The 57,671-nt window shown below is 56.4% G+C and carries 43 protein-coding genes, 2 tRNA genes and 1 riboswitch (1 of these 46 running past the window's edge); of the genes, 19 read left to right on the plus strand and 26 right to left on the minus strand.

Features of this window, described 5'->3' with window-relative positions:
- The 9 genes from CDO73_RS16330 to CDO73_RS16370 all read right to left on the minus strand — a co-directional run.
- Positions 1 to 618, minus strand: a 618-nt coding sequence (locus CDO73_RS16330) for a hypothetical protein (RefSeq protein WP_218821630.1), incomplete at its 3' end; no start/stop codon positions are given.
- A 31-nt stretch (positions 619 to 649) separates the two neighbouring features.
- Positions 650 to 2,149 (minus strand): collagen-like triple helix repeat-containing protein, encoded by a 1,500-nt coding sequence (locus tag CDO73_RS16335; protein WP_088489602.1) that lies wholly within the window; start codon positions 2,147 to 2,149, stop codon positions 650 to 652.
- Between the two features lie 313 nt (positions 2,150 to 2,462).
- A complete protein-coding gene (locus tag CDO73_RS16340) occupies positions 2,463 to 3,092 on the minus strand; it encodes a 50S ribosomal protein L25 (RefSeq protein ID WP_088489603.1) in 630 nt (209 codons plus the stop codon).
- Between the two features lie 121 nt (positions 3,093 to 3,213).
- On the minus strand, positions 3,214 to 5,778 hold the full coding sequence (locus tag CDO73_RS16345; protein WP_088489604.1) for an excinuclease ABC subunit UvrA: 2,565 nt from the start codon (positions 5,776 to 5,778) through the stop codon (positions 3,214 to 3,216).
- A 242-nt stretch (positions 5,779 to 6,020) separates the two neighbouring features.
- Positions 6,021 to 7,106: a Gfo/Idh/MocA family protein gene (locus CDO73_RS16350; protein WP_088489605.1), complete on the minus strand. Its 1,086-nt coding sequence runs from the start codon at positions 7,104 to 7,106 to the stop codon at positions 6,021 to 6,023.
- 33 nt (positions 7,107 to 7,139) lie between these two features.
- A complete protein-coding gene (locus CDO73_RS16355; protein ID WP_179218725.1) occupies positions 7,140 to 7,931 on the minus strand; it encodes a sugar phosphate isomerase/epimerase family protein in 792 nt (263 codons plus the stop codon).
- An 85-nt stretch (positions 7,932 to 8,016) separates the two neighbouring features.
- On the minus strand, positions 8,017 to 8,955 hold the full coding sequence (locus CDO73_RS16360; protein ID WP_088489607.1) for a prenyltransferase/squalene oxidase repeat-containing protein: 939 nt from the start codon (positions 8,953 to 8,955) through the stop codon (positions 8,017 to 8,019).
- A 175-nt stretch (positions 8,956 to 9,130) separates the two neighbouring features.
- Positions 9,131 to 9,214, minus strand: a tRNA-Leu gene (locus CDO73_RS16365).
- Between the two features lie 82 nt (positions 9,215 to 9,296).
- Complete coding sequence (locus tag CDO73_RS16370) at positions 9,297 to 9,782, minus strand: MerR family transcriptional regulator (RefSeq protein ID WP_088489608.1); 486 nt, start codon at positions 9,780 to 9,782, stop codon at positions 9,297 to 9,299.
- 169 nt (positions 9,783 to 9,951) lie between these two features.
- Between CDO73_RS16370 and CDO73_RS16375 the strand changes: the two genes are divergently transcribed.
- The gene (locus CDO73_RS16375) at positions 9,952 to 10,803 is read left to right on the plus strand and encodes an aldo/keto reductase (protein WP_088489609.1); all 852 of its coding nucleotides are present in this window, start codon (positions 9,952 to 9,954) and stop codon (positions 10,801 to 10,803) included.
- Positions 10,804 to 10,893: 90 nt separating this feature from the next.
- On the opposite strand, the gene CDO73_RS16380 is transcribed toward CDO73_RS16375, so the two are convergent.
- Positions 10,894 to 12,003, minus strand: coding sequence for a GntR family transcriptional regulator (locus tag CDO73_RS16380; protein WP_088489610.1), 1,110 nt, complete (start codon positions 12,001 to 12,003; stop codon positions 10,894 to 10,896).
- 390 nt (positions 12,004 to 12,393) lie between these two features.
- On the opposite strand from CDO73_RS16380, the gene nirB reads away from it, so the two are divergent.
- The 4 genes from nirB (at position 12,394) to CDO73_RS16400 (ending at position 17,276) form a co-directional block, all read left to right on the plus strand.
- On the plus strand, positions 12,394 to 14,835 hold the full coding sequence (gene nirB, locus CDO73_RS16385) for a nitrite reductase large subunit NirB (protein ID WP_088489611.1): 2,442 nt from the start codon (positions 12,394 to 12,396) through the stop codon (positions 14,833 to 14,835).
- Between the two features lie 98 nt (positions 14,836 to 14,933).
- A complete protein-coding gene (nirD, locus tag CDO73_RS16390) occupies positions 14,934 to 15,275 on the plus strand; it encodes a nitrite reductase small subunit NirD (RefSeq protein WP_088489612.1) in 342 nt (113 codons plus the stop codon).
- A 47-nt stretch (positions 15,276 to 15,322) separates the two neighbouring features.
- On the plus strand, positions 15,323 to 16,138 hold the full coding sequence (locus CDO73_RS16395; RefSeq protein WP_088489613.1) for a formate/nitrite transporter family protein: 816 nt from the start codon (positions 15,323 to 15,325) through the stop codon (positions 16,136 to 16,138).
- Positions 16,139 to 16,430: 292 nt separating this feature from the next.
- Positions 16,431 to 17,276, plus strand: a complete 846-nt coding sequence (locus CDO73_RS16400; RefSeq protein WP_088489614.1) for a methyl-accepting chemotaxis protein — start codon at positions 16,431 to 16,433, stop codon at positions 17,274 to 17,276.
- A gap of 56 nt (positions 17,277 to 17,332) precedes the next feature.
- Here CDO73_RS16400 and CDO73_RS16405 read toward each other — a convergent pair whose 3' ends face one another.
- A complete protein-coding gene (locus CDO73_RS16405) occupies positions 17,333 to 17,620 on the minus strand; it encodes a DUF6171 family protein (protein WP_088489615.1) in 288 nt (95 codons plus the stop codon).
- A 261-nt stretch (positions 17,621 to 17,881) separates the two neighbouring features.
- Here CDO73_RS16405 and CDO73_RS16410 point away from each other — a divergent pair, with 261 nt between their 5' ends.
- Positions 17,882 to 18,970 (plus strand): AI-2E family transporter, encoded by a 1,089-nt coding sequence (locus CDO73_RS16410; RefSeq protein WP_088489616.1) that lies wholly within the window; start codon positions 17,882 to 17,884, stop codon positions 18,968 to 18,970.
- A gap of 348 nt (positions 18,971 to 19,318) precedes the next feature.
- Here the strand turns inward: CDO73_RS16410 and CDO73_RS16415 are convergent, their stop codons facing one another.
- The 3 genes from CDO73_RS16415 to CDO73_RS16425 all read right to left on the minus strand — a co-directional run bounded on the left by CDO73_RS16415 (position 19,319) and on the right by CDO73_RS16425 (position 23,572).
- Positions 19,319 to 20,494 (minus strand): serine hydrolase domain-containing protein, encoded by a 1,176-nt coding sequence (locus tag CDO73_RS16415; protein WP_088489617.1) that lies wholly within the window; start codon positions 20,492 to 20,494, stop codon positions 19,319 to 19,321.
- Positions 20,495 to 20,759: 265 nt separating this feature from the next.
- The gene (locus CDO73_RS16420) at positions 20,760 to 22,583 is read right to left on the minus strand and encodes an S-layer homology domain-containing protein (protein WP_088489618.1); all 1,824 of its coding nucleotides are present in this window, start codon (positions 22,581 to 22,583) and stop codon (positions 20,760 to 20,762) included.
- A gap of 266 nt (positions 22,584 to 22,849) precedes the next feature.
- On the minus strand, positions 22,850 to 23,572 hold the full coding sequence (locus CDO73_RS16425; protein WP_088489619.1) for an abortive infection system antitoxin AbiGi family protein: 723 nt from the start codon (positions 23,570 to 23,572) through the stop codon (positions 22,850 to 22,852).
- Positions 23,573 to 24,005: 433 nt separating this feature from the next.
- On the opposite strand from CDO73_RS16425, the gene CDO73_RS16430 reads away from it, so the two are divergent.
- The 3 genes from CDO73_RS16430 to CDO73_RS16440 all read left to right on the plus strand — a co-directional run bounded on the left by CDO73_RS16430 (position 24,006) and on the right by CDO73_RS16440 (position 27,934).
- Positions 24,006 to 24,078, plus strand: a tRNA-Ala gene (locus CDO73_RS16430).
- A gap of 279 nt (positions 24,079 to 24,357) precedes the next feature.
- A riboswitch (cyclic di-GMP riboswitch) is annotated at positions 24,358 to 24,442 on the plus strand.
- Between the two features lie 72 nt (positions 24,443 to 24,514).
- Positions 24,515 to 26,185: a pyridoxal phosphate-dependent decarboxylase family protein gene (locus tag CDO73_RS16435; RefSeq protein ID WP_256972723.1), complete on the plus strand. Its 1,671-nt coding sequence runs from the start codon at positions 24,515 to 24,517 to the stop codon at positions 26,183 to 26,185.
- 3 nt (positions 26,186 to 26,188) lie between these two features.
- Positions 26,189 to 27,934 carry a methyl-accepting chemotaxis protein gene (locus CDO73_RS16440; RefSeq protein WP_088489620.1) on the plus strand — a complete coding sequence of 582 codons (1,746 nt, stop codon included), beginning with the start codon at positions 26,189 to 26,191 and terminating at the stop codon, positions 27,932 to 27,934.
- Positions 27,935 to 28,015: 81 nt separating this feature from the next.
- Here CDO73_RS16440 and fabF read toward each other — a convergent pair whose 3' ends face one another.
- Positions 28,016 to 29,257: a beta-ketoacyl-ACP synthase II gene (gene fabF / locus CDO73_RS16445; protein WP_088489621.1), complete on the minus strand. Its 1,242-nt coding sequence runs from the start codon at positions 29,255 to 29,257 to the stop codon at positions 28,016 to 28,018.
- 159 nt (positions 29,258 to 29,416) lie between these two features.
- Between fabF and CDO73_RS16450 the strand changes: the two genes are divergently transcribed.
- The 5 genes from CDO73_RS16450 to CDO73_RS16470 all read left to right on the plus strand — a co-directional run bounded on the left by CDO73_RS16450 (position 29,417) and on the right by CDO73_RS16470 (position 37,508).
- The gene (locus CDO73_RS16450) at positions 29,417 to 30,268 is read left to right on the plus strand and encodes a helix-turn-helix transcriptional regulator (RefSeq protein ID WP_088489676.1); all 852 of its coding nucleotides are present in this window, start codon (positions 29,417 to 29,419) and stop codon (positions 30,266 to 30,268) included.
- A 269-nt stretch (positions 30,269 to 30,537) separates the two neighbouring features.
- Positions 30,538 to 31,374, plus strand: a complete 837-nt coding sequence (licT, locus tag CDO73_RS16455) for a BglG family transcription antiterminator LicT (protein ID WP_088489622.1) — start codon at positions 30,538 to 30,540, stop codon at positions 31,372 to 31,374.
- Between the two features lie 191 nt (positions 31,375 to 31,565).
- Positions 31,566 to 33,473, plus strand: coding sequence for a beta-glucoside-specific PTS transporter subunit IIABC (locus CDO73_RS16460; protein ID WP_088489623.1), 1,908 nt, complete (start codon positions 31,566 to 31,568; stop codon positions 33,471 to 33,473).
- A 15-nt stretch (positions 33,474 to 33,488) separates the two neighbouring features.
- The gene (locus tag CDO73_RS16465) at positions 33,489 to 34,970 is read left to right on the plus strand and encodes a 6-phospho-beta-glucosidase (protein WP_088489624.1); all 1,482 of its coding nucleotides are present in this window, start codon (positions 33,489 to 33,491) and stop codon (positions 34,968 to 34,970) included.
- A gap of 204 nt (positions 34,971 to 35,174) precedes the next feature.
- A complete protein-coding gene (locus CDO73_RS16470; protein ID WP_088489625.1) occupies positions 35,175 to 37,508 on the plus strand; it encodes a putative bifunctional diguanylate cyclase/phosphodiesterase in 2,334 nt (777 codons plus the stop codon).
- A 62-nt stretch (positions 37,509 to 37,570) separates the two neighbouring features.
- Here CDO73_RS16470 and CDO73_RS16475 read toward each other — a convergent pair whose 3' ends face one another.
- The 3 genes from CDO73_RS16475 to CDO73_RS16485 are packed head-to-tail and all read right to left on the minus strand — an operon-like array spanning position 37,571 to position 39,947.
- On the minus strand, positions 37,571 to 38,056 hold the full coding sequence (locus CDO73_RS16475) for an NUDIX hydrolase (protein ID WP_088489626.1): 486 nt from the start codon (positions 38,054 to 38,056) through the stop codon (positions 37,571 to 37,573).
- A 35-nt stretch (positions 38,057 to 38,091) separates the two neighbouring features.
- Positions 38,092 to 39,138, minus strand: coding sequence for an alpha/beta hydrolase family protein (locus tag CDO73_RS16480; RefSeq protein WP_088489627.1), 1,047 nt, complete (start codon positions 39,136 to 39,138; stop codon positions 38,092 to 38,094).
- Positions 39,135 to 39,947 (minus strand): MerR family transcriptional regulator, encoded by an 813-nt coding sequence (locus CDO73_RS16485; protein WP_088489628.1) that lies wholly within the window; start codon positions 39,945 to 39,947, stop codon positions 39,135 to 39,137. The genes CDO73_RS16480 and CDO73_RS16485 overlap by 4 nt, the downstream gene beginning before the upstream one ends.
- A 359-nt stretch (positions 39,948 to 40,306) precedes the next feature.
- Here CDO73_RS16485 and CDO73_RS16490 point away from each other — a divergent pair, with 359 nt between their 5' ends.
- Positions 40,307 to 42,457, plus strand: a complete 2,151-nt coding sequence (locus tag CDO73_RS16490) for an ATP-dependent Clp protease ATP-binding subunit (protein ID WP_088489629.1) — start codon at positions 40,307 to 40,309, stop codon at positions 42,455 to 42,457.
- A gap of 127 nt (positions 42,458 to 42,584) precedes the next feature.
- Here CDO73_RS16490 and CDO73_RS16495 read toward each other — a convergent pair whose 3' ends face one another.
- The 4 genes from CDO73_RS16495 to CDO73_RS16510 all read right to left on the minus strand — a co-directional run bounded on the left by CDO73_RS16495 (position 42,585) and on the right by CDO73_RS16510 (position 46,677).
- Positions 42,585 to 43,742: a DUF4339 domain-containing protein gene (locus CDO73_RS16495; protein ID WP_088489630.1), complete on the minus strand. Its 1,158-nt coding sequence runs from the start codon at positions 43,740 to 43,742 to the stop codon at positions 42,585 to 42,587.
- Between the two features lie 5 nt (positions 43,743 to 43,747).
- On the minus strand, positions 43,748 to 44,659 hold the full coding sequence (locus CDO73_RS16500; protein WP_088489631.1) for a tetratricopeptide repeat protein: 912 nt from the start codon (positions 44,657 to 44,659) through the stop codon (positions 43,748 to 43,750).
- A 260-nt stretch (positions 44,660 to 44,919) separates the two neighbouring features.
- The gene (locus CDO73_RS16505) at positions 44,920 to 45,798 is read right to left on the minus strand and encodes a MurR/RpiR family transcriptional regulator (protein WP_088489632.1); all 879 of its coding nucleotides are present in this window, start codon (positions 45,796 to 45,798) and stop codon (positions 44,920 to 44,922) included.
- 246 nt (positions 45,799 to 46,044) lie between these two features.
- Complete coding sequence (locus CDO73_RS16510; RefSeq protein WP_088489633.1) at positions 46,045 to 46,677, minus strand: hypothetical protein; 633 nt, start codon at positions 46,675 to 46,677, stop codon at positions 46,045 to 46,047.
- A gap of 139 nt (positions 46,678 to 46,816) precedes the next feature.
- Here CDO73_RS16510 and CDO73_RS16515 point away from each other — a divergent pair, with 139 nt between their 5' ends.
- Entirely contained in the window at positions 46,817 to 47,824 is a 1,008-nt protein-coding gene (locus CDO73_RS16515; RefSeq protein WP_179218726.1) for a Gfo/Idh/MocA family protein, read from the plus strand.
- 217 nt (positions 47,825 to 48,041) lie between these two features.
- Here CDO73_RS16515 and CDO73_RS16520 read toward each other — a convergent pair whose 3' ends face one another.
- Positions 48,042 to 48,404 (minus strand): winged helix-turn-helix transcriptional regulator, encoded by a 363-nt coding sequence (locus tag CDO73_RS16520; RefSeq protein ID WP_088489635.1) that lies wholly within the window; start codon positions 48,402 to 48,404, stop codon positions 48,042 to 48,044.
- Positions 48,405 to 48,601: 197 nt separating this feature from the next.
- On the opposite strand from CDO73_RS16520, the gene CDO73_RS16525 reads away from it, so the two are divergent.
- The 3 genes from CDO73_RS16525 (at position 48,602) to CDO73_RS16535 (ending at position 52,714) form a co-directional block, all read left to right on the plus strand.
- The gene (locus CDO73_RS16525; protein ID WP_088489636.1) at positions 48,602 to 49,813 is read left to right on the plus strand and encodes an MFS transporter; all 1,212 of its coding nucleotides are present in this window, start codon (positions 48,602 to 48,604) and stop codon (positions 49,811 to 49,813) included.
- Between the two features lie 48 nt (positions 49,814 to 49,861).
- Positions 49,862 to 50,728, plus strand: a complete 867-nt coding sequence (locus CDO73_RS16530; protein ID WP_088489637.1) for an aldo/keto reductase — start codon at positions 49,862 to 49,864, stop codon at positions 50,726 to 50,728.
- 273 nt (positions 50,729 to 51,001) lie between these two features.
- Complete coding sequence (locus CDO73_RS16535) at positions 51,002 to 52,714, plus strand: methyl-accepting chemotaxis protein (protein ID WP_088489638.1); 1,713 nt, start codon at positions 51,002 to 51,004, stop codon at positions 52,712 to 52,714.
- A 37-nt stretch (positions 52,715 to 52,751) separates the two neighbouring features.
- On the opposite strand, the gene CDO73_RS16540 is transcribed toward CDO73_RS16535, so the two are convergent.
- The 3 genes from CDO73_RS16540 to htpG form a co-directional block, all read right to left on the minus strand.
- Positions 52,752 to 56,216, minus strand: a complete 3,465-nt coding sequence (locus CDO73_RS16540) for a DEAD/DEAH box helicase (protein WP_256972726.1) — start codon at positions 56,214 to 56,216, stop codon at positions 52,752 to 52,754.
- A 136-nt stretch (positions 56,217 to 56,352) separates the two neighbouring features.
- Positions 56,353 to 56,928 carry a DUF6097 family protein gene (locus CDO73_RS16545; RefSeq protein ID WP_088489639.1) on the minus strand — a complete coding sequence of 192 codons (576 nt, stop codon included), beginning with the start codon at positions 56,926 to 56,928 and terminating at the stop codon, positions 56,353 to 56,355.
- 502 nt (positions 56,929 to 57,430) lie between these two features.
- Positions 57,431 to 57,671: the end of a molecular chaperone HtpG gene (htpG, locus tag CDO73_RS16550; RefSeq protein WP_088489640.1), read on the minus strand. It continues 1,640 nt past the right edge of the window; 241 of the gene's 1,881 nt are visible here — the last part of the coding sequence; its start codon lies beyond the right edge, outside the window; the stop codon is at positions 57,431 to 57,433.

Raw genomic sequence — 57,671 nt, forward strand, 5'->3', positions numbered from 1 at the left:
GTTCGTCGTCGAATCGTGGTTCTCCAATACGCCGACGTGCACGTTATCGCCCACAACACCGTCCAGATCGACCGTCGCTACCGCGTCGGAGTCGCTCGTACCGGAGTTCGTCGTCGAATCGTTGTTTTCCAGTACGCCGACATGCACGTTATCGCCTACGACGCCGTCCAGATCGACCGTCGCTACCGCGTCGGAATTGCTCGTACCGGAGTTCGTCGTCGAATCGTTGTTTTCCAGTACGCCGACATGCACGTTATCGCCGACCACGCCGTCCAGATTGACCGTCGCTACTGCATCGGAATTGCTCGTACCGGAGTTCGTCGTCGAATCGTTGTTTTCCAGTACGCCTACTTGCACGTTATCGCCCAGCACTCCGTCAAGATTCACGTTTGCCAATGCCGCCTGATCGCCCGATGCGGAAGACTCGCTGTTCAATACGTCGACCTGTGCGCTGCCGCCGAGCAGCTCGTTCGCGTTCAGGCTGATCAGAGAACGGTTCTCGGTCTGCTGCCCGCCGCTTGTCGACGCGACTTCCGCCGCCGAAACGGCTCCTTGCGTCCATACGAGCGCGGCTGCCGTAAATCCTGTCGCTACCAGTGCTTTTACCGTCTTTTTCATTTGTTATCGCTCCCTTTTTGTTTTTTGATTTTTAGGTCAAAAAGGGAGCTTGTTTCGGAGGCGAAAAAGGCGGAGCGTTGATCCATTGGCTGCCTTCCCGATCGGAACCGTGCTTCAACCGGTAAACCGGCGCTGCCGCCGTCGGAGAATATCCGGCGTACAACTGCGCGATCGGCAGCGGCGATCCGCCGCCGAAGCCCGATCCGCCCTGCGACGATGATCCGGGCGCGGCCCGGGTCGGCGCGTTTTCGGTCAGAACGCCTGCGACCGCGGGCGCGAAAGGCTGACGTCCTTCGCGAGGCGCAAGCGGCGGAAGTGCCTGCTCCGGCTGCGTGCCGCCTTGAATCCTATCATCGCCGGGCGCAATATCGCGCTGCGCGGAGTCGATCGGGTCGCCGAGCGCGATCGGACCGAATACGAGCGATTCGCGATCGTTCGCGTCCGGCGAATCCGTCGGCGTGCCCGGCCCGGAGGCCTCGATCGCGGCCGCAAGGTCCGCGTCGGTTGCGGTGTCTTCTTCATTCAGACCGTTCAGCTCAACCGTCGCGATCGAAACGTTCTGCGCCGATTCGGTTCGTGCGGCTTCGGCAGGTACGCGTTCTTCCTCCGGCAGAGCCGGAATCGCGCTTTCGGTTCGTCGGCTGACGGAATCCTGCCCGGAAATCCCCGAAAAAGCATCTGCATTCCGCTGTTCGTCCGGCGAAACGTCAGACCCGCCCGGGCTCGCGGAACCGGAAGCGGAATCTCCGCCGCCTGCCGCCGCGTTTCCGTCGCCGGGATTTGCCGGATTCGTTTCCGGAGCCGAAGGAACCGGTTTGATCGGCGTCGTCGGAACGACTGGCGTTCCTCCTCCGCCCGGTTTCGGGATCGCAGGGACGGTTTCTTCGACCGTTTCGCCGACGGCTTCCGTCGTTTCCTGCACGGCTTTGACCGTTTCTTTGACGACGTTACCGACCGCTTTGCCTGCTCCTTCGACGATTGCGCCTGCTCCGTTTACGGTTCCGCCCGCCTGCTGCGCCGCGCTGCGGACGGTCTGCTCGGCGGCGTTTACCGCCTGCGCCGTTTCTTGAATCAATGTGCCTACAGGATCGGCAGCCTTGCCGTTTAATGCTCCTGTCGCTTGAGGAAGCGTTTGCAAAGGAATCTCGACCGCTTCGTTCGCGATCACCGTTCCGCCTTGCACCGTTTGCTTCGCCGTATCGACGACTTGACCGATCGTGTCCGCCGTCGGCGTCGTTACGGGTTCGAGCAGCCCGCCGGCCGCTTGTCCCGCCGTGTCCATCGTTTCCTGCACGATTTGCTGCGTCTGATTTAAGGTTCCGTTTACCGTTTGCTCCAGCGCGCCGGTCGCGCCGTTTACCGTCTGATTGACTGAATCGGATACGCCGCCTACCGTTTGGTCGACGGCATCAACCGCTCCTTTAAGCACATTGTCCAGCAGCGCAGGTCGGGAAGAAGCTTGCAGGTCCTGAGTCTGGAAGCCCAACAGCCATAGGGCAGAAGCCGCTGTCGCGATCATCCATTTCTTCATTCGTTCACCTCCTTTCCGATAAAAATCTGGCTGGTTCAGACATGAATTCCGCTCCTTTTTAAGAAGTGTCGGAATTATGTCTACTCCCTTTTAACCGCCTATTTTTTTGCTCGAAACGGAAAATTGCTAATAAATAGAAAAGACCCGACGTATGAAAATTGCAAAATCGCCTGCTGCAAGGTTTTTCGTTTTTAAAATTTTTTGGATATTTGCTCTTTTTGCGCGCGAAAAAGCCGCCTCCGCGAAGGAGACGGCTTTGTTCGATGAAACCGGGCGAGATATACGAAGGTTCGCGATCCGTTTTCCGGGCCGCTTATTCTTCCGATGCCGCTTCGTCGCCTACGCGCTCCGGAGCGACTTCCGGCTCGTCGGACGATGCCGGTTCGAGATCTTCCGCCTGAACCTGCGGAACGACCACGGACGCGAGCACTTCTTCTTCGGAAGACAGCAGACGCACTTTGTCGGACAGTTTGATATCCGCGGCCGTCAGCTTGTCGCCGATCTCCAACGCCGTAACGTCGATCTCGAGCGTATGCGGCAGATCGTCCGGCAGCGCTTCGACTTCAAGCTCGGTCGCTTGAACTTGGAAGATGCCGCCTTCTTTCGATCCTTTCGCTTCGCCTTGATAATCGACCGGGATCGTAGCGCGCACCGGCGTATTTTTGTCGATCTTCAGGAAATCCGCGTGAATGATTCTTCCGTTCAGCCGTTGAACGTCTTTGATCATGACCTGCGTCGAAGAACCGTCTTTGATCTTCAAAGAGAAGATGTCGGCTCCGCCTCTTTGGACGTGACGCTGCAGCTCTTTGGCATCGACGTGAACCGCTTCGCTTTCGGATTTCTTGCCGTACACGACGGCAGGAACGCGTCCGCTTTCGCGAAGAACCTTCATATCGGAACGTTTAAAACCGCTTCTTTTCTCAGCTTCAAGTGCTTTACTCATGACTAATCGACCTCCTCGGAATTAGAAAAATTCTTAGGGAAAACAGGCTAAGGTTCCGGCATGCGCCGGGGCCTGCTTCCGTCTTCACCTTATTGTATTACCCCGAGTCCGCTAACTTGTATCATCCGCTTCCGGCAGACCCGGCTCGTCCGCTCTCCGGGATATGACGGGCGAGATAAGGCGCGCTTCGGCTGTCCGCGCTGCGCGAGACTTCTTCCGGCGTTCCTTCCGCCGCGATGCGGCCGCCTTCTCCCGCGGCGCCCGGTCCCATATCGATCACCCGATCCGCTTGAGCGGCGATACGCATATCGTGTTCGACCATCACGACCGTATGGCCGCTTTTCGTCAGCGCGTCGAGGTGCCGCAGCAGCCGGTCCGCGTCGATCGGATGCAGGCCGTTCGTCGGTTCGTCCAGCATATAGAGCGTTTGTCCGCGACGGGCGCGCTGCAGCTCCGACGCCAGCTTGATCCGCTGCGATTCGCCGCCGGACAGCTCGGTGGCGGGCTGCCCGAGCTTCAAATAACCGAGGCCGAGATCCAGCAGCACCGACAGCGTGCGGGCGATTGCAGGCTGTTCCCGGAAAAAGTCCGCGGCTTCTTCCACGTTCAGCGCCAGCACGTCGGCGATCGACAAGCCGTCCAGCTTCACTTCCAGCGTCTCGGCGTTGTAGCGCGAACCGCCGCATTCGGCGCAAGGGACGTACAGGCTGGACAGAAACATCAGCTCGACCTGCACGAATCCTTGCCCTTCGCACACCGGACAGCGTCCGCCCGCGACGTTGAACGAAAAACGCCCCGCTTTGTATCCGCGTTCTCGCGACAGCGGCGCTTCGGCGTACAGCCGGCGCACATGATCGAACATGCCCGTGTACGTCGCCAGATTCGAGCGCGGCGTTCGTCCGATCGGCTTCTGATCGATCCGGACGATGCGGCTCAGCTTATCCGCGTCGCCTCCGACTTCGCCGTAGACGACGCGGGGGTCGTCCGCTTCGTTTGCCTCGTCCGCCGATTCTTCCGGCAGACGGCCTAATCTCGGAGCCAGCAGCTCCGGCAGCGCATGCGAGACGAGGCTGGATTTGCCCGAACCCGACACGCCCGTAACGGCGGTCAGACAGCCCAGCGGCAAAGAAACGTCGAGTCCGTTCAAGTTGTTGAATGTTACGCCGGTCAGCTTCAGCCAGCCTTCCGGTTCCCGCCGTTCGCGCAGCCGGACCGGAGCTTCGTCGAACAGATAATGCCGCGTCGCCGAATCCGGGACGTCGGCCAAGCCCTCCGGCGGGCCGCTGTACAAGATCCGTCCGCCGCGTTCGCCCGCTTCGGGACCGATATCGACCAGCCATTCGGCCTGCCGCATCACGTCGACGTTATGCTCGACCACGAACACGGAGTTCCCGGCGTCCCGCAGGGCCGCCAGCGATTCGATCAGCGCTTCGCCGTCCGCGGGATGCAGTCCGGCCGACGGCTCGTCCAGCACGTACACGACGCCGAACAGTTTGGAGATCAACTGCGTCGCCAAACGAAGCCGCTGCAGCTCGCCCGACGACAGCGTCGGCGCGGAGCGGTCGAGCGACAGATGGCCGATGCCGATCGCGGTCAGCCGCTCCAACCTTCCCGTCACGTCGCCGACCAAACGGCGCGCGACGGGCACCTTCGCGCCGCTGCCCGCCCGGCCGCGTTCCTCGGCAAGCCCGACGGCTTCTTCCAGCGTCCGGCGAAGCCGAACGACCGGCATGCGCATCAGCTCCGCGATATCGTATCCGCCGAACGTCACCGACAGCGCTTCGGGCTTCAGCCGTTTACCCCGGCATAGCGGACAGGGGCCGACGACCAGATACGGCTCCAGCTTTTTCCGGCGCGCGGCGTCTTCGGCGGACGCGTACGACTGAAGAAGCTGCATGCGCGCGCCCATATAATTGCCCATGTAATCGGGCCGACGGCCGGCTTCGGCCGCTTCCCGAATTTCTTCATGACTCAGCCCCGGATAGACCGGAACGGAAGGACGCTCTTCGGTAAACAGGATCCAATCGCGATCCTTTTTCGACAGCTCCGACCACGGCACGTCGACGTCGTAGCCGAGCGAGATGAGAATATCGCGCAGGTTCTGGCCGTGCCAGGCACCCGGCCAAGACGCGATCGCTTTCTGCCGGATCGTCAGATTCGGATCGGGCACCATCGAAGCTTCGGTCGCTTCGTAGATCCGGCCGAGTCCTTGACATTCCGGGCAGGCGCCCTGCGGCGTGTTCGGCGAAAAATCTTCTGCGTACAGGATGTCTTGTCCTTCCGGATAATCTCCGGCGCGGGCGTACAGCATGCGAAGCACGTTGGATACGGTCGTCAAGCTGCCCACGGTGGATCGTTCCTGAGGCACGCCGCGCTGCTGTTGAAGCCCGACCGCGGGCGGCAGTCCTTCGATGCTCTCCACCTGCGGCGTGCCCGCCTGCTGAATCAGCCGCCGCGCGTAAGGCGCGACGGATTCCAGATAGCGGCGCTGCGATTCGGCGTACAGCGTGCCGAACGCGAGCGAAGATTTGCCCGATCCGGATACGCCGGTAAATACGACGAGCGCGTCTCTCGGAATATCGACGTCCGCTTGCTTAAGATTATGTTCGTTCGCGCCGCGTACCCGGATCATGCCGTCGTCTTCGCGTCCTTTTCCGGAACGCTCGGATTCGGGGCGTGCAGTCATGGAAATCTCCTCCTTCGCGGCTTGCGTTTTTCTTCGGGATCGGCGGCCGATCCCGTCCTGATACGTTTACCGCATTCGAAGAACATCCAATCAATTCATTCGAACAGCCGCTTCGAACTCGGTCGCCGGCCAAGAAGTCCGCGCCAAAAAGCGCGACCCTCAACGGGTCGCGCTCTGTTCGCAAAAATAACGGTTGGACGCGAAAACGATCCATGCGGCTCCGCACTCCTTCTCCGCGGAAATTAACGAACGCCTGCCGGAGACGCCGCCGATGCCAGCATCACCGGAGCACCAGAAGCCGCGCTCTCATAGAAAGCATCGACGATCTCGGCAAAATACACTCCGTCTTCCGCCGGAGCGATCAGCGCTTGTTCCGTATCCCGCACGCCGTCCGCGAAATGGCGGAATTCGTTCGCGAAGCGCAGATTGGGATTCAGCTTCAGCTTGGGCGTCAGGTCCAGACAGACCCCTTCGTGTTCGCCGAACAGCTTCAGCGTTCCGTTGACGAGACTCGCTCCGCCTTTCGTGCCCAGCAACTCGACGTAGAACCGGTCTTCTTCGATGTTGGAGGCCCAACTGAAATCCAATGCCAAGCTTGCGCCGCCTTGAATGCCCAGATAACCGTCGGCCGCGTCTTCCACGTCGAACAAACCGCCTTCGATGCCCGTATATCCGTTCCGGTTGCGGGTCGTCGTATGCACGAAATTCTGATGGATGCGTCCTGCCGCGTAGGTCACTTTCGGCCGACCCATCAGATACAGCGCCAGATCGAGATAATGCGCGCCGAGATCGATCAATACGCCGCCGCCCGCGCGCGATTTGTCCGTAAACCAAGTGCCGCGTCCGGGAATGCCCGCGCGGCGCACCCAACCGGCTTTCGCGCTGTAAATATGGCCGAGACGACCGTCGTCGATCCATTTTTTCAAATAAACGGCTTCGTTCGTGAACCGGTTGTTCAGTCCGATCATCACCCGTTTGCCCGAACGTTCCTGCGCCGCGAGAATTCGCCGCGCTTCGTCCGCATTGAGGCTGAGCGGCTTCTCGCAGTGCACGTTGACGCCTTGCGCCAGCGCGTATTCCGTAATCTCGGCGTGCAAGAAATTCGGCGTCACCACGCTGACGATATCCGGCCGTTCCCGTTCGATCATGTCTTTGTAATCGCTGTAGACGCGCTCCACCTGATGACGGGCCGCCATGGCCGACGCTTTGCCGACGTCCACGTCACAGATCGCGACCACGTCGACGTCGGGCAGGGCTTTATAACCGTGAATATGCTTTTTCTCCGCATTGCCGCCCGCGCCGATCAGCGCATATTTCAACTTTTCCATTCGCAGGTCCTCCTCATGATGTCCTTTTCCTTTTTATCGTTCGAGAAGCAGGCTTCGGAAATAGTTCGCCGAATAATCGATGCCAGCAGCCGCGAGTTCGTCCGGCAGCGCCGATTTGCGCGGTTCGATGCTGAGCCCCGCGTCGTATCCTCTGCTGCGCAGCACGGCGATAAACGACGGCCAATCCGTCTGGTCCATGCCCGCCGGCGGTTCGTCCACTTTGACGCCGCCCACGATCAGCGACCCTTTCAGATGCACATGATAGAAACGATGTCCCCAATCGAGCGCTTCCTGCATATAATCCCCGCCGAAGAAACGCGCATGCGACGGATCGAATTTGATGCCCAGCTCCGGCAGATGGCCGTGGACGATTTTCCATACTTCCGGCGTGTTCACGAAGTTGACTTTGCGGCAGTTGTAGGTCGAGACTTTGACCCCTTTGCCGTTCGCGTATCGGAGCAGCTTCTCGAAGAACCGAATCGCCGACGTGCAGTTATCGTAAAAAGACAATCCGTCGACGTAGTTGCAGCCGGCCACGAAGCTCGGGCAGCCGAGCTCCGCGCAGGCGTCGATCAGCTTGAAGCAGCGTTCCGACTCTTCCGGAAGGATCGCGCCGTTCGCGTCGATCCGCTCCGATTTCCAGCGTCCGATCGAACCGATTCCGATGCCGTACTGCTGCTTCCAAACGGTGATTCGACCAAGCTGCGCGCGGAAAGCATCCACATCGTCTCCTTCATTGACGCAGAACTCGAGAAAACTCAATCTTCTGCGCTGCGCCTGAATAAAACTTTCTTCTTCCACAGCCCCGATCATCCCCAATTTCATGCTTGCATCCCCTTTTTGCTCCGGTTTGTTTATCTTTACCCTATCAAAAAACGGATTCCCAAGGGAATCCGTTTTCGCGACACTTTTAAGCTTTTTGTCGGATCCGTTCAAGAGCATGCTCCCGATCCGGGAAAAACCACTTCAACACCCGCAAAGCGCGAAGCGTATTCCATCGGCTCGCTCCGTCCGACGGACGTTCCATCTCGAAAGGAATACGATCGGGGCGCGGACGGTCCAGCGGCCAACGTCCGTCCGCGTCTTGTCGGGCAAGCACCCGATCGACGGCTTCGCTCATGCGTTCGTCGGGCGCGGCTCCGGATTCCCGGAAATATTCAAGGCCGCGCAAAATATCGTAATGATAAGAAGGCGGGAAAAACAAACGCGTCCAATTCGGCTCGATCACCCGGCCGGAAGAAAGCGAGCGCAGCAGTCCGCGTTCCAGCAGGTATTCTTCTCCCCGTCTGCGCGCTTCGGTTACCGCAGGATCGGGTCCTTTCGCCTTCTCGTACGCCGATAATCCTTCCAATACGCAGATCGTGCTGTGAAACGAAGAACGGACGCTCGGCGGCGCTTCGCAGTTCCATCCGCCGTCGGCAAGCTGACCGTCGAGCAGAAACTCCGCCAACCGACCGCTGGCTTTTCCGTAATACGCGCCGGCCGCCAGTATCCTCCCGTTGATGCAAGCCTCGACTTCTCCGTCGAAAAACGCCCGACCTTCGTGTTCTTCCCAAAAGAGTCGATCGCTCACCGAATCCACGGCTTTAACGGCGGCTTCGCTCCGAGGATCAAGTCCCAAATCTTTCAGCAGAACCAGCGCGAACAAGGTATTCTGAAGCGGCCAAGCGTCCTCGCTTTTCCACCAGCAGCCTTCTTCCTCCTGCATGGCAAGCAGCGCGGCTCCCCAGCCTTCCGTCGCGATTCGCGAACGCGCGGACGCGACTTCCTTTTCCGGTTCGTCCAACAGATCGCGCATCGCCTGCCAACGGATCGAAGGGTCCGAATCCAACAGCCATTCTATCGTCATAGGATAACCTCCCGAATAGAAAACGGATTTTGTCGCTCGATTCCGGCTTATGCCTATACGAACTATAACCCCTGTCTCTGCATGGCCGCAACGCGGAAAAAGACGTTGTCGCGAAAAACAAAAAACTCCCGAATCGCCATAAAGACGAATACGAGAGTTGATTGCGTAACCATTATGCGGTCGAGAGGACTCGAACCTCCACGGGGGTTAGCCCACACGGACCTGAACCGTGCGCGTCTGCCAATTCCGCCACGACCGCTTATTGTGATGCCGAGCAATTTGCCCTGCCCGAATAATATAACACGGTTAGCAGGCCGGATGCAAGCCATTCGGCAAAAAAATCACGATTTTATTTTCTCGCGCTCCGAAGCGGGCGTTTTTTCGGATGCCGGAGCAGGCGCATAAAATACGTCGCCGTGAAACTTGCGCAGCCGCTCCCAACTGCCGGGATTGGTCGTATCGACGCTCCGCTGCTCCAGAACGGCTTGATACAGCGCCGTTTTCTCCTCCAGATGCGCGATCCGTCGTTTGGCTTCTTCCAATTCGGCGATCGCGTGCTCTTTCAATTCCTGCATGATCGCGGCGCGCCGAAAGACGGTCGAATCGCCTTCCAGGCACAGATCGACATACGTCTTCATCGTTTCGATGGACATCCCGGATTGCTTAAGGCAGCGCACTCCGTACAGCCAATCGATCGATTCGTCGTCGAACAGCCGAATATTATGCTCGTCTCTTCGCACGCTCGGAATCAAGCCTTTATCGGTATAAAAACGAACGGCGTGCTCGGTAAGTCCCGTCAACCGCGCGGCTTCTTTTACAGTGTGCACAGCTAATTTCCCCTTTCAGAAAAAAGATCCGGAAAAACGCTTGCCTTCGTGTAACACGAAGGCTTTACGCTGATTGTACGACGGATCGGACGCGTCCGAAAGCTTTTCTTCCGAAAAGCCGCACGGCGCGCCCGCCGCCTTCACCTTTCAACTCTCAGGAGGAATGACCATGCAAACCGTAACGTTGAACAACGGCGTCCGGATGCCGATCCTCGGCTTCGGCGTCTACCAGATCCCCGACGCGGAAGAGTGCGAAAATGCCGTATACGAAGCGCTCAAGACCGGTTATCGGCTGATCGATACCGCCGCCGGCTACCTGAACGAAGAAGCGGTCGGCCGCGCGATCCGGCGCAGCGGCGTGCCGCGCGAAGAATTGTTCGTCACGACCAAACTTTGGGTGCAGGATGCCGGTTACGAGAGCGCCAAAACCGCGTTCGACAAATCGCTGCGCAAACTAGGACTCGATTACCTCGACCTGTATCTCATCCATCAGCCGTTCGGCGATTATTACGGCGCGTGGCGCGCGATGGAAGAACGGTATCGCGAAGGCAAGATCCGCGCGATCGGCGTCAGCAATTTCCTGCCCGACCGTCTGATGGATCTGATCGTGCACAACGAGATCGTTCCGGCCGTCAACCAGATCGAGACGCACCCGTTCTTCCGACAAACGGACAGCGCCGCTTTTATGAAGGAGCAAGGCGTGCAGCATCAATCGTGGGCGCCGTTCGCGGAAGGACGCTTCGATCTGTTCGGCAGCGAGACGCTGGCTTCGATCGCGAGCGCGCACGGCAAATCCGTCGCTCAAGTCGTGCTTCGCTGGCTGACGCAGCAGGATATCGTCGCGATTCCGAAGTCCGTGCGTCCGCAGCGGATCGCCGAGAACTTCGACATCTTCGATTTCGAATTAAGCGAAGACGAGATGCGGAAGATCGCTTCGCTCGACAAAGGCCAAACGGCCTTCATGTCTCATCTCGATCCGGTCTTCGTCAAGATGCTGGGCACGCTGAAAGTCGAACTGTAATCACGGTTTCCGCCGAACGTAATAAAGCCCCTTTCGCTGATCGAAAGGGGCTTTGCGGCGTCCTCAGACGGCCGGATTCTTGGCAGGCGTTCATTCGCGCGCGCTCGGCGCGGCTGCCGAACTGCGTTCGATCCATTCGGGCACGTACAAGACGTCGCCGTCAGGCGGCGAGCCGCCTGCCGATCCGCCTTCGATCATCGCGATCAAGCGGCGGGCCGCTTCCCGGCCCATCTCTTCTTTCGGGTGGGTCAGCGTGGTCAGCGGCACGCCGGAAGCGAGCGCGAGCGCCGAATCGTCGAAGCCGACCACCGACAGGTCGCCCGGCACGGACAATCCCAGCTCGCGCGCCGCGTTGATCAGCGGCACGGCCAGTTCGTCGTTGTAAGCGACGAACGCCGTCGGCCGATTCGGCGACGCCAGCAGTTCGCGCGCCCGCAATACGGGCAGTTCGCTTTTTTGCGCCGTCGCGTACGTCACGACATGTTCCGGCGCGAGCGGCATGCGCGCTTCGCGATGCGCGTGCATGAATCCGCGCAGGCGGTTGACGCCTTGAAGATCGTCCGTTTTGAAGAATCCCGCGATCCGGCGATGTCCCCGCTCGACCAGACGGCGAACGGCGGTCAAGCCGCCAAGCTCGTCGTCGACTTTGAGACACGGGACTTCGAGTTCGCGGTAACGTTCGTTGATCATCAGAAACGGCAGATTCCGGGACTGCATCGACAGGTAGAACGGCAGGTTGGGATTGCCTTCCGCGCTCTTCGTCGGTTCGATAATCAGCCCGCTGAGCGGCTCGCTCAACATCAGGCGCAGACATTCCATTTCTTTCTCTTTGTCGTTGTCCGTGCTTGCGAGCAGCAACCGGTATCCCCGGCTGCGCAGTTCCGCTTCCGCTCCGCGGACGATATGCGGGAAAATATAATCCGAGATATACGTCGTGACGATGCCGATCGTTTTCGGTTGAACGGTTTCTTCCCGAAGATTCAGGCTGCGGACGAACGTGCCTTTGCCTTGAACCCGCTCCAGCAGCCCCTGACGCTCCAATTCGGAGAACGCTTGACGCACGGTCTGCCGACTGAGCGAGAAACGCTCCGCGATCTCGTTCTCCGAGGGCACCTGACTGCCCGGCGATAATCGGCCGCTCTCGATCCAACCGAGCAGCTCGTTTTTGAGTACCATATACTTAGGAAGCCGCTTGTTCATCGCCGTTCCCCTTTCTTCGTTTCGGTAGAGCTTGTCTGTTTTCTTTATCATGAATCCCCTTACATCTCATTTGTACGTACAAGCATACTAAAGGGATCGACATCAAAAAGCAAGCTAATTTTCTTGCCCGAACAACGATCCTTTTGTCTGCCGATCTCCTTGCAAACGCAAAAAATAATTGTGACAATTTAACGTGAATTTTTTCACATTTACTGTGACTACGGTCACCAACCCCTCGAATTTTAATTAAATATAATGAACATGTAAGTTAGATCAAATTTGAAATAGCGGCAGCTTCCCGGCTTATCCGACCTGCCGTTTCATCGACTGTTAACTTGTGAAGATTCTCACATTCTATCATAAATCAGACCGCCAAGGAGGCACATCGTTATGACGACCGCAAAAGAAAAACTCGTCGTGATCGGCAACGGCATGGCCGGCATCAACACGCTGGAACAAATCCTCAAGCTGACCGACCGTTTCGAGATCACCGTATTCGGCAGCGAACCTTATCCCAACTACAACCGCATCATGCTCTCCTACGTGCTGGAAGGCAGCAAGACGCTGGACGATATCGTGATCAACGATTGGAACTGGTACAAAGAAAACGGTATTACGCTTCATACGAGCCGGACCGTGACCGCGATCGATACGGCAAACAAAACGGTCGTCACCGCCGAAGGCATGACCGCCGCTTACGATAAACTGCTGATCGCCACCGGCTCGAATTCGTTGATGCTTCCGATTCCGGGCAGCGACCGCGAAGGCGTCGTCGGCTTCCGCGATATCGCCGACTGCAATCAAATGCTGGAAGCCGCGAAAGCGTATAAGACGGCGGCCGTCATCGGCGGCGGCCTGCTCGGACTCGAAGCGGCCAAAGGCCTCGTCGGTCTCGGCATGGACGTGACGGTCGTGCACTTGATGAACGATCTGATGGAACGCCAGCTCGACAGCCAAGCTTCGGCGATGCTCAAATCGGAGCTGGAACGTCAAGGCATCAAATTCGCGATGGGCAAATCGACGGCCGAAATGCAAGGCGACCATCGCGTGCGCAAATTGGTGTTCACCGACGGCGAAGAACTCGACGCGGAATTCGTGGTCATGGCGGTCGGCATCCGTCCCAACAAACAGATCGGCGAAGCCAGCGGCATCGAGACCAACCGGGGGATTCTCGTCGACGACTTCATGCGCACTTCGGCGCCGGACGTCTATGCGGTCGGCGAATGCGCGGAACACCGCGGCGTCTGTTACGGCCTCGTCGCTCCGCTGTTCGAACAAGGCAACGTGCTCGCGAAACAGATCTGCGGCATCGAGACCGAAGGCTATGCCGGTTCGATCACTTCGACCAAACTGAAAATCTCGGGCGTGGACGTATTCTCGGCAGGCGAATTTATCGAAGGTCCTCAGCATACGGTCATCTCGGCCAAAGACGAATGGAAACGCACTTACAAAAAAGTGCTGCTCGACAACAACAAGATCGTCGGGGCCGTTCTGTTCGGCGACGTGACGGAATCGGCTTCGCTGCAAAAATACGTCCGCGAAGGCACCGAGATGAACGACGAAATCTACGGCGACCTGATGGGCACGGGCGGTCACTGCGGAGGCGGCAAATCGAAAACGGCGGCCGTCGAGAAAATGGCTGACGACGAGATCGTCTGCGGCTGCAAAGGCGTCACCAAAAAAGTCATCGTCGACGCCATCAATGAAAAAGGATTGACCACGGTCGACGAGATCAAAGCCTGCACCGGCGCGACCGGTTCGTGCGGCGGCTGCAAACCGGTCGTCGAACAAATCTTGAGCTACGTGCTCGGCGACGGCTTCAAGAAAACGGTCAAAACCGGCATCTGCGGCTGCACGCCGCTGAGCCGCCAAGAAATCGTGGCCGGCATCAAAGAAAAAGGACTGCGCACGACCAAAGAAGTCATGCACGTGCTCGAATGGCATAACCCGGAAGGCTGCTCGAAATGCCGCCCGGCGGTCAACTATTATCTGGGCGTCATCTATCCGGGCGAACACAAAGACGAGAAAGAATCGCGTTTCGTCAACGAACGGATGAATGCCAATATTCAGAAAGACGGCACCTATACGGTCGTTCCGAGAATGTACGGCGGCGTGACCACCCCGGAAGATCTCAAGAAGATCGCCGACGTCTCGGTGAAATACAACGTCAAAGCGGTCAAAGTCACCGGCGGACAGCGTCTCGACTTGATCGGCGTGCAGAAAGAAGATCTGCCGAAAGTCTGGGAAGAACTCGATATGCCTTCGGGTTACGCGTACGCCAAATCGCTGCGGACGGTCAAGACCTGCGTCGGTTCGCAGTACTGCCGCTTCGGCACGCAGGATTCGCTGTCGGTCGGCGCGATGCTGGAACGCAAATTCGAACGTCTCGATTTTCCGGCCAAATTCAAGATCGCCGTTAACGGATGCCCGCGCAACTGCGCCGAATCGTGCACCAAAGACATCGGCATCGTCGGCAACGACGGCGGCTGGGAGATCTTCGTCGGCGGCAACGGCGGGATCAAAGCCCGTCTGGCCGACTCGCTCTGCAAAGTCAAAACGGATCAAGAACTGACCGATACGGTCGCCGCCGTGATGCAGTACTACCGCGAGACCGGCAACTATCTGGAACGTACGTCGGAATGGGTCGAACGGATCGGCCTCGAAGACATCTATCAAAAAACGGTCGAAGACGCCGAGTATCGCCGCACCTTGATCGACAGCATCGAACATGCGCTGACTTTCGTCGAAGATCCTTGGAAACAAGTGCTGAACGACAAGAAACTGCGCAGCGAACTGTTCGAGACGGCCAAACCGGCTATGCCGCAAGCTTGACCGAAACGCGAAAACGGGCTGCCGAGCCTCGAAAAAGCTCGGCTCCTCCGTTCTCCGCTTCGCCTGTATACGACCCTATTCCCGAGAGGAGCTTGACCATGACCCAAGAATTGAAAGCCACCGCAGCGGAAACCGAAGTGACGCTGGATACGCTGGACCGCTTCCCGAGCCGGATCGGCCGCGTCTTCCTCGTCGGCGATACCGAGGTCGCCGTTTTCCGGACTTCGGACGACGAAGTCTATGCCGTCGAGAACCGCAATCCGCATCCGAAAGGCGGCCCGTTGGCCGAAGCGATCGTGTCGGGCCGCTACATCTATGACCCGCTCTACGATTGGAAGATCGATCTGAAGACCGGTCTCGTGCAGGAGCCCGATCAGGGGCAGGTCCGCACGTTCCGCATCGAAGTCACCAATAATCAAGTGATTCTGTTCACGAAGTAACACGCAATCCGCATTCCCCCATTCGCGCGCCCAGGAGGCTGACCCCCATGTTCACCGAAAGTGTACGTTCCGTTGTCGAAGCCGCAGTCAAAAAAAGAGATTTCATGAATCGACATCCGCTCCGCTATTTCATCAGCGCCATGATGGCCGGTGCCTACGTAGGCCTCGGGATCATCTTGATCTTCTCGCTCGGCGCGCCGCTCGCCGCGATCAAATCTCCGATTCAATCGCTGGTCATGGGCGCGTCGTTCGGCATCGCTCTGACGCTGGTCATCTTCGCCGGATCGGAATTGTTTACCGGCAATAACATGTTCTTCACGGCTTCCACTCTGGCACGTCGCACTTCCGTCAAGGACTTGGGCAAGAACTGGACGCTCGTCTTCCTCGGCAATCTGACCGGCGCGGTCGTCTTGTCCCTCTTGGTATTGGGAACCGGCCTGTTCAAAGGCATCGCGCCGGAGCATTTGATCTTCGCCGCGGCCGCCAAAAAAATGAGCGTGCCGGTCGCCGCTTTGTTCTTCCGCGGCGTTCTCTGCAACTGGCTGGTCTGCCTCGCGATTTGGATGTCCGCCCGGACGACCAACGACGCCGCGAAAATCATGCTGATCTGGTGGTGCCTGTTCGCCTTTATCGCCAGCGGCTACGAGCACAGCGTCGCGAACATGACGCTGCTCAGCACGGCTCTTCTGCTGCCGGGCCATCCGGCCGCGATCACGATCGCGGGTTGGCTGCATAACATGATTCCGGTCACGCTGGGCAATATCGTCGGCGGCGCCGCCTTCATGGGCATGGCCTATTGGTTCGTATCGCCGGTTCGCCGCGCGGCGAAAGACGGCCAAGAAGACGTTCGTCAAGCGTCTTGAGCCGGCGCATATTCGTTATCGAGGCGCTGCAGCGCCCATCTATTCAGCCTCGCCGGAAAACTCCGGCGGGCTTTTTTGCGTAAAACCGTTTTCGGCTATCGGAAGAACGGTTCTTTATCGCTGTTTTTCGACATTTCCTCATTTAAACATTGTTTTTTTTACATAATCCCTCTATATTCGTGCTTAGAGATTAGGTATAGTTACCGGCTCGATTACTAACATTTCAGGCAATCGGTCGATCTGTTCAAGTTCGATTACGCTTACTTATCACGAAAGGAAAGTGAAACACTCGATGAACCTTGTTGAATCTCTGATGGCTGTCGTTCCTTATCTCGGCAAAATGATGCGCGAGAATACCGCGATCACGATCTACGACAAAACGCATATTTTATACTACGAACAGAACGGAAACTTCGATCTGGGGATCTCCAGCGGCGATCCGCTGCTTCCTGAATTCATGAATTTCGGCGCGATCAACGCGTCCAAAACGCCTTCGCTTGCCGAATACCCGGCGGACATGTTCGGTTACGGTTATCCGCTGCATGCGGTCATCATCCCGTTGGTCGAACAAAACGAGGTCGCGGCCGTACTGACCGTCACTTATGATCAGACCAACCAAGAGAAGCTGAAAAGCATCGCTTCCGACAACTTGGCCATCGCGGAACAGCTTGTCGATATGGTGCAGCATGTAGCCGCCCACTCGCAAGAACTTCAAGCGACCAGCGAGCAGATCCTTCAGAATACGCATACCGCGGTGCGCAATTCCGGCAAGATCACGAGCGTCGCCACCTTGATCAAAGAAATCTCGGATCAGACGAACATGCTCGGCCTGAACGCCGCGATCGAAGCCGCGCGCGTCGGCGAACTGGGAGCCGGATTCGGCGTCGTCGCCGCCGAAGTCCGCAAACTCGCCGTTCATTCCAAAAGCGCGACCGCGGATATCGAGACGGCTCTCAAAGACGTTCAAGATTCGATCCGCGTCATGGAAAGCGAGATCGCTCAGATCGTCGCTTCTTCCCAAGAACAAGCTCAGCTCGTCACCCATTTTACGGAAGTGATCGAGCGGCTTCAGCAGACCGGAGAATCCATGCGCGAGCTGTCCGGCAGCCTGACCCGCTATCATCAAGACGTACGTTAAGCCGTTTGCGCGCGCGCAAGCGCGCAAAAAAGCGTTTGTCGCGTAACGGCGCGCGCTTAACCGCTCGCCGAAGTCGAAGCTGCCCACCGGTCGTTGCCGGGATAAGGGCAGCTTTTGCTTTTCAGATGGGCAATGACCGGAACCAGGCACCCGCAGAGCATGCAGGTCGTGCCTCCGTGGAATTTGGGACAATCTCCGCAAGCTTGCAGGCGCGCCTCGTATTGTTCTTCCGGCACCCGCAGTTCGGACGCGAAAGCCGGCGAAGCCAGCAAGCGCTGCATCTGCCGGTCGTTGACCGCGAATTCGTCGCCGCAGCTCCGACAGGTTCGATTGTTTTCGCGCATGATCCTCTTCCTTTCTTGCTTTTCCCTCGAATCGAATTCGCTTATGAACGAATGATTAAGGTTTTCCTTATTATAAGGCCAACACGCGTCTTATCGTCAATAAGCGCTTACATGAACGCGCAGATTCGTCAGGATCGTGCTTCCATTTCCCGGCCTTGCTTTTACCGGCGTCCTCGCTCTAAACTACTTATATAGATATGCTCCGAGGCCTGCCCGACGGGCATTGAAAAGTCTGATGTTGAAGGAGAGAACCGCGATTTCATGAAGGCCCTTAGAGATTTTTTCTACATTCCGGGGATTCGCAGGGCGCTGGCGCTGATCTTGGCCCTCGTTCTGTTAATTTCGCTTCGGAGTATGCTCAGCATGCTGCTGATCACGTTTATCCTCACGTATCTCATGAACCGGCTGCACCGTTTTATCCGCAAAGGAACCGATCACATTAAGCTGAACAGCAAATGGGTCGTGCTGGTTACCTATGCGCTGCTCGTGTTCGCGTTAGGTTTCGCCGTCTATCGCTACCTGCCGATTTTCATTTACGAAATTCAGCAGTTGATCAATCAGGTCATCTCGTTCTATAACAATCTGTCCAACTTGGCGCTGCCCGATAACGCGTTTACCCGCTATATCATGGACTCGATCAAGAAATTCGATATCGCCAGCTACGTCGAAGGCGGTTTCGACTTCATCGTGCATACGTTGACGGATCTGGGCAAATTGGGCTTGAATCTGTTCATCGCCTTCATTCTGAGCTTGTTCTTCAACTTGGAAAAAGACAAAGTCGCGTCGCTCATGTCCAAATTCCGCTACAGCAAAGCCGCTTATTTCTTCACGGAACTGGAATACTTCGGACGCAAATTCGTCGCTTCGTTCGGCAAAGTCCTCGAAGTGCAGTTCATGATCTCGCTGACGAACTCGCTGCTGTCGCTGATCGTGCTGTGGCTGCTCGGATTCCCGAATCTGTTCGCGCTCTGGCTGATGATCTTCCTGCTCGGACTCGTTCCGGTCATGGGCGTCATCGTCTCGCTGATCCCGCTGTGCGCGATCGCGTTCAATATCGGCGGTCTGAATATGATCCTCTACATTCTGATCATGATCGTCGTGCTGCATGCTTGCGAGTCGTATATTCTCAATCCGAAGTTTATGTCGAACAAGACGCATCTGCCGATCTTTTTCACCTTCTTCATCCTGCTGCTGGGCGAACATTTCCTCGGCGCTTGGGGCCTGATTGTCGGCGTGCCGATCTTCATCTTCATTCTCGACATCTTGGAAGTCCCGCTCGAACCGGAACCCAAAGCTTCGCTTAAGAAGAAGAAAAACGAACCGCCGGCCATGCCGCCGAACATTCAATAGAATACGCGCACGTCAGCCGGGCCCTTTGCGGGTCCGGTTTTTTGTTTTTTCGAGCGCTGCTTCGGACACAAAAAAGACCCCGGCGGGGTGGCTCCGCCGGGGCGACAACTTATCTTTAAGAGGGGTTGAGATCATCTTAACCGTTCAAGCTGAACAGAACCTGATACGAAGATAAAGATTTGCTGAAAAGCCGGCTGCTCCGATAAACAAAAAAAGGACCCCGACGAGGTGGCTTCGTCGGGGTCAAGCTCTATGATAAGAGGGGATTGCTTGTATCTTAACGCCCGAACCTGAAACTTAGCTGAAATGCCGCTGAGTCTCAGATAAAAGGTGCTCGGATCGCCGGTTTCAAGGCTGCAGCGCGCCGTACGCGGCCGCCCGTACGCGCAGATGATGATATTCTTCCATATTCGGCAGCATCTGATGCATGTAGACCACGGCCGTGTTCGTTTCCGGCGAGATCGAAGTCCACGTGCCTGCCATGCCGGTCCAACCGAACTCGCCGAGCGGACTGTTGCTGCCGCCGGCCGCGCGGTCGATCAACGTCCGCACGCCCAATCCGTAACCGTAACCGGCCGAATACGAATAGGTGAAATCGTTCATCTGTTCTTCGCTTAGATGGTTGGTGCGCATCAGATCGATCGTATGCCGTCCGATGATGCGCACGCCGTCCGACGTTCCGCCCGCGGCCAACATGCTGGCGAATTTCAGATAATCGCGCGTCGTCGAATACAAGCCCATGCCGCCCGGTTCCAACAGCGAATCTTCCCGATGCACGCGGTCGAAGTCTCCGGAAGAAGGCGTCAGCGTACCGTCTTCGGCGCGTTCGTACATGACCGCCATACGCTCCTGAATATCGCCGCGGAACCGATAGCCGGTATCCTTCATTCCCAGCGGTCCGAAGATTTCTTCTTGCAGGAACTCGCCGACGCTTTTGCCCGAGACGGCTTCGATCAGGCCCGCGACCAGATCATGCCCGTATCCGTAGAGCCAACGGGTACCCGGCTCGAACATGAGCGGCGCCGAAGCGATCGCCCGGATCTCGTCGCGCAGCGTGTAACGCCCGCCCGACTGCTCGCGCAGTTCTTCTTGCAGCCTTGCGATCTCGCGCGCCGGCAGCGAATCGCCGAACGGGTAAGGGTGTCCCGTCATCATGCCGAAAGCATGCCGGATCAGAATCGGGTTCTGCGTCGGTTCGGTATGTACCTGACCGTTCGGATCGGTCACGATCTTCTTCGTGTCTTTGAACTCCGGCAGATAGAGATGCAGCGGTTCGTTCAGCAGGAATTTGCCTCGTTCGAACAAGATCATCGCGGCCGTGCAGACGATGACTTTCGTCATGGAGTACAGCCGGAATACCGTGTCCGGTCCGACGTCGACGCCTTTTTCCCGGTCGGCTTGGCCGAAATATCCTTCATACACGACTTCGCCGTCTTTCGCGACCATGCAGGCGCAGCCGGCAGGCCCTTTCCCTTTTTCCGTAAAGGATTCCAACAGCGCGGACAAATGATCGAATTGTGCCATGATTATCGCCTCTTTTTCATTAGTAGAAAGTCGACAAACCTTGTACGTACAACAGAGCGAAAACGGTAACGGAAGCGCTTTCGATACGTTCCTCTTTATTTTGCCAGATTCGAAACGTTTTCGCTAGTGTTATCGGAATCTCTGTATAAAAAAAGTATTGCCGTCTGTAAAACAGACAGCAATGCTTCAGTGAAACGCCGTGGTGCGAAGCTTGTCGAACGCAGCTTGAACGCACAACTTCTACAACGTCGAGCGCGCCAAGCCTTTAAGACGGAAAAGGCGCATTAACCGTGACACCGACGTAAAAATAACCGATGCCGCCCGCTTTGCCGTCATTCGCTATGACTTTGATCAAGACATGCCCCGCACCGGTCGGCGTAATCGTCAACCGCTCGCCCTTCGCTTCGGCAACCGCGATACCCGGGTTTTCGGACACTGCCGAATAAGTCAACGCATCTTGATCGTAAAACGCGTTCGACAGATCGAGCGTCTGAACGCCTTCGTCAAGCGGCGCAGCGACCGAAACCAGCCAGTTGGCGGCGATCGGCGGCGAATTCGGAATATCCGAGACTTCGCGGGAGTGCGGAATGCGTAGATCGAAATCCGATACGTAAAAGGAATAGTTCCATGCGCTGTGGCCGCCTTTTCCGTCTTCCGCGCTCAATACGACCTGCGTCGTTCCCGCTTTTAGCGCGGTAATCTTCAAGCTTGTTCCTTCTATATCGAATTTGGCTACGCTCGGATCGGCAGGTTCGATCTTATAAGTTAACGGATCTTGATCCGGATCGACGAAAAGACCGGCCAAACTGAAAGTCTTGACCCCTTCGGCCAATCTCATCGTTAACGGAGGCGTACCCGATGCGGGCTGCGGATGACGATTGATGCCGAGTACGTCGATCGTACGGTCGTCCAGCCCGATATCGACCCCGAAGACCTGATGCTGTGTCGGCAGAAGATCGAAGAATTGCGAGATTTTCGTCCCGATCGGCAGTTCCAACGTCTCGATACGGATATCTTGGCCCGTGGTCAGCCGAAGAGCAGTATCTTGAATAACTGCTGTGCGGAACTTGCTTTTCCCGTTGATCGATAGCTTGCCTTTACTTTCGATTTGAAGTCTGTCCGCGGAGAGATTCAGAGTGACATCGGATATGTCGGCGCCTACTTCAATCCGTTCCGCTCCTTGTCCGCCGACCGTGACGGAATTGCCGGAAATGCGCAGCGTTCCTACCGAATTCGCCGCTCCTAGCTCCAGCACGGTTCCGTTGTTGACGATCTCGAGGCTTGCCGCTTGTTCGATCTTCCGATTCTCGGAACGGTAATGCAGAACGACTCCTTGCAGCGCTTGTCGATTCTGCGTGTTCAGCAGTCCTTTCAGCGAATCCCCGATCCGATAAACGACGCCGTCCAACGTTATCGTATCGCCACTGATCTCTTGAATGGCAGCCGTCTTGTCGGTGTGTTCGAAGACTCGGACCAGTACGGAAGCCGCCTCCTGCCGCTGCACGCTCGCTTTGGGGTTGAACTTTCCGTTTGTCGTTTCCATAAAGCCCAGCCGAACCGCAGTCTCCACGGCTTTCGCCGCCCAAACGCCGACGGAAGCTCGGTCTCGAATATCGACGGTTCGGCCGCCTGCCGTTTGATCGGCTTTGATTGCGCGCACCAAGACGACCGCCAACTCTTCGCGCGTCACCCCGGCGTTCGGGCGGAAGTTGCCTTTGGAATCGCCGCCGAGCAATCCGGCTTTCGCGACGGCTTGGATATACCCGCTGCTCCATCTTGCAGACGGAATATCCCGAAAATTCGACGCGCTTTGAGGTAGCGGAAGTTTAAGAGCTTTCGCCAACGCGATCGCAAGCTCTTGACGCGTCAGCGGCGCATAAGCGCGAAGATCCCCGTTCGCGTCGCCGCTGAGGAGTCCTTGTTCGACTGCTTTCCGAATCGCGTTTGTTTCACTGTTTGCCGGCTGCTTCGGCTCCGCGGAACTCCCGGCTTGCGCGGCCGACGCGGAAGCCGCCTGCATGCTCGCCGGAACGATCGCCGTGCCTGCCAGCAAAGCGGCCATAAAGAATCGGGTCATTTTCAAAGTCATATCGGTCCCCTGTCTATGTCGAATAAATAAAGATCTATACGAATTATAGAGGCGTCTAGCTTGCTTCACAACAAAAACGATTCGATAACCAGCTGCTCGCAGATTGTCGAATCGTTTTTGTTTTTATGACGGTATGGCCTCCGATGACTTGTATCTAATCAGAGATAAGATAAACACGATATTCAAGAGTACAAGTCACTAAGTAGATCAAATTCCAGACTGAAGACACCATAAACGTTACGACGCATCTTTAATCTGGAATTGCTCTAAAGCTGCTCCTGACGTATTTCATTCCACAGGTAACATGCTAACTCATTAAGCATTTCTTCATAATTCCATCCAGCATCAATAAAAGGAGTATACTTAATATCATCTGAACCAATTAATTCTCGAATTTCTTTATGATCATTTGAAGGAGCTATTACAGCAAATATTTCAGCACAATCAAACTCAAGCATCTTCCTAACTCGCCACTCTCTCTCCCAATGAAAATCGTGACCTGCTCTCACTATATTAACTATTGAACCAAATGTATTAAAATCTGCAACCAATTCTTCCGGTTCATCATCATAATAGGTCCTAGTATATTCATCATATTGTCTAGTGAGATATTTTAATAATAGATTATTCTCTTTATAAACATATGATACAGGGTTCCCGCGTGCGCTTATAACCTTCGACTTTTTGAATACAAGTCCGTATGGTTCTAATTCCACTTTCCTTCCAGATATATTAGTGAGTAAATGAATTTTATCCAATGGCGTTTCTGTAAAACATACAACTCGGAATTTTTTTTGAATCTCCTCGTCCTCTTTTCTTAGCTTCGGAGAGAACAAGCAATGATGATCATAAGCATGAATCATCTTATCTTGGATGATGGATACGAGATTTTCTTTTGCGCTATTTGTTCGATAAGCTTTTGTTAAATGTACAACATATCTTGATATGTCTGTTCTATGGGAAAGAATTTCTTCGATTTTACGTGACACTGTATACCTCCTTCAATCATCTCAACACTACATACTTCCAGTATAATTCATAATCAGCAATATTTCATTAATCATTATACTAGTACCTTTACCGTTTAAGAGTTCAGGTTCGCCGCTCGAAAACCCGCTCGATTCTTTATAGTTCGTAGTCAACTTTAGCAACATTCAGTAGATTATAGATCTAACTTTGATAAATACTCAATGGTTCGACTTGTCTCTTCAGTAAATACTTAAATTTAGGACAATTTAGTAATTGCCTTTTGACTAACAACCGATGAAGTCTGATGACTCTTTTCGAAGGTAGTATAACTAATGCTACTCTGTAAGCACCATGTACTAAAACAGATCATTGTCTTATTTTTCGTCCAATAAAGACTTGTTGACTTGATAAGTCGTACATGCTATATTATTTCTTGTGAGCAAAACATGATACGGGGCCTTAGCTCAGCTGGGAGAGCGCATCGCTGGCAGCGATGAGGTCAGGGGTTCGATCCCCCTAGGCTCCATACGAAAAAAAAGATCCTTTACGGGTCTTATTTTTTTTGCATTTATTCCGATAAGAACGACATCCGTGTCGTTCTTTTTTAATGGGAAATTATACTCTGATTCTATGCCTATGTTTCAGGGTAAAAAGACCTAGTTCGACAAAAAACGAGGACTTATTCGCAAAAATTTGACACAGCATGTAAATTTTCATTGATACTTTCAAATAGGTATATTATAATTCCAAATGGCTAGAAAATCATATTCGCCTCCTTAATCATTCAGATAATCCTTATAATAATTTCATATTTTGGCAAACTCGTTGAAAAACGAGGACGCAAAACTATAGGGACTAAATCCGTTAGGGTAGGTCAGCCAGTTGCATTCGACAATTGGTGGAACATAGGTATTTGTGCCTAGTTTCGCCTTTTTACATTTGAAATCGGGAGGAACACCAAAGTGTCTACTTACAAAGAGAATTCCGTGCAAAGCTTTTTTCCGAGCGAGGACGGAAATCAACAAGAACGCCAGCAGTTTATGCAGTTGATCGAACAATTGATCGCGGGCGTGGATGATTTGAAGAATCCGGACGGAGTCAATCTGTTGGGAGAAAAAGAACGTTCGAAATCTTTTTATACCGATTTGATTCAAAACAGCGTCATTCCGACCGATAGTACGGATCAAAGAGAAGTGAATGCTCGCTTGTTGAAACTGCTGCACAATCACCCTTACCATTCCAAGTATTTTTTGACCAACATTTTGCCGATGGCAAGTACTCCGGGAATTTTGGGGATGATTACGGCGTTTCTCGTGAACGGCAATAACCTTTGGGACGTATACGGTCCTGCGGGCGCCGAAGCGGAAGTTCGCGTGGTCAGCATGATGTCCAAGCTGGTCGGATACGACGCCGGGTCGAGCGGCGGCTATACGACATGGGGCGGTCAAGGCGCGATCTTTACCGGCCTCCGATTGGCGATCGCCAAAGTCGCGCCGGACGCTCCGCGCAAAGGCGTTCCCCGCAACCTCTACGCGTTCTGTTCGGAATCGGCGCATTACAGCTTGTTCAAATCTATGGAAGCGACCGGACTCGGCAGCGACAATCTGATCAAGGTCCGCACCCATACCGACAGCTCGATGGACACCGAAGATCTTCGGCACAAGATGGAACAAGTGATCGCGGAAGGCGGCATTCCGGTCTACGTGGTCGCGACGACGGGCACGACCGACGCGATGGGCATCGATAACGTGAAGCTCGTGCTCGAGACCGCCGAAGAAGTCGCGGCTAAGCACGGCATCCGCCGCCCGCATATCCACGCGGACTCGGCGCTCGGCGGATTTTTCGCCTTTTTCCGCGAGTACGAATTCGACACCAATCCTCTCCGCTTTGCGCCGCAGGTCTTGGAAGCTTTGCAAAAGATTCAGAGCCGGATGCAGTATCTGTCGCTGGCCGATACGCTCTGCTTCGACTTCCAGAAGCTCGGTCAAACGCCGTATTCGACAAGCCTCTTCTTGGTGAAGAACGCTTCCGATCTTCAGCTCGTCGATCTGGCCGAAGAAGAAACGCCTTACGTCGGACACCGCGGTTACGGAGATTACCATACGGGCTACACGTTGGAATGCTCCCGCATGGCAAGTTCGATCAGTATCTACAGCGCGCTTCTGGCTTTCGGCGTTACCGGTTACCAGCGTCTGCTGGCCCAGTTCGTCGAAGTCAATCTGGCGTTCCGCGAGACGCTGCGCCGCGAAGTTCCCGAAGCGATCATCGTGAACGACGAGAACCCGGCGATCATGACGCTGTTCCGCATCTACCCCGACCGCCAAGACGGTTTCCAAGCGGAATTGTCCGGCCGATGCTCGCTTGCCGATATCGAAGAAACGAACCGTTTGAACGAACAGCTATTCGAAGTATTGGGTAAGCAGCGCGACGTCATGTTCTTCGGAGATACCAAAAAGCATTTGGTCGTGCCGACAAGCGAAGGCGCCCAGACGACGCTTTACGCCGCGAAGCTTTTCGTCATCTCGCCTTATACCGAAGTTGCGCACGTCGAAGAAATCGTCGAATACCTGAAACAAAACATAGATGCCGTCTTTCATTCCTATGCAGATACTTTGCAACCAATCGGAGGGTAACACGTGTCGAAGCCTACATCCAATCCTAGCAAGAAATCCGTATTCGGCTGGTACAAAAACCACATCTCGGCGAAAATGATCTGCTCGATTATCTTGTTGATCGTGTTTACTTGCGCCGCTTTTTCCATTGCCGAATCCAAGATCAGCAGCCGGTTGACGAACGAACTGGAAGATCAATTCGATCTGCGGCTCGCGACTAGCATCCAGTCGATGAACGCTTATCTGGAATCGATTCCCGAAAATCCGGCAGACATCGACGGAACAGGCAATGAAGGGTACAAGAAAATCAAAGCCAAGCTGGAGAGCATACTCGTGACCGATACGTTGGAAAATGTGTATATTCTCAGCAACAACACCGGCAAAGAGCAGATTGTCGTTCTGACCGGCGTCGACGACGATTACGGTACGGATTACGCTTTTTCGGATGATATGAAGGCTGCGATCGATTCCCAGAAGATGACGTACAGCTCGATCTACAAAGACGAATACGGCATTCACAAGTCGATCTTCCTTCCGCTCAAAGACCGGGACGGCAAAACGTTCGGGATCGCGGGCATCGATATCGACGCGAGCGTCATTCCGGCTACGCAGACCTTTATCTTCTGGTTTACTGTCGTGATCGTCGCGGTGGTTATTGTGATCGGCGTCGCTGTGGCGTTCCTGCTCAGCCGCAGCTTGACTCGCCCGATCAACAAACTCGTGAACGCGACGCAAAAAGTAGCGGAAGGCGATCTGACGGAAGAATTCGCTCTTCAACGCCAAGACGAGCTGGGCACGTTGGCCGGTTCGTTCAATGCGATGCGAGGCAATCTGGAGACGTTGATCCATCAAATCTCGAGTTCTTCCAAAGTCTTCTCGGAGACCGCCGGCAATATCAATCAATCGTCCAACGAAATGGGAGCCAGTTCTCATCAGGTGGCCCTTTCGATGAACAGCGTCAACGAAGGCGTATCGGAAGTCGTGGTTTCGATCACGGACAGCACCTCTTCGATCGTCGAAGTCAACGAAGAATTGGCCAAAGTCACGAGCGAAGTGACCGGCATGCAGCAGATGGTCCATGAAGTCAGCTCCTACTCCAAAGACGGTCAAGTACTGGTCGAGAAAACGTTGAGTCAAATGGACGTGATCCAGCAGGAGATGAAACAGTCGCAAGACGCCGCCGCTCAACTCGATACGCGCTCGAAAGAGATCAGCGACTTCATTACGGTCATTACGCATATCGCGACGCAAACCAATCTGCTTGCGCTGAACGCTTCGATCGAAGCCGCGCACGTCGGCGAGCACGGCAGAGGTTTCGCGGTCGTTGCCGGAGAGGTCAAGAAGCTGGCCGAACAATCTTCCGAAGCGGCCAACTCGATTACGGAACTGATTCACAGCACGCAGCAGGACAGCCAATCCGTGCTTGCGAGCATCGAGCAAGGCAGCCAAGCCGTGGAAAAAGGGCAGCAGTGGATTCACGAGATGTCGGAGAATTTCAACACGATCTTCAACGGCGTCTCCTCCTTCTCCGCCCAAATCGGCCATCTGAAAGAATCGCTCGACAAAACGGATCGTTCGTTCGAATTGATTACGGACTCCATGCAGAAGATCTCCGGCATTACCGAAGAACAATCGGCCGGATATCAGGAAGTCGGCGCCGCGATCGAAGAACAAAGCGCCACGATTCAAGAAATCGCGGGCGCGATCCGCAATCTGTCCCAGATGGCGGACGAGCTTCAAGCTTCCGTGCAATACTTCAAAGTCTCTTAAACGATCGCCATCGACAAACAGGAGAAAGCCGATAACCTCGGCCTTCTCCTGTTTTTATTTTGCGGATTCGTGCGGGGATGGTCAAACGCCTTCGTACCGTTTCAGCACGATCGCCGAATTATGTCCGCCGAACCCGAACGAATTCGAGATCCCGATCCGCAGGTCCGCTTTTCTCGCTTCGTTCGGCGTATAATCCAGATCGCACAGTGGATCGGCTTCCTCCAGATTGATCGTCGGCGGAATCCATCCGGTCTGCAAAGTCTTCACTAACGCGACCGCTTCGGCCGCTCCGGAAGCGCCGAGCATATGTCCCGTCATCGATTTGTTGGCCGTCACCGGAATCCGGTAAGCCTCTTCCCCGAATACGGCTTTGATCGCCGCCGTCTCGGAGCGGTCGCCGATGACGGTGCTGGTCGCATGCGCGCTGATCACGTCGATCCCGGACGCTTCGATTCCCGCTTCCTTCAGCGCCGAGCGCATCGCGCGCGCCGCGCCGCTGCCGTCTTCCGGCGTCGCCACCATATGATAAGCGTCCGAACTTGCCCCGTAACCGATCACTTCGGCCAGAATCTCCGCTCCCCTCGCCTGCGCGTGGCTCAACGATTCCAATACGAGGATGCCCGCCCCTTCCGCCATGACGAAACCGTCGCGGCTTTGATCGAACGGACGGCTCGCCGCCCGAGGATCGTCGTTACGCGAAGACAAGGCCGTCGCGTTCGAGAAGCTTGACAGCGCGATCCCGTGCAGCGCCGCTTCCGTTCCGCCCGCGATCATCACGTCGGAACGGCCGGCTTGAATATGAAAAAAGGCTTCGCCGATCGCCGTATTGCCGATCGAACAGGCCGTGATCGGCGCCATCGACGGACCGAGCGCGCCGTAGCGGATACTGATGAGCGCCGCCGCCATGTTGGCGATCATCGTCGGCACCAGCGACGGACTGACGCGGCCGGGCCCTCGGCCCGCAAGCACTTCGCCCTGCCCCATCAGCGTCCGGATCCCGCCGATTCCCGAACCGACGTAGACGCCCATGCGTTCCCGATCGATTTTCTCCGGATCCAGCGCGGCCTGCGATATCGCTTGCTCGGCCGCGACTAACGCGAATTGGCAGAACCGGTCCAATTTCTTGGCTTCTTTGGCTCCGAGCAGGCCGGTCGCATCGAAATCGCGCACTTCCCCGGCGATCTGCGTTTTATATCCCGACGGGTCGAACGACTCGATCCGCGCGACTCCCGATCTTCCTTGCGTGAGATTGCTCCAGAACGCGTCCACCGTGCTGCCGAGCGGCGACACGACGCCCGTTCCCGTAATGACGACTCTTTCCATGACTTTATTGACTCCCTTCGTTTCCTTGTGCTTTCGGGCTTGTACCGCTATAATGTCATGGAAAATATCCTATTACAAGTTACCGTTTATACGGGTATAAAGAGTGCTCTGATGCCGGATCATTCTTCTTCTCCGTATCGCGCGAAAGGAGTCTGCCGCATGAATTCCGCTTCCCGGCTGCAAGCTTTATCCGCTTTTCTCAAAAACAAACGCGCTCTGATTACCCCGGAATCCGCCGGCTTTCCGGTCGGAGCTCGGCGCCGTACGCCCGGTCTTCGCCGCGAAGAAGTCGCGCAGCTTGCCGGCGTCAGCCTCACTTGGTATACCTGGTTGGAGCAAGGCCGCGATATTCAAGCTTCGCCGTCCGTGCTCGACTGCGTCGCGGGCGCGCTGCGCCTGAACGCCGACGAGCGCAAATACCTGTACTCGCTCGCGCTCGAAAGCGGAGCAAACATCCCGACGGCCGAACCGCTCGTGCCTTTGATCAATCCGTCGCTTCGCAAGATCCTGAACGATCTGACTTACTGCCCGGCGATCGTCTCCGATCGGATGTGCAATATCGTGGGTTGGAACGAAGCGGCGCGCTTCGTGTTTCTCGATTTCGAACGGATTCCGGCAGAGCGGCGCAACATGATCCGTTTGCTGTTCGAACGTCCGGAATTCCGACGCCTCGCGGTCAATTGGGAACAGTTCGCCAGCGGCTTCTTATCCATGTTCCGTTCGTATTACGGCCGCTACGTCGGCGACGAGTGGTACGACGGTTTCTTGAGCGAGATGACGACCGCTTATCCCGAATTCCGCAAGATGTGGGAACACGGACAAGTCAGCTACGCGCCGGAAGTCCATCTGGAGTTTCGCCACGCCAAAGCCGGCAAGATGGTCTACGAACTGACCTCCCTCAGCGTATACGGACAAGACGACCTTCGATGCAGCATCTATACGCCGGCGGCCGAGACGACGACCGAATCCAAACTTCGCCGCTTGATGGAAGAAAGAAAATCGGCCGAATGACCCCTTCTTTCTTCCATTAGGCCGCTTCTTTTCCGAAAACGATCTCGAAAAAAAGAAAAAGAAAGCGTATACTTTTCTATTGTCAAACGCTTTCTTAACTGCTATGATGACCTTGGGATTGTTACTGAAGAAGGCAAAACCCACCACATGTGCAAAAGGTATATGTGTTGGGTTTTGCCTTCTTTCCGTTAACGGTCCCTTTTTCCGCAATAAGGATGTAAGCGCTTATATCCTTCGTTGATGATCACGCACAGTAAGGAGGGCGGCAGGTGATTATCGGAAAAATCTTTAACAACAACGCGATTATAGCCAGCGACGCGAACAAAAGCGAATTTGTCGTTATGGGACGCGGAATCGCGTTCAAGAAAAAGATCGGAGAACCCGTAGATCAGTCTCTGGTCGAAAAAATCTTCGTGCTTCAGCAGAAAGACGCTTCGGAAAAATTCAAGCTTCTGTTGGAAGACGTGCCGCCCGAGTACATCTCCTTATGCTACGACATCATCGAATACGGCAAAAACATGTTGGACGTGCCGCTGAGCGATTACATCTACGTGACGCTGACCGACCACATGAACAATGCGCTCAGGCTGCTGGACGAAGGAATCACGACGACCAATCCGTTAATCTGGGAAATCCGGCGCATCTATCCGAAAGAATTCGGCATCGGCAAGAAGGCTCTCGAATTCATCGAAGATTCGCTCGGCAAGAAGCTTCCCGAAGACGAGGCGGCCAACGTCGCGCTGCATCTGATCAACGCGCAGATCGACCAGTCCTCCCGAAGGACGGACAACGTGGCGGCGCAGACCGAGAAGATCAGCGATATCCTGAACATCATCAAATACAGCTACGGCAAAGCGCCCGACGAAAATTCGCTCAGCTACGAGCGGTTCGTCACCCATCTGCGTTTTTTCTTTCAGCGGATCGGCAAACCGGGACGCGGCGAACTGGAAGACGATTTCCTGCTTCGGCAGGTCAAATCGAAATACAAAAAAGCTTACGCCTGCATGCTCAAAGTCGAAACGTACTTGCAAATCGAGCTGCCGGACGAAGAAAAATTGTATCTGACGCTTCATATCCACCGCGTGACGCGCGAATCCGCTTTATAGTAGCGGATCGGATCGACGCTTGGCTCAAGCGTTCTCAATTTCATAAAATCACGGATCGTGACTGGTAATGCAGGCGAGACCAAACGGAAAGCATGTTCCTTCGCAGCGTCGAGGGACGCGCGCTTCCTTGGTCTCGCCTTTTTTTATAAGCTTTTTCCTTCTATCATCATTCGCGCAAAGGAGCGAGAACAATGGGGAAATACGAAAAACTGGCTAAAGACATCATCCAAAACGTAGGCGGCAAAGAAAACGTCAACAGCCTCGAACACTGCGTCACGAGACTTCGGTTCAGACTGAAAGACGAAAACAAAGCCAATACCGACGTGCTGAAAAATATGGACGGCGTCGTCACGGTCGTCAAAAGCGGCGGCCAATATCAAGTCGTCATCGGCAACCATGTGCCCGACGTGTACGCGGAAGTGAACGCCGTCGGCGGATTCGCTTCGTCGGAAGGCGCTTCGAGCGCGGACGGCGGAGCCAAAGGCAACCTGTTCAACCGCTTCGTCGACATGATCTCCGGCGTGTTCGCGCCTACGCTCGGCGTACTGGCCGCGACCGGCATGATCAAAGGCTTCAACGCTTTGTTCCTGACCCTGGGCTGGCTGACCGAAGCTTCCGGCACCTACCAGATCTTGAACGCGATCGGCGACTGCCTGTTCTACTTCTTCCCGATCTTCCTCGGCTTCACGGCCGCGAAGAAATTCGGCGCCAACCAGTTTATCGGCATGGCGATCGGTGCGGCTCTCGTCTATCCGAATATCGCGGGCATCACGACTTCCGGCGCCGAACCGCTGTATACGTTATTCGGCGGCACGTTATTCGAATCGCCGGTCTACATTACGTTCTTGGGCATACCGGTCATCTTGATGACCTACTCGTCCAGCGTTATCCCGATCATCATCGCGACGTTCGTCGGTTCCAAGATCGAAGGCTTCTTCAAGAGAACCATTCCTAGCGTCGTTCGGACGTTCTTGGTTCCGTTCTGCACCCTGCTCGTTATCGTTCCGCTCACGTTCATCGTCATCGGTCCTGTCGCGACTTGGGCGGGCACATTGATCGGTAACGGCGTATTGGCCATCTACAACCTGAGCCCGATCATCGCAGGCATCATTCTCGGCGGTTTCTGGCAAGTGTTCGTCATCTTCGGTCTGCACTGGGGCTTCGTGCCGATCGCGATCAACAACCTGACCCTGCTCGGCAGCGATCCGGTACTGGCGGCAACGTTCGGCGCTTCCTTCGCTCAAACGGGCGTCGTTCTGGCGATCCTGCTCAAAACAAGAAATCAAAAACTCAGATCGCTGTCGATCCCGGCCGTCATCTCCGGCGTGTTCGGCGTCACGGAACCTGCGATCTACGGGATTACCCTGCCGCGTAAAAAACCGTTCATCATCAGCTGCATCGGCGGCGCGATCGGCGGCGGCATCATCGGCGCGATGGGTACGCAAGGTTACCGCATCGGCGGTCTCGGCGTCTTCGGCATTCCGTCTTACATCGGTCCGAGCGGTCTGGACGCGGGCTTCTGGGGCGCGATCATCGGCATTACCGTCAGCTTCTTCTTCGGCATGGTCGTGACCTTGTTCATGTTCAAAGACGATGCGGCGACAACCGATAACACGCCGACCAAAAAAGACGATTCCGTCATTCAGCAAGAAACGGTAGGCAGCCCGATGAGAGGCAACGTCATCGCTCTGTCCACGATCAAAGACGAAGCGTTCTCCACCGGCGCGATGGGCAAAGGCGTAGCGATCGAACCGATCGAAGGCAAAGTGTATTCCCCGGTAGACGGCGTACTCACTTCGCTGTTCTCTTCCGGCCATGCGATCGGCATCACGAGCGATACGGGCGTCGAGATCCTGATCCACGTCGGTCAAGACACCGTCAAGCTCAAAGGCAAATACTTCACGCCGCAGGTCAAACAAGGCGATCGGGTGAAAAAAGGCGATCTGTTGATGGAATTCGATATGGACGCGATTCGCAAAGAAGGCTATATCTTGACCACGCCGGTGATCATCTCGAATACGGGCAGCTATCTGGACGTCATCGAAACGGAAAAAAGAGACATCGGTTACTACGATAATCTGCTGACGGTAGTCATCTAAGGAGGAACAACCCGCATGCACAAGATTCCGACCGGCTTCCCCGAACACTTCCTGTGGGGCGGCGCGACCGCGGCCAACCAGCTCGAAGGCGGATATAACGAAGGCGGCAAAGGCTTGAGCACGTCCGATATGCTGACGGCGGGAACCCATACGGTTCCCCGCCGCATCACGCCCGAGCTGCTGCCGACCGAAAACTACCCGAGCCACGAAGCGATCGATTTCTACCATCGTTATGCCGAAGACATCGCGCTCTTCGGCGAGATGGGCTTCAAAGTGTTCCGCCTCTCCATCGCGTGGAGCCGCATCTTCCCGAACGGCGACGACGCGGAGCCGAGCGAAGAAGGCTTGAAGTTCTACGACAGCGTGTTCGCGGAACTCAAAAAGCACGGCATCGAACCGCTGGTCACGATCTCGCACTACGAAGCGCCGTTCGCGTTGACGCGCAACTATAACGGCTGGTCCGACCGCCGGGTGATCGATTTCTACGTCAAATATTGCGAAACATTGTTCAACCGCTACAAAGGCGTCGTGAAATACTGGCTCACGTTCAACGAAATCAATCTGCTGACCCTGCCGTTCGGCACCTTCTTCGCGGGCGCGATGATGCCGGAAGGCGGACGCGAATTGACCGATCCGAATTCGGGTTCCGATCAGCTTCGTTTCCAAGCGCTGCATCATCAGTTCGTCGCGAGCGCCAAAGCGGTCAAGCTCGGCCATTCGATCGATCCCGACTTCAAGATCGGCTGCATGATCGCCTACATGTGCGCTTACCCGCTCACCAGCAACCCGGACGACGTGCTCCTCGCGCAGCAGAAAGACAATATCGGCAACTTCCTGTGCGGCGACGTGCAGGTGCGCGGCGAATATCCGGGCTTCGCGAAACGTTATTTCGCGGAAAAAGACGTGGAACTGCAAATTTCGGACGGCGACGAAGAAGCGCTGCGCGAAGGCACGGTCGATTTCTATACGTTCAGCTATTATTCGTCCGTGTGCGTCAGCGCCGATCCGGAGCAGGAGAAAATCGGCGGCAATATGTCGATGGGCTTGAAGAATCCGTATCTCAAAGCCAGCGCTTGGGAATGGCAGATCGATCCGAAAGGCCTTCGTTGGGTGCTTAACAACGTCTACAACCGCTACCGTCTCCCGATGATGGTCGTCGAGAACGGTCTGGGCGCGGTCGACGAAGTGCAGGCGGACGGCTCGATCCATGACGATTACCGGATCGAGTACCTGCGCGAACATATCCAAGAAATGAAAGAAGCGATCATCGACGGCGTGGACCTGATCGGTTATACGCCGTGGGGCTGCATCGATCTGGTGAGCGCGGGCACCGGCGAGATGAAGAAACGTTACGGCTTCGTCTATGTCGACAAAGACAACGAAGGCAAAGGCACGCTCGACCGTTCCCGCAAAGACAGCTTCTATTGGTATAAGCAGGTGATCGCGAGCAACGGCGAAACGCTGGATGCAAGCGCCGAAGCGGTCAAACCCGTTTAATCCGTCCCACCGTCCCACCCCCTTCAGTTAAGCCGCTCCCCGATTCCCTCGGGCGAGCGGCTTTTCGCTGCCGGGATTTTCTTTATCCGGAAAAGCGCTCGAAACAGGCTTTTTTTCGCTTTCGCTGTTCATGCGCCGTAAAAATGACGATATAAAACGTTACTGTTCGATCGCTTTATTTTTGCGAAAGCCGGAGGTTATTCCATGTATAAATATCGCTACTTCTTTTACTCGGCAACCGTGTTATACCTGATCGTCTATTACGTCCTGCTGGGCGTCTTCCGCGGGAACGAACAAATCATGTCCTGGCTCGGCAATCTGCTCAACTTGCTTCCGTCCGCCGCCGGCAGCTGCGTGCTTTGGGCAGTATCCCGCAAGGCCGAGGCTTCGCTGCAAAGATTTTGGCGGCTGCTCATGTACAGCTGCTTCGCGTACATGCTCGCCATGTGTCTCTGGCTGTGGGACGCGTTCAGTCCTTCTTTCGAGCTGTCGGTTCCCAGCGCCGCGGATTACCTGTGGTTCGTCGAAGGAATTCTGATCTGCTGGGCCCTGCTGCTGCTGAATTACAAGCAGTTGAAAGGACTCAATGCCGTCCGGCTGCTTCTCGACGCTTCGATCTTTATGACGACGATGATCGCCCTGAGTTGGATCCTTCTGATCGAACCGCTTTACGCGCAAGCGGCCGCGAGCGGCGATCTGTCTTTCGTCATTCTGAACGTCAGTTACCCGATAGAAGATCTCGGTTTCCTGTTCCTCCTGATCCTGCTGATGCTGTCCAATCGATACGCGATCGCGGTCAAGGCCCAGCAGATGCTGCTTGCTGCCGTCATGCTGTTCATCTTCGGGGATTCGATCTATTTGTATCTGCTTACGATCGACGGTTACGCCATAGGCAGCTTCATCGACCCGGTATGGAGCATGTCCTTGATCGCTATCGCCATGGCGGGCATCGAATCGCTGAATCCCGATTTCCGCGCCGAGACGAGCGAAAAGCCGCTCAGACCGGGCAAAGGATGGATCAAGCGGCTGCTGCCTTACGTCAGTCTGGGTACGCTCATGGTGGTCATGCTGCTGCAGCTGCCTTATTTCAACATCATCGTGCTGTGCTGCATAACGGGCATCCTGCTCGTGACCGTGCGCCAAATCCTCACGCTTGCGGAAAACGACGAACTGCTGGCCCGGTTGGGACAATATTTGAAAGTCAGCGACCGCGCGGCCAATCACGACGAACTCACCGGTCTGCCGAATCGCCGCCTGTTCAATCTTCGGCTCCAGGAAGCCGTCGCTCAAGCGGAGAAAGACCGTGCCGAGCTCGCCGTCGTCTTCCTGGACTTTAACCGGTTCAAATATATCAACGATACCCTAGGCCATAGTACAGGAGACCGGATGCTTCAAGAAGCCGCCGCTCGGTTCGAGAAAACCCTTCCCGAACGCTGCCTGCTGGCCAGGCTGGGCGGCGACGAATTCGTGATCTTGGTCCCGCTGCTTCCGAACCTTCGACGCGTTCACGACGCGATCGCCGCCGTCGAAGACGCGCTCAAAGAGCCCATGCGGATCGAAGAACATTCTCTTCACGTCTCGACCAGCATAGGCGTCGCGATTTATCCCGCCGACGGGGATACCATGGACGAGCTGTTGAAAAACGCGGACGCCGCCATGTACCGCTCGAAAAAAAACAACGGCGGTAAAGCCGTTTTCTTCGACGCGTCGATCGGTTCCGAATCGGAACGCCGGCTGGAAATCGATAACGACCTTAATGCCGTTATCGAACGGAATGAACTGTCGCTGCATTATCAGCTGCAGATGCATGCGCAGACCCGCAGAATCGAAGGCGTCGAAGCGCTGCTGCGCTGGAAGCATCCCGTCAAAGGCTACATTTCGCCGGCCGATTTCATTCCGATCGCCGAGGAGACCGGAGCGATCAAGCCGATCGGGGAATGGGTGTTGCGGCAGGCCTGCATGCAGCAGCAAAAATGGGCCCGCGCGGGATTGACCGACCTGCGGATGAGCGTGAACGTTTCTCCGCGGCAGCTTCAAGACGAAGAAATCGTCGAAACCGTTCTGGGTATCATGCGGTCGACGGGAATCGATCCGGGCAGACTCGTGCTGGAGATCACCGAAACGTTCGCCGTCAAAGATATTCCCGCGGCGGTCGAACGGTTGGGCCGCCTTCGGAAAGCCGGCATTCAGGTGGCCATCGACGATTTCGGCAGCGGCTACGCGTCGCTCAAATATCTGAAGAACTTCAAACCGTCCATGCTGAAGATCGATCGCGAATTCGTCGCCTGCATCCGGCAGGAAGACGAAGAAGCCGACGATATAGTGCGCGCGATCATTGCGCTGGGACAAAGCCTGAGAATCGAAGTGCTGGCCGAAGGCGTGGAGACGCCGGAACAGTTGGATTTCCTGCAGGAAGCCGGCTGCGACGAGATTCAGGGCTATGTGATCGGCCGTCCCCTGCCCGAAGCCGAAATGACGTCGAAGCTCAAATCTTCGCCTTTTTGCACCGTCGTTCCGCCGGATTCGCTCAGTTCCTGACCGGTCGACCGTTCACGCGAAAAAGCCGCTTGCGCATCATGGCGACAAGCGGCTTTTCGACGTCAATCCCGTTTTTCCGGCAGAGCGTCGAAAGAGTTCGGAGCTTCGCCCATTCCGAAACTGCCGTATCCGTATCCGCGTCTCGACCTGCTCCAGGCTTCCTTGATGAACGGTACGGTCTCTTGGGGCAGCTCGTCCGCCGGGCACCAATAAAGCTCCGCGCATTTATCCGGCTCGAGATTGACCGGTTCTCCGTCCCAACATTCCGTTTCGAAAAAGAAATCGATCCGCTCGTCCTCTCCTTCTTCGGACGCCCCGATCTGCCAGACTCCCGTCATGCGAAGGTTCGCCGGCTCGATCGTTACGCCGCATTCTTCGCGGACTTCGCGCATCGCAGCCGCGGGAGCCGTCTCCCCCCGTTCGATCTTCCCCGCGGGAAGACCGTACAGGCCGTCTTCATGCCCCGTATTCTGCCGCTTGAGCAGCAAAATCCGGCCTTCCCGAATCAAAAAAACATGCGCCACGCTTACTCGTTTTTCCGTGCTCATCGGCTTCGTCTCCGTTTCGTTCGAGGCAGGAAAAATCAGCGTTTTTCCTGCCCCGCTCTTTTCTCCGGTATTCCTTTATCCATTGTACGCAAAAACGTCCGCATGTCGCTTAAATATCCGTCGTCGAACAGTTCGCGCGGCATGAACACGGCCGTCAGCGCGGTTAACGCGTCCGATTCCGACAGCCTCCGTTTCAGCATGGAGTGGTCGGCGTCCGGCAGACGGGTAACGGTGAGCAGCCGCTTCGGAATCTTCGCCCGGTAGACGTTCTCGGTATCGTCCGAATCGACGTTAAGATCGCGTCCGCCCAATACCAGATGCACCGGCTGTTTGAAATAAGCCAGTTCGTCCGCGGAATCTTCCTCGAAGTTTCGGCGGATAAACGTCCAGCGTTCCCGCGAGATAGACGAAGATTCGCGTTCTCCCGCTTTCTTCATATAAGTCTCGTAAGAAGCTCCTGCCTGAAGCAGCTCCAGCACGGCGGCGTCCCGGCGTTCAGCCTCTTCGATCTGTCCCGTCGACGCGCCTGCTCGCTTCATTTCCGCACGCGTATTGTACTGCCCCTGCTTGATCCAATCGACCGCCGGCGCGACCAAGATCGCGAATCGAAGCTCCGGTTCGTCGCGCGCGACCTTCGGCATCACCCATCCTGCTTGACTGGCTCCCCAGAGGCCGATGCGATCGGGATCGAGATCCGGCTGTTCGCGCGCCCACTGCACGGCATATTCGGTATCGCGAGCCCGGTCTTCCATGCTTTGCTCCAACCAGCTGCCTTCCGAGCCGCCGATGCCGCGTTTGTTCAGCGAGAGCGACGCATACCCTTCGTCGGCAAAAGCTTCCCATAACGGCTTGTACGCATCGTCGTAAGCCGCGTTCGTCGGACCGTCCCCGTGCACGAATACGATAACGCCTGCCGGTTTCTCCCGATCCTTCGGCATCGCGAGCACGCCGGTCATCGCGCCTTCGGGCGTCTCGATGCGAATCTCGCGCTCGTCGAACCGAAACGTATTTTGAATGAGGAAAAATGCGACTCCGATCATCAGCAAAACCGCCGGCAGCGCGATCGCGATTCGTTTCTTCATTTTCCCGGCGCCTCCGCATTCGATCGGCTCCCGTCTCCGACGCGAACTTCAAGTTCCAACGTCAGACTTTCCCCGCCGAATAACGAAAGATACGACTTTTCCGTCAAAATAAACCGCTCGGCCCGCACGCCGAATCGTTCTTGCGCATGTCTCGCCATCGCTTCGATCCGTCGTTCCGCTTCTTTGTCGTCGAACGCCTCGAAGCGCTCATGCAGATAGATTCCGCGCTCTAACACCAGATCGGCTTGTGCCGTTTGCGGCTCGTCTTTTTCGGGAGCGAAATAAAGCACGGTTCCGTTCCGGTCAGACACGTAATGCAGGTCCGCTTCGAACAAAGCCGACGGACGGCGCTCCGCCCGAAGCAGCATACGCGCGGTCGGTTCGCCGCGTTCGCCGAGTACGGCGCAGCGAATGAGCGGCCGATCTTCGTGCTCGAACAGCCCGTAACCGGGATATTTCTGTTCGCGCTGCCGATCGCGTTCGTGCAGCACCTGCTCGGTGAAGCGTTCAATCTGCCGAAGCCGGCCGATCTCTTCGCGGATCTGCGACAACGATCGCTTCAGCAAATTTTCGTGCGCTTCGGCATCGTATTCGTCGATCGCTCGGCCGGCTTCCGCCAGCGGAATACCCATTTTGCGAAGCAGCAGGATATGCGACAGCCGGTACAGCTCGTCCATCCCGTAACGCCGATAACCGTTGTCTTCCGCATAAGCGGGCATCAGCAGCCCTTTTTCTTCGAAATAACGGACTTGATGAACCGATACGCCCATCAGCCGCGCGAATTCGCGTATGGATAAGAAATCGTTCACTTCTGCGCGCCTCCTCGGTTTCTTCGTTCTTTGTTTACTATAAAGGTTAGGTCAGACCCAAGGTCAAGCGCGTTTTCGGACACGTTATCAAACCTTTTACAACAAACTTACTAAAAATAACCGAAAACCTATTGACTTTAATTGTGCACGAGGTATAATAAAGTCAAAGAAAGTCAAAGTCAGGACGAAAGATCAAACCGTACCCTATGGATTTTCCCTCCGGTTTGATATCGACAGCCTTCGATCTTCGTTCTGGGTAACCTTCGGCTTTCGTCCCCCACATTCCGGCGGCCTGCTTCTGTCGAGGCGGGCAGCCGTTTTCTGAATTTAAATTTCGATAACGAAAGGGGCATGCCTTCATGCGCTGTCAACACTGCAATCACAATCAAGCAACCGTAGGTCTGAGCCTCACCCTTAACAATAAATCCGAAAAAATGTTTCTCTGCGAAGACTGCTATGCGAAAGTAAACGGCGGCGTACCGTTCGCTGCGGGCTTCGGTTCCGCGGGCCAATCGCCGTTCGAAGAACTGTTCAGAGGCTTCATGCAATCCGGCCAGTCGAATTCCGGCGCGGCCGGACAGTCTTCCCGCGGTGCGGAACAAGGCGCGGGACGCCGAGGCGGCGGCCTGCTCGACCAACTCGGCCGCAATCTGAACGACGCGGCGCGAAGCGGCAAGATCGATACGGTCATCGGCCGTGACGACGAGATCGACCGCGTCATCGAGATCTTGAACCGCCGCAACAAAAACAATCCGGTGCTGATCGGCGAACCGGGCGTCGGCAAAACGGCGATCGCCGAAGGATTGGCGCTGCGGATCACGGAAGGCAACGTTCCGGCGAAACTGCTCGGCAAAGAAGTCTATTCGTTGGACGTCGCTTCGCTCGTGGCCGGTACGGGCATCCGCGGCCAGTTCGAAGAGAAAGTGAAGCAGTTGATCGCGGAACTGGAACAGCGCCGGAATATCCTGCTGTTCATCGACGAGATCCATCTGCTGGTCGGCGCGGGTTCCGCGGAAGGTTCGATGGACGCCGGCAATATCCTGAAGCCGGTATTGGCGCGCGGCGAGCTGCAAGTGATCGGCGCGACCACGCTCAAAGAATATCGCCATATCGAAAAAGACGCCGCGCTGGAACGCCGTTTCCAACCGGTTACGGTCGACGAACCGACGCTGGACGAGACGTTGGAAATTCTCAAAGGACTGCGTCCGAAATACGAACAGTTCCACGGCGTCCGCTACTCCGACGAGACGCTCGAAGCCTGCGTGCGGTTGTCGAGCCGCTATATCCAAGATCGCTTCCTGCCGGATAAAGCGATCGACCTGCTGGACGAATCCGGCGCCAAATTGAATCTGCTCGCGCCGGTCGGCGACGAAAGCGAAATTCGCGACCGTCTGGAACAGATCAAAAACGAAAAAGACGCGGCCGCCCGCGAAGAAGATTACGAACGCGCCGCCAAGCTGCGCGACGAAGAAGCTTCCCTCTCGGCACGTCTGGAGAACAGAACCGCAAGCGGCGATACGCTCGAAGTGACGGTCGAAGACATTCAGAATATCATCGAACGCAAGACCGGCATTCCGGTCGGCAAGCTGCAAGCGGACGAACGCGGCAAGATGAAGAATCTGTCCGCCCGTTTGGAGAGCCGCGTGATCGGCCAGAGCGAAGCCGTGGACAAAGTGTCCAAAGCGGTACGCCGCGGACGCGCCGGACTGCGCAGCAGCGCCAAACCGATCGCTTCCTTCTTGTTCGTGGGACCGACCGGCGTCGGCAAGACCGAGCTGTCCAAAGCGCTGGCCGACGAACTGTTCGGCAGCAGCGACGCCATGATCCGTCTCGATATGAGCGAATACATGGAACGCCATTCCGTGTCCAAACTGATCGGTTCGCCTCCGGGCTATGTCGGCCATGAAGAAGCCGGACAATTGACGGAACGCGTGCGCCGCAACCCGTACAGCATCATCCTGCTCGACGAGATCGAGAAAGCCCATCCGGACGTGCAGCATATGTTCCTGCAAGTGCTGGACGACGGCCGTCTGACCGACAGCCAAGGCCGTACCGTCAGCTTTAAAGATACGGTCATCATCATGACTTCGAACGCCGGCACGACCGCCGACAAGAAGATCACCATGGGCTTTATGGCGAAGGAAGAAGAAACCCGTTCGATCGTAAGCTCGCTCGGTCAATATTTCCGTCCCGAATTCTTGAACCGATTCGACGGCATCGTGCCGTTCGCTTCGCTCAAAGAAGCCGATCTGGTCGCGATCGTGGACAATATGCTCGGCGAAGTCGCGGCCAATCTGTCCGCGCGCGGCATCTCGCTGACGATCGGCGACGACGCGAAACGCAAATTGGCCGAACTGGGATACGATCCGGCGTTCGGCGCCCGTCCTCTTCGCCGCATGATTCAGCAGCATGTGGAAGACGGCATCACCGATCTGCTGCTGGACGACGAAGACGTGACCGCGATCGCGGTCGAAACGGAAGAAGATCGGATCGTCGTTAGACGTGCCTGATCGAGCTTCCCGCCTTCCCTCTTGAACAAGACATGCAAAAAGAACAACAAAAAAGCCGTCCTCGGCCGATCATTCGGCAAAGGGCGGCTTTTTCGCGTGTCTTGAAATTTCGGTTTGCGGGATCGGGTTACGTTTCTCCGCCGACAAGGAGCAGCAGCCCGGCTTCTCCGGCGGTCTGCCATCGCGACGAACCTTCTTGCCAGAAATAAGCGTCGTCCGGATTCAATAGGCCTTTGCGGATCGCGAACCGGATCTGCGATTTGGAATAGACGCCTCTCGGCCGGCCTCCTTCGGAGACCAATAAGTCTTCGTCTTCGTCCGTCGGCGTAGAAGGCGATTCCCACGGCTGCTGATGCGACGGCGAATACGGCAGCGCCAGCGCCGCATCGGCCCGAATCCCCTGCAGCGAAGATAAATAAAGGCGTAGCCCTTTCAGCAGGCGCGCAAAATCGCGGCCGTGTATCGCGTTGTAGACGGAGACGCCGTCGAGCTTCAGCGTGCTTTTTTCGAGTTCGATACGCTTCAGGCCGGCGATTCGCCGAAAACTCAGAAAGCTTTCCCGAAGGCCTTCGCGGCGGAAGGAATACTGATTGCGGATATGCAGGCCTTCGCTGCTTAAAGCAACGCCGTAAGCGCCCTGCGCGCGAAGACCCTCTTCGCGGAACGCCAACAGGCTCGCTTCTCCGAACCCGAACCGTTCGTACTGCGGCTGCCGGCGCATACCGGAACGTTCGCTGTCGAAGTGTTCGGGCTTGAAGTAGCCGCTTCGGCGGCAGAGATAGAGCAGGAAATATTCGTCTGTACGCAGGTCGGCTTCTTCGCCCGCCGCGTTCCGAAGCCGCAGCGGAATCGGACCGTACGGCGGCAGCGAGAGCGTACCGGCGCTTGCGCGAATGCGCGTCAGCAGCTCCAGCATGACGTCGCGTTCCATCTTCAATCCGGTCGTGGACAGTTTGCGTTCGCCTAACCGGATCGCGTCGTCCAGATAGCCTTCTTCGGGCAGCGGTTCCTGTCCGAACTCTTCCCAGCCGACGAAACCCGTTGCGGAATTGGATCTCCAGTAGATCCCTCGATCGGTAAAAGCCACGCCGCTGCGATATTTGCCCAAGACCGTCGCGTCGAAAAACAGCCGAAGCGAGTCTCCGCTCGAAACGAGCAGCTTCCGGCAGACTTTGTTCGCTGCGCGGTCGGACAGCCGATCGGCGGCCTCGGCACCCGGATATTCGGCTCCGATCCGCTCGGCAAGTTCGGCCCAAGAATAAAAACTCCCGATGTCTTTCGTCATGGACTTTACCATATGTTCGGCAGATCGCGGCTTTTCAGCACGCAGAGCCAACGGTACGCGAGCACCGGACTCATGATCACGATAGAAATCGGCATGACAATGCCTTTGAACAACAAATCTCCGATAAGCCGGCCCGCTTTTCCTTGTTCGTTCAACCGATCGAGCCAACGCCGCACGTCGGGATCGTTCGGGTCGCTTTTCTGCATGTCTTTAAAATGACGCAGCGCCTGAGTATATTCGCCTCGCTCGAACAGCACCTTGCCGTAAGCGAGCCGAATCTCCTTATCTTCGGGCCGCAGCTTCATGTAAACTTTCATCGGTCCTCTCGGATCTTCCCCGATCTGCTGAATGAGCCGGATCATGCGTTTGATTTCTTCCGGAGAACTCTGAATATCGCTGACTCCGTACCGAATATACGCCATCCAATAATCGCGGAACACCGCCGGATCGCGTTCGCCCGCTTCGATAAAATCCCGGAGCGCCAACATATCGGCCCGTGCCGGGTCGAAAAGAAACGCCGCTTCCATTTGTTCGCGGGCCGCTTGAAGTTCGCCGCGCCTCATCAAAAAATGGGCATAAGCCGCACGGGCGTCCTCGTCCTGCGGATCGCAGGCGATCGCCGTGCGATAAGCAGCCTGCGCTTCTTCTTCGCGAAGCAGCATATGCAGAATTCGGCCTCGCTGAATATGAGCCAGCACGCCTCGGGAGTTCGCCCGAACCGCCAGATCCGCTTCTTCGAGCGCCCGGTTCGCCAGCTCCAAGAATTCCGGCTTAAACTCTAAGCGAAGCAGGCGCGTGCGAATGAGGGCCGGCATCGCCGTGATCCGACCGTAAAGTTCCTGCGAGAATCGCAGATGTACGGCATAATCGTCCTGAGCGTGCAAATTTCCCGTCTCGCGGGATTCTGTCGTATGCATGAATGATTTCTCCTTTATCGTTAAAATCCTAGGCCTTCCCGCGCTCGGCATCTATTCATTATAACCAACCTGCCAAAAGAAGGATCAATAGGACTGTAGGCGGTAATCCGTCGATAAAAAGGGAGAAAGCGTTCGATCTCGGCGTTTAAGGTCTTTTTGTTGGGCCATAAGTCCTTTAATTCTTCGCTTCAAAACGAAAGGCACAGCAAAAAGCGGCTCCGCTTTATGCGGCGGAGCCGCTTCATTTTGCGTTCTTCGTATTACTCCATGCCGTTTCCGCGACGTTCCGATCCCCGTTCGACTTGTTCCGCGTAAGCTTGACCGGCCTGCTTGATCGCGAAATGATGCTCGTATCGCAGATTGAACAGGCAGGAATACAGCACGTTCAGCACGTATTCGATCGCGATCTGAGAAGAGAACGTCGCGATCTTCTCCAGAGGGTCTTCGTTGACCGGCAGCCGAAACACGATATCGCACCGCTTCGCCACCTCGCCTTCGCCGTCGGCGGTGATCGCGATCAAATTTACCCCGTTCTCTCGCATCGTCGCCGCATATTCCGCGAATCCCGGCTGACGTCCTCGATAAGTGATAAAGACTGCGCAGTCTTCGGCGGAAGCCTGATACGCGTACACGCCCTGCTCCTGCATCAGATTGCTGATCTGCACCGGACGATCGATCTTGAGCAGTTTGCCTTGAAAACTCAGCGCCCGGATCATCGAGTCGCCCGCCGCGAACAGATAGACCCGGCGCGCCCTTTCAAGCATCGAAGCGGCCGCATTCAACGATGTTCCGTCCAGCAGCAGTTCCGCTTCCCTCACGGTAGACCGCGTCAAATCCGCGATGTTTCTCGCGATTTCTTCCGCGCTTTGCTTCATGCCGAACGGCAGGTTCGCGTCGACCTCGCCCGTATCCGCGGCGCGCTCCAATTCCGAAGCCAGCACGATCTTGAACTCGCGGAAGCCGCCGACGCCGAGCTTCCGGCACAGCCGCACGATCGTCGGGTTCGACGAATACGCCGCTTCGGCCAACTGCCCGATCGTCATCCCCAATATCTCTTCGCGGCGCTCCAACACGCAGCGGGCGATTTCTTGTTCGGCGGCGGAGAATCCTTCGGCCCGGCTTAATTTTTCGAGCAGCATGACCTTCCTCTTTTCTGTATCGGATTCGAAACGGCAAACTCGCGAAAAAAAGCCGAAGAATCCGGCGTCCCGGACTCTGCGGCTTATCGTCGGCACCTGCCCGCTTATCGCTCTCGGGAATGTACCTGAAGTACGCCGATGCGGACGGCACGGCCGTTCCCGCGTACTTCGATTATAATGTGCGGCGCTTGCGCCTACAATCGGCAGCGACCGTCTATAATGGCTTTACTGCCGGATCGCGAACGCTCAGTTCGCCAGAACCGAAGCCAGCGAAGTTTCGATGATCTCATTGAACGTGCCCGCGAATTCGCTTTCCGGGATCGTCACGCGGAACACGTAAGCGTCTCCTTTCGGCGAAGCCCAAACGATGTAGTTATGCGTCGTGTTGTTCTTGTCGCTGACTTGCAGGAAGAGCTTAGCCTTATACATCGGGCTTTCGAACAACTGGTCGCCGATGTAACTGTTGGCTTTGCCGTACTTTTTCAATTCGGATTTGCCCTGCTTGCGCAGCTTCTCCAGATTGTATCCGGCAGGCAGCTTCTCGATCGTCGTATTGTAAGACGGGTACTTCGTCAAATACAGCTTGTTCTTGGCGGCGCTGAACGTATATCCGTCCGCCACGTACAGCGAGTAACCTTTGCCCTGCTTCAAAGTCGCTTTGCGCATCGTCTCTTTGCCTTTGACCATGACGGAAAATTTCTGCGTCGCCGGACGCGAAGCGCTTGCGCTCGATGCGGCGATCGCTTTCGCGGAAACCGGGGCGGATACTTCGGCAGCCTGCGCGTTCGAGGCGAACGATCCGGTTCCGGCAGCGCCGAGCGGCAGCGCGAGCGAAGCGGCGACGGTCCAGACAGCTATACGTTTAATCGATTTTTTCATGATAGAAGATTCCTCCTTGGATGTGGGGTTCAGGAAAGAAAAACTCGGGGCTTTTCTGTTCCTTGTACGACATTAGACGGAGGCATCGGCGAAAGTATGACAGTTTGAACGAAATTTTTAACGAAAAGAGGAATTCATGATGAAAATCGGAGTAGCGGGCAGCGGAATGATCGTACGGATCGCGCTGGAGGCGATGGCGGAAATCGAAGAAATCGCCGTTGCGGCGATCTGCGTGCGCGAGCAAAGTCTCGAAATCGGACAACGCCTGGCGGAGCGGCACGGCATCCCTCAAGTCTATACGGATTACGAAACGATGCTGCGAGACCCCGAAGTCGAATTCGTGTATATCGGTATCGTGAACAGCCTGCACTATGATTATGCCAAACGGGCGCTGCAAGCGGGCAAACACGCGATCGTCGAAAAACCGTTCACCTCGACGTTCGAAGAAGCGCAAGAGCTGCTGATATCGGCGGAAGCGTCGCGATCGTATTTGTTCGAAGCGATCGTCACGCCGTATTCGCCGCACTACAAGCAGGTCCGCGAACTGCTGCCGGAAATCGGACCGATTCGTCTCATGCAGAGCAACTTCTCCAAGCGCTCCAGCCGGTACGGCGATTATTTGAACGGCCGCATCCTTCCGGCTTTCGATCCGGCGCTGGCTGGCGGAGCCTTATACGACCTGAACGTCTATCATCTGCATATGGCGCTCGGTTTGTTCGGCCGTCCGAACGAAGCCCGTTATATCGGCAATATCGGCCCGAACGGCATCGATACTTCCGGCGTGCTGACGCTCTCTTACGACGGCTTCGCGGCCTGCTGCTGCGCGGCCAAAGACTCCGACGGCGAGTGTTTCACGTTGATTCAAGGCGAAGCCGGCAGTATCCGCATCGACGGCCCGCCCAATCTGTGCAGCCCCGTTACGCTGAAGACGCGCGAACGCGAAGAGACGTTTACGTTCGAAGCGCCGGACAACCATATGACGGAAGAATTCCGCTCGTTCGCCCGAATGTACCGGAACGGCGACCGGACGCGCAGTCTGGAAGCGCTCCGACATTCGGTCTCGGTGATGGAGATCGCGACGAACGTTCGGCGCGCGGCCGGCATCGAATTCCCGGCGGATCGCCGCCAAGCCGAGTCTACGGAATAACCCGTACGCTTCGAAAAACCGCTCCCCGCTGAGCTGCGCTCGAGCCGGATACGCGGTCGTTTAACGCTCTGCCGGGCGCCAAGCAGCGGAATTTCGTCCGAAAACGAAACGACAAGAAGCCGACACCGTGTCTAGCGGTGTCGGCTTTTCTCTTAGGCCGTCATGAAGCTTCGCGGCTCCGATCTGCCGGTTCGAGGACGGTCGGGCAGCGGCCGGATCAGCGGTTCAAGATGCTGTCTTCCAACATCGATTCTTTGTCTCCGTATTTGCGTTCGATATGCACCATCCCCCAATTGCACAGCGCATCCAAAATGCTTTGCAGGCTCCAACCGTATTCGGACAGCTCGTATTCGACTTTGGGCGGAACTTGATTATAGGTGATCCGATTGATGATGCCGTCTTCTTCCAGTTCCCGAAGCTGTTGGGTCAACATTTTCTGCGTGATGCTCGGCATCAAGCGCTTCAGTTCGCTGGTTCTTTTTTTGCCGTGGGTCAAGTGGCATAAAATTACGCACTTCCATTTGCCGCCGATGACTTCAAGCGTCGCTTCCACGGAAATATTGTATTTTTTCTCGGCCATGATTGCTCGCTCCTTGCCGCCGCCGCGCATGATTAGGATATATAGGCACTAAAAAGTACCTACAGCACTAAAAAGTACGTACTGTTCATTTGAATCCTTCTCCTCCATACTAACATCACCGGCCGGAACTTACCACCGCTCGACCCGATCTAATCGAAGGCTCCCGACAGCGGGAGCGAACAGGAGTGATTCACGTTATGGCTTTATCCGCAAAAAGAAGCATGTTCGCGCTGCTGGCGCTCGCCGTCAGCGCGTTCGCGATCGGCACCACGGAATTTATCAGCGTCGGTCTGCTGCCGTTGATCGCCGCCGATCTGGACATTCCGGTCTCCCTCGCCGGGTTGACCGTTACCGTATACGCGCTCGGCGTCGCCGTAGGCGCTCCGGTGCTGACTTCGCTGTTTTCCGGCGTCGCGCGCAAAAAGCTGCTGCTCGGCATCATGGTCGCTTTCGTGATCGGCAACGCGCTTGCGGCGGTCTCGAACGGACTGACCTTGCTGCTGATCGCCCGGGTGCTGTCCGCCTTCGCGCACGGCGTCTTCATGTCGATCGGTTCGACGATCGCCGCGGACCTCGTACCGGAGAACCGACGGGCCGGCGCGGTATCGATCATGTTCTCGGGCCTTACGGTCGCGACCGTGACCGGCGTACCGCTCGGCACGTTCATCGGTCAGCAGTTCGGCTGGCGCGCCGCGTTCGCCGCGATCGTGATCGTCGGGATCGTCGCGTTGATCGCCAATCTGATTCTGGTCCCGTCTTCGGGACTTCGCGGCGGCACCCGCACGCCGGTACGCGAACAGCTTAAGCTGGCACGAAACGGGCGGCTGCTGCTGGCGCTGCTGATCACCGCGCTCGGATACGGCGGAACGTTCGCCGTGTTCACTTATCTCTCGCCGCTGCTTACCGGCATAACCGGATTCGATGAATCCGTCACCGCGCTTCTGCTGCTGCTCTACGGCGTGTTTATCGCCGTCGGCAACTTGATCGGAGGCCGCGCCGCCAACCGCGATCCGCTTCGGGCGCTGCGCATCATGTTCGCCGTGCAGGCCGCGATCCTGATCGCCTTGTACTTCGCCGCTCCGTTCAAGGCCGCCGGCTTGATCGCCGTTCTGGCTATGGGATTATTCGCGTTCATGAACGTGCCGGGACTTCAAGTTCATGCCGTGAATCTGGCCGAACGGTTGGCGCCGCGCGCCGTGGATGTCGCTTCGGCGCTGAACATCGCCGCGTTCAACGCCGGCATCGCGCTCGGCGCTTATATCGGCGGAATCGCCGCCGCGCGCGGCGCTCTGCTGCACACCGCTTGGATCGGCGGCGGCATGGTGGCGCTGGCCGCGTTATTGACGGGTCTGGCGATCCGTTTGGAACGCCGGGCGAATGTCGGTCATGACCGCAAACATGCCGCTTGACGGCTTGGACTCAACTTCAGCTTTTATTATTATTCAGGAGGTCTTTTCATGAACACATTCTCTTCCCCTCGCGTCCCTCTTCACCTCGACGACCGTATTTCGCTGGCTTCGGGCATCGGCATGCCGCCGCTCGGACTCGGCGTATTCAAAGTCGAAGACGGCCAAGAATTGGTCGATGCCGTCAAAAGCGCGATCCGGCTCGGCTACCGCAGCATCGATACGGCATCCGTTTACGGCAACGAAGCCGGAGTCGGACGCGGCATCCGCGAAGCGCTGGCCGAGAACGGACTGCGCCGCGAATATCTTTTCGTAACCTCGAAAGTCTGGAACTCCGATCTCGGCTACGAAGAGACGCTGGCCGCTTACGAGAAAAGTCTGGAACTGCTGGGTCTCGACTATCTCGATCTCTACCTGATCCACTGGCCGGTCGACGGCAAATATGCCGAAGCTTGGCGAGCGCTGGAAGAGCTGTACCGCGCCGGCCGCGTCAAAGCGATCGGCGTCAGCAACTTCCACGTGCATCATCTGGAGACTCTGATGAACCGGGCGGAAATCGTGCCGATGGTGAATCAAATCGAATTCCATCCGATGTTGAGTCAACCGGAACTGCGGGACTTCGCGCGCAAACACGGCATCGTGTTGGAAGCTTGGTCGCCGCTGATGCAAGGCGGCCTGTTCGAAGAACCGCTGCTGCTGGAGCTTGCGGCTTCTTACCGGCGGACGGTTGCTCAGATCGTACTGCGCTGGGATCTTCAGCACCGCGTGATCACGATTCCCAAATCGATCCGCGAGGCGCGGATCGCCGAGAACGCCAACGTATTCGATTTCGAACTGACGGAAGAAGACATGCGGCGGATCGATGCGCTGAACGTCAACCGCCGCGTCGGTCCGGACCCGGACTCTTTCGATTTCTGAATCTCGCTTTCGCGCCGCCGGCATCAGCCGGCGGCTTTTCGAGTTGTTCCGACGGCTTTGCGAAAGATTCGGGCATTCTCCGTCCTTTCTTCTTCTCCGTACCGTCCTAGAAAATTGGTCGCTTCCTTGCAGCCAACAATAGGAGCTCCTTCCTATCCGTTCTTCTCTTTTTTTGTCGAAAAACGCCGATATTTTAGATAACAAACAGCGAGCCGGCTGGAAAACACCCTAACTTAGAGGCCGCTTACCTTATAAAGATGGAGAGTGAATGGGATGAGCCTGTTCCGCAATTTTAAACTTCGTTCCAAATTGTTGATTTTGAACACGACGGCAGTCGTCTTTCTTCTGCTGATCGGAACGGTAAGCTATGTTTACGTGAACGACATGGCGGCCAATTCCAAAACGATGTACGAAGAAAGCTTGATCAAAGTCAAATCGATCAATCAGGTAATGACCAATTTCAACAGCATTATGAACGATATGCTGCAGCTTATGCTTAATACGGACGCCAACACGAACGCCGAGCTCAAACAGCATTTCGAAGACACTTTCGCCGCAAACTCCAAGATTATTAAGGGCTACGGCGAATTCCATTTAAGTACGGAAGAGCAAGCCGTTTACGACAACATTACCGCCGGAAGAAAAGATCTCCGCGCTCTGGAAGACAAGGTAGCCACGCTCGCGATGCAAAACAAAAACGAAGAAGCGTATCGAGTCTATCTGAGCGAACTCGAACCGACCAAGATCAAAATCGAAGGCTTCTATATGCAGCTCAGCCAACTGGCCGAGGATGCGGCGAAACAAAGCAATATCGAAAACAACCAAGCCAGCCAAGTATCCAAAATCGTCAGTATCGTCAGCGTCGCGGCGGCGATTCTGCTGCTGGCCCTGCTCTCGGCGCTTATCACCCGTTCGATTACCCGTCCGACCCGCGAGCTTCAAGAACTGATGAAATTGGCCGCGGAAGGCGATTTCAGCTCCAAAGGCACCAATGTATCCAAAGACGAAACGGGAATGCTGACCGCTTCTTATAACGCCATGGTCGGTTCGCTCAGTACCTTGGTCAAACAAATCTCCGAGAATGCCGTCACGCTCGCCGCAAGTTCCGAGGAGCTTCAGGCCAGTTCCGAACAAAGCGCTCAGGCGACCGAACACATCTCCACGCAGATTCAGGAGATCAGCGAAGGTTCCGAGTCGCAAGCGCGCGGTTCGGTAGAAATGAACCGCACGATGCAAGAAATGAACGTCGGCATCCAACGCATCGCCGAGTCCGCGACCGAACTGGCCGTTGAGTCCCAACAATCGGAAGCCAGCGTCAAAAAAGGCCATGCCAAACTCGAAGAAGCGATTCGGGAAATGGAACAAATCCACTTCTCGATCGGCGCCTTGTCCGAAGTCGTGACTTCGCTGAACGAAAAATCGGCCAGCATCGGCCAAATTACGGATACGATCAAAGCGATCGCCGATCAGACCAGCCTGCTGTCGCTGAACGCCGCGATCGAAGCCGCTCGCGCCGGAGAAGAAGGGCGCGGATTCGCGGTCGTCGCCGCCGAAGTCAAAAAGTTGGCGGAACAAACGCAAGAATCGTCTTCGAACGTATCGAGCCTGATCGGCCAGATTCAGAGCGAAACGCAGGTGGCTTTCCGCAGCATGGAAGTCAGCCGCAGCCAAGCGGAGAACGGCCGGACCGTCATGAGCGACGTCTCCCGCGTCTTCGACGGCATTATGGAGAGCGCGCGCAATTTGTCGGTGCAGCTGCACGAAGTCTCGGCCGTTACCGAAGAAATGTCCGCGAGTTCCGAACAAGTACTGGCGACGGTCGAATCGTCGGCCGCGATCGCCAGCAGTTCCAAAGACATGACGCAGAGCGTGGCCGCCGCGACGGAAGAACAATTGGCTTCCGTGCAGGAAGTCACCGGCTCCGCTTCCTACCTGAGCAAACTGGCTCAAGACCTGCAAACGTCGATCGAACGCTTCAAGATCTGAGCATCGAGCATGGCGCAAAAGAAAAAGGACGACGCGATTACGCGTCGTCCTTTTTGCTGTCCAACGGACCCAGCAGCTCCAGCAAATCCGTATCGCTCAGCTGCGCGAGTTCTTCTTCGCCCGGACGGATGACCGCGTCGATCAGTTCCGTCTTTTTGCGCTGCAGCTCATGCATCTTCTCATCCACGGTTCCTTTGGCTACCAATCGAATGACTTGAACGACGCGCGTCTGCCCCATGCGATGCGCGCGGTCTTCGGCCTGCCGTTCGACGGCGGGATTCCACCAGAGATCGTACAGAATCACGGTATCCGCGCCGGTCAAGTTCAAGCCTGTCCCGCCCGCTTTGAGCGAGATCAGGAAAATCTCTTTCTCGCCTTCGTTGAACCGCTCGCACAATTCGACCCGCTCCCGAACCGGCGTCGCGCCGTCCAGATAGAAGAACGACATCTCCCGGTATCCCAACTCGCGGCCGATCAAGCCCAGCATCTCCGTAAATTGGGAGAAGACCAGCACCCGGCGTCCGGCGCGGCGGCATTCTTCCAGCGTCTCGAGCAGCTGCTCGAACTTCGCCGAACGTCCGGCATACCCTTCCGCGAACAGCGCGGGATGGCAGCAGATCTGGCGCAGCCGGGTGAGACCGGCCAGAAATTGCAGGCGGCTGCGGCCCAACTCTTCGCTGTTGTCGAGATGTTTGAGCGTCTCGTAGCGCAGCTTCGCCAGATGGGCGGCATACAGCCGCTTCTGTTCGGGCAGCAGCTCCGAGACGCGAATCGTCTCGATCTTCTCCGGCAGCTCGCCGAGCACGTCGGATTTGAGCCGGCGCAGCAGGAACGGGCGGGCGCGCTTCGCCACCGTCTCGCGCGACAATTCCGCGAATTCGCGCCGGTTCGGATACAGCCCCGGCAGCACGGCTTCGAACACGGAACGCAGCTCTTCGAGCGAATTCTCGATCGGCGTGCCGGTCAGCGCGAAGCGGAATCCCGCGCGCAATTGCTTGACCGCCCGCGCGGTCTGCGTGTCGGGATTCTTGATCGCCTGCGCTTCGTCGAGGATCAGCGTATGCAGATCCAGCTTCTCGTAATGCGCCAGATCGCGGCGCAGCAGCGGATACGAAACGATCAGGATATCGGTCTGCGCGGCGCCGGCCAATGCGGCCTCCCGATCGGCTTTCGTGCCGTCGGCCACGGCGGCGCGAATCTCCGGCGCGAAACGCTTCAATTCGCCGAGCCAATTATAGAGCAGCGAAGCCGGAGCGACCACGAGCGCCGGACGGCCGCTCTCCCGAATCTCCGGCAGCACCGACAGCAGGTAAGCGATGCTCTGAATCGTCTTGCCCAATCCCATATCGTCGGCGAGCACCCCGCCGAGCCGGTAATGCGCCAGCGTCTTGAGCCAACGGTAACCGGTCTGCTGGTAATCGCGCAGAACCCCGGACATCGAGTCCGGAAGCGGAAAATCGAGCAGGTCGGGACTTCGCAGGCTGTCGATCAGACGGCGCAGTCCGCGATCAAGGCGCACCGGTCCGCCGGCTTCTTCCGCGTATTCGCTGAGCAGATGCAGCCCTTCCGCCGTCGGCAAAGCGAATTCCGCCGCTTCCGCTCCCGACAGGAACGGTCGACTGCCGTTCAGAAAGTCGACCAGCGTACGGAACGCCTGCGTCTCCAGCGGCAGCAGCGCGCCGCTGCGCAGCCGATAATACTTGCGTTTATCTTGAAGCGCGGCCAGCGCGTCCCGAATCTCGGCTTCGGGGATTCCGTCGATCGCGAAGCGGAATTCCAGCCAATTCGAGCGTTCGTCGAATCGCGCCAGAATCTTCGGCGGCGGATTGACCCGCAGGACCCGCTCTTTGACGGAAGTCGTCGCGTAAACTTTCGCCAGCCGCTCCAGATGAGGCACGGCTTCATGCAGGAAAGCAAACTCTCTCGACTCGTCCTGCATATAATAGCCGCTGTCCGTTCGAGTAAATCCGGCTTCTTCCATCAGTTCGAGGATCCGCAGTTCTTTGCCGCCTTCCCGGACAAGGATTCGGCTCTCTCCGCGCCGCTCCCCGCTTCGCTCCAGCGGATTGATTACGATATCGCCGTATTGGAACTCCAACCCGGCGAGCAGCCGATCGTGTACCCGATCCAGATAGACGCGCGCTTCGAGCGGAATCCGTACGACTTCGTCCGACAGATTGTCCGCGAAAAACACGTCTCCGAGCTTCATCAAGCCGGGAACGACACGCTCCGTGAACGGACGGATCTGCTTCGCGGGAATCCGGATCGTCTCCTCCCCGGCTTCATTCTCTTCCGCGTCCGCCGACAAAATCCGTTTCAAGTCCGCAAGCCGGCGCGCCTCGGCCTCGCCCAAGCGGTAAAATCGGCCGGCATGCAGCGTCAGGCCGTAAGCTTCGAGCACAATCGTCTCGCCCATGCCGCGCGCCCGCATGAACAGCGCCCCGTCTTCCGAACGTTCGAATTCGAAACGCAGCGGTATCGGATCTCGCGATACGGCAACCCCGGAATGACTTCGGCCTCCGCTGCGGATGACCGCTTCCGGCGCGGCTTCCAGCAGCGGCGCCAGATTCTCCCAAGCGTGCGGCGGCAGCGGCAGCGAAGGCGGATCGCCGATCTCGCCCGTATAGAGCGCGCCCGCCGAAGCGCGCTGCATCTTCTCGCTGCGCCGAATCTCGGACAAACGCAGCAGTACGGCATCGTCGCGCAGGCCGAAACAATCGACGTCCGGATCGTAACGGAAATGGCGGGAAAGCGAATACGCTTCTCCCCGTTCGAATCGTGCCAGAAATTCGCGGATATCCGGCACGGCATACGTCCGATCCGGTCCGATCCGCAGTTCGATGCCCAATAATCCTCGCCGCGCCCCTTGCAGGTACGGCGCGATTCGAAACTCCGCCTTCAATTCGCGCCGCGATTCGAAGATCGATCGCGAACCTCCTAACGCCCTCGGCTGCTGCCGGAACAAATCCATGACCCGCCCGACCAAGCGGTCTTCGGGCCGATCGGATTCCTCCTCCCGACGGACGCCGCGGGCAGCACGGTTCGATCTCGCCGGCTTTGCCCGGTCCGCTTCCCGTTCTTCGCCGTCGATCTCGGGCTGGTATTCGCCGACGAGATCCTCCTTGACCTCGGACCGGGATGCGCGCTCTTCGTCTTCTTCTTGTTCCGCGCCGACTTCCGCGGAACCGTTCCCGTTCCTGCGCTGCCGCAGCAGTTCGAGCAGCGCGGCGGCCGTATGTTTGCAGCAGCGCTCGAACGCAAAGTCCGACGAACATTCGCATTCCGCCGTCACCGCGTCGCCGCTGCCGAAACGAATCGTCAGATACCAAGTCTGCCCGTCGCGGACGAACGCTTCGTAAGCCTGCTCGCCTTCTTCCGGAAGCGCCCGGACATCCGCCCGGCCCGCGCGAAATAGCGCTTCGCCTTTGCGGTAAGCGCCGTCGCCGCAAAGCGACTTGATCATCCGTTCGTTCCATCCGATTCCATCCGAATATGCTTTCACTCTGCGACCTCCCGCACTTGTCGTATGAATCTCAGTGTACCAGAAGCGCCGTCTGTTTGCATCGTGTTCGCATCGCGCGAAAAAGCGGACCGTGCCGGGTTCCCCCGAGCACAGTCCGCTTTCGATATGTATCGCTTCACCACCGGATATCCGGACTGGCTTCTTCGTCGCGCGTCTCCTGCCGCCGCATCCATTCGTTGAGCGCTTCGGCCATCGCGTACGGCGAATCCGACGGCATGTCCAGCGCCGGATTCACGACTTCCAATACCCGCTGCCACAGCAGAATCAACCGTTCTTCGACGTCTTGGTTGAAAGAGCGTTGAATGCCCATCAGGCCGATAAACAGCAAGAGCAGCGCCGCGACCGCCAACATGACCGCTTCGAGATTCGCCGCGACGCCGCTCAATACGGATTCCCGGATGCCGAGCGCAGGCCAGACGAGATCCAGTCCCGCCGTCCCGAGCAGTCCGAGCAGAACGAACAACGACAACCCGCTCAACGCGTAATCCGCTTTACGCAGTTTCGCTTCCGCCCGTTCGAAGCCCACGTCGCCCGCGTAACGTTCCAGATGCACCATCTGCCGTCTGAAGCAGCTCGGTTCTTTCTCCACGGGCAGCAGATAATAATCGATCAACCTCTGCGCCGCCGACAGATGCGAAACCACGCGTCTCGACTCGCCCGGTCCCAATATCGCTTGCTTCATCAGACTCATGCGTCTCTCCTCCTGTCGATCGTCGTCCGTTTTCGATAGCTTTCTCAGTTGTTTCCAGTATAGGAGATCCGTCGTCAATGAAAAAGCCCCTATCGTCCGAAAGCCTCTGGTCCCAAGTTAGCCGCCTTCTTTTTTGCCTAAAGGCCTTATGCCCGGGTTTTTTATCCTTTTTCCTTCGAAAATCCCGGTTAGCCAGCCAGATCGACCCGAGATCCATTCCAATCTAAGTTCGAACCCTTCTAATCGGCCTTTCCGGTCCTATGAAAACTTTAAATTCGCATAAAAAAGAAGCAGACCTTAGGCCTGCTTCTTGCTTTTGATCTTTTATCTTTTATCTTCCCAAAACCTAGAAAAAGGCTATGGGCGAAGGGGATGTGCGTGGAGGAACGAAGTGTTCGCCTTTGAGATCGGGAAGCCGCCTACCTACAGTTCAATCCAGCTTCCCGATCGAAACAGCGACCGAAACGCACATCCCCGCAGCCTTCCCGCCTTTTTCCTCCCCTTACACCATCACCTTACACATCATATTCGTAAACTCTACCGGATCTTCGATCGGCAGCCCTTCGATCAGCAGCGCTTGATTATAGAGCAGATCCGTATACAGATCCAGCTTCTCTTTGTCGCCTTCGAACGAAGATTTCAGCGAAGCGAACACGTCGTGATGCACGTTCACTTCCAGCACTTTCTGCGCTTTGACGTTCGGGTTGTCCGGCATCATGCTGAGGATTTTCTCCATCTCGATC

It is taken from the genome of Saccharibacillus sp. O23 (genome assembly GCF_002205895.1).
GTDB lineage: Bacteria > Bacillota > Bacilli > Paenibacillales > Paenibacillaceae > Saccharibacillus.

Excerpts from the sequence above, each read along its gene's own strand:
- CDO73_RS16520 (WP_088489635.1), bottom strand. The coding sequence starts at position 48,404 with ATGGCCGAGAAAAAATACAATATTTCCGTGGAAGCGACGCTTGAAGTC.
- CDO73_RS16460 (WP_088489623.1), top strand. The coding sequence starts at position 31,566 with ATGGGGAAATACGAAAAACTGGCTAAAGACATCATCCAAAACGTAGGC.
- CDO73_RS16400 (WP_088489614.1), top strand. The coding sequence starts at position 16,431 with ATGAACCTTGTTGAATCTCTGATGGCTGTCGTTCCTTATCTCGGCAAA.
- CDO73_RS16515 (WP_179218726.1), top strand. The coding sequence starts at position 46,817 with ATGAAAATCGGAGTAGCGGGCAGCGGAATGATCGTACGGATCGCGCTG.
- CDO73_RS16450 (WP_088489676.1), top strand. The coding sequence starts at position 29,417 with ATGAATTCCGCTTCCCGGCTGCAAGCTTTATCCGCTTTTCTCAAAAAC.
- CDO73_RS16380 (WP_088489610.1), bottom strand. The coding sequence starts at position 12,003 with ATGAACAAGCGGCTTCCTAAGTATATGGTACTCAAAAACGAGCTGCTC.
- CDO73_RS16545 (WP_088489639.1), bottom strand. The coding sequence starts at position 56,928 with ATGAGTCTGATGAAGCAAGCGATATTGGGACCGGGCGAGTCGAGACGC.
- CDO73_RS16500 (WP_088489631.1), bottom strand. The coding sequence starts at position 44,659 with ATGCATACGACAGAATCCCGCGAGACGGGAAATTTGCACGCTCAGGAC.
- CDO73_RS16350 (WP_088489605.1), bottom strand. The coding sequence starts at position 7,106 with ATGGAAAAGTTGAAATATGCGCTGATCGGCGCGGGCGGCAATGCGGAG.
- CDO73_RS16335 (WP_088489602.1), bottom strand. The coding sequence starts at position 2,149 with ATGAAGAAATGGATGATCGCGACAGCGGCTTCTGCCCTATGGCTGTTG.
- CDO73_RS16420 (WP_088489618.1), bottom strand. The coding sequence starts at position 22,583 with ATGACTTTGAAAATGACCCGATTCTTTATGGCCGCTTTGCTGGCAGGC.
- CDO73_RS16530 (WP_088489637.1), top strand. The coding sequence starts at position 49,862 with ATGAACACATTCTCTTCCCCTCGCGTCCCTCTTCACCTCGACGACCGT.
- CDO73_RS16510 (WP_088489633.1), bottom strand. The coding sequence starts at position 46,677 with ATGAAAAAATCGATTAAACGTATAGCTGTCTGGACCGTCGCCGCTTCG.
- CDO73_RS16470 (WP_088489625.1), top strand. The coding sequence starts at position 35,175 with ATGTATAAATATCGCTACTTCTTTTACTCGGCAACCGTGTTATACCTG.
- CDO73_RS16340 (WP_088489603.1), bottom strand. The coding sequence starts at position 3,092 with ATGAGTAAAGCACTTGAAGCTGAGAAAAGAAGCGGTTTTAAACGTTCC.
- CDO73_RS16360 (WP_088489607.1), bottom strand. The coding sequence starts at position 8,955 with ATGACGATAGAATGGCTGTTGGATTCGGACCCTTCGATCCGTTGGCAG.
- CDO73_RS16375 (WP_088489609.1), top strand. The coding sequence starts at position 9,952 with ATGCAAACCGTAACGTTGAACAACGGCGTCCGGATGCCGATCCTCGGC.
- CDO73_RS16475 (WP_088489626.1), bottom strand. The coding sequence starts at position 38,056 with ATGAGCACGGAAAAACGAGTAAGCGTGGCGCATGTTTTTTTGATTCGG.
- CDO73_RS16495 (WP_088489630.1), bottom strand. The coding sequence starts at position 43,742 with ATGACGAAAGACATCGGGAGTTTTTATTCTTGGGCCGAACTTGCCGAG.
- CDO73_RS16465 (WP_088489624.1), top strand. The coding sequence starts at position 33,489 with ATGCACAAGATTCCGACCGGCTTCCCCGAACACTTCCTGTGGGGCGGC.
- CDO73_RS16415 (WP_088489617.1), bottom strand. The coding sequence starts at position 20,494 with ATGGCACAATTCGATCATTTGTCCGCGCTGTTGGAATCCTTTACGGAA.
- CDO73_RS16525 (WP_088489636.1), top strand. The coding sequence starts at position 48,602 with ATGGCTTTATCCGCAAAAAGAAGCATGTTCGCGCTGCTGGCGCTCGCC.
- CDO73_RS16535 (WP_088489638.1), top strand. The coding sequence starts at position 51,002 with ATGAGCCTGTTCCGCAATTTTAAACTTCGTTCCAAATTGTTGATTTTG.
- nirB (WP_088489611.1), top strand. The coding sequence starts at position 12,394 with ATGACGACCGCAAAAGAAAAACTCGTCGTGATCGGCAACGGCATGGCC.
- CDO73_RS16355 (WP_179218725.1), bottom strand. The coding sequence starts at position 7,931 with ATGAAATTGGGGATGATCGGGGCTGTGGAAGAAGAAAGTTTTATTCAG.
- CDO73_RS16395 (WP_088489613.1), top strand. The coding sequence starts at position 15,323 with ATGTTCACCGAAAGTGTACGTTCCGTTGTCGAAGCCGCAGTCAAAAAA.
- CDO73_RS16490 (WP_088489629.1), top strand. The coding sequence starts at position 40,307 with ATGCGCTGTCAACACTGCAATCACAATCAAGCAACCGTAGGTCTGAGC.
- fabF (WP_088489621.1), bottom strand. The coding sequence starts at position 29,257 with ATGGAAAGAGTCGTCATTACGGGAACGGGCGTCGTGTCGCCGCTCGGC.
- CDO73_RS16505 (WP_088489632.1), bottom strand. The coding sequence starts at position 45,798 with ATGCTGCTCGAAAAATTAAGCCGGGCCGAAGGATTCTCCGCCGCCGAA.
- CDO73_RS16345 (WP_088489604.1), bottom strand. The coding sequence starts at position 5,778 with ATGACTGCACGCCCCGAATCCGAGCGTTCCGGAAAAGGACGCGAAGAC.
- CDO73_RS16405 (WP_088489615.1), bottom strand. The coding sequence starts at position 17,620 with ATGCGCGAAAACAATCGAACCTGTCGGAGCTGCGGCGACGAATTCGCG.
- nirD (WP_088489612.1), top strand. The coding sequence starts at position 14,934 with ATGACCCAAGAATTGAAAGCCACCGCAGCGGAAACCGAAGTGACGCTG.
- CDO73_RS16410 (WP_088489616.1), top strand. The coding sequence starts at position 17,882 with ATGAAGGCCCTTAGAGATTTTTTCTACATTCCGGGGATTCGCAGGGCG.
- CDO73_RS16480 (WP_088489627.1), bottom strand. The coding sequence starts at position 39,138 with ATGAAGAAACGAATCGCGATCGCGCTGCCGGCGGTTTTGCTGATGATC.